Below are 57,671 nucleotides of genomic sequence, written 5' to 3'. Positions count from 1 at the left end.
CCTTCACCTGTTGTCAGTCCAGTGCCGATGTAGGTTAGGTCATAGACTTGCATCAGTTTCCAAAAATGCTTGCCGAGAGTTTTGCGATCGCGCACATCCAATAATCCCATTGCGATCGCATCAGCATTAATTTGGTTAATCTTGTGGGGAATAGCCAGATAAGAGTTAAGGTGTTGCTCAACCATATCATTGGTTCGATCCATCAATTTATTAACCAATTCCTGCACTTCTTTTCGTCCATTTTTAAAGGACAAGTAGCCTACTAAACTCACTGCACCGAAAATTTGCAGCACAAACGGAACAATCAGCACCATCTGTAGTGGGAAGGCTGTAAATTTTCTGAGTTTATACTTTTTCATCTCTGTTTCCATTTGGAATCTTTGCCAATTCCCAAATACAGGCAATTCAAAACCATCAGCAAAGCTTGATAGCTACATGGTTAGTATTCCCAGTTACAGAATGCAAAATTCAAAACGGATCTAAAGATGTAGGAGTTTAAGGGTTTAAGTGTTTAACTGCAATACCATACTTGCTCAACACTCAACTTCCATTACGTCAAGTGCATAAACACCATTTTCAACAATTCCGCACGGGTGAATGGTTTAGTTAGATATCCTGACGCACCTACCAATCTAGCTTTGACTTTATCTACTATGCCTTTATAGCCTGTCACAAAAATAATCGGCGTATTTTTAAACATCGAATTATTACGGATAATTCTGCACAGTTCATAACCATCAATTCCTGCCATATTCAAATCTAATAAAATTAAGTCTGGTTTGTGCCTAATAATTGACATCGCCGCTTTTAAGGGGTCACTAATGGTAATGACAGTGAAGTTTTCCGTCTCTAAAAAATAACTAATTTCTTTTAAAATTGTGGGACTGTCATCTACAGATACGATTTTGTAGAGTTTTTCTGGAGTAACGGTAGCGGGAATTACTCTTTCAGGAGAAGAGTTCGTGTTATTTAGTTCTTTGTTGGTTGCTGTTGTAGCAGTGGAAATCTGCGATCGCTTGACAATAGCAACATTTTCGATCTCTACAATCGGGGTGATAGGCGTAGCATTGCTACTGAGTTCTACAACTGTCTCAACTAACTTTTTCTCTAACAATGCTGTTGTATATTCAGGAGTTTCTGGTAATTCTGTCACCATCTTGGGTAACTGATCAAATGGTGGATCTGGTTCATGTAAAATAATCTCCCCTGCAATGATGTAAGGGTATAAATATTGTGCTAGTTGCATTTCATCTTGATTCATAATCACAGCAAGATGACGCAGACTAAAACCCTTCATCCAGTAAGTTAATTGGGGTTGTAATTCGGGAGAACTTTTACCAGGGATTGTGTGACTTAGCAACAAATAGGGACGCTGATAATGAGAAGTAAATTTGGGTAAATAAGTCTGCCAATTTTGCAATCTCTTTTGACAACGTTCTATGACTCTTGTGGTATCTAAACGACAAATTACAGGTAACTTTTGTGATGAGTCACTTAATTCATAATTACCAGTATTAATGAGCAAAAATGACTCGATAACTTCTTTGACTAATTCCTGAATTAATACTGTAGCCTGTTGCTGATCTAAATATTTCTGGTTAATCAGCCATTGAATTGCTTGATAATCTTGTGGCTGAATGATATCAGTATCTTGCTGCTCATTAATTTGTTTGTATAAATCAGTTTCAAATAGCAAGCGTAACTGAACACGTACCTGTGGAGTGACTAAAGGAAATTGTTGACTGAGGCGACGCAAATGACGTTCTAATTTGTCAAAGGGTTCTACTGTATGAGTAGCATAGGTGATTGTGCCATTTTCTAGATAAATTGACCAAGTAACAAAGTTACTGACAACTTGTAAACAAGTGGTGTCTAAACAACTCGCTAGTTGTCTTAATAAACTCTGAGGACGTAGTGTGGTAAATGTACCAGAATGATTCATATTCAATAGGGAACAAACAAGGAATAGGGAATGGGGAATGGGGAATGGGGAATGGGGAATAGGAGGGAAATTTTCTAAGTTTTTGTCTGAGTAATTAGTAATAGTTTGTAAAAATGCTCACTGTCTTGACTATTCTTGTTTTGAAGTTATCTTAGCTACAACGAGTGTTTTGTCATGCTGATGGATATATTTAAAAAATTTTATTTCTATATAGAAAAATAAAAATCCCACACAAAATCTTTAAAAATTCATGTAGGCAAATGGGAAATATTTATTATATTCTATGTTTGCTCTATATAAATTTCGGTAGATAGATTAATGTCTCCAATGTGAACCATTCACTATTTTATCTACATCCTGATTAAGATTTCATTAAAGATGTAGAAATTGCGGTGCGAATGCTTTGTTGAATGAAGATTAGATCAGCTACCATCAAACATCTACCATGAATATTTTTGGCTTCCACTGTGGAAAATATATACTTTGAAAAAAGGAAAATAGAGCTTTGGACTATAACATAACACAAAACGTTATGAGTGATACATTAACCCTAGATGAAGTAGTAGAATTTGCAGAGAATCCAGAACCACGTTGTCCTTGTGTATTGTTACTTGATACATCTGGTTCAATGCAAGGTCATGCCATAGAAGCTCTTAACCAGGGCTTGCTGAGTTTGAAAGATGAATTAATCAAAAATTCCATAGCAGCCAGACGAGTAGAAATTGCGATCGTCACCTTTGATAGTCATATCAATGTAGTGCAAGATTTTGTCACCGCAGATCAATTTAATCCGCCGATTTTGACAGCCCAAGGATTAACTAGTATGGGTGCGGGTATTCATAAAGCCTTAGATATGGTGCAAGAGCGTAAATCTTTGTATCGCGCTCATGGTATTGCCTATTATCGCCCGTGGGTATTTATGATTACCGATGGAGAGCCACAAGGGGAACTAGATCATTTAGTTGAGCAAGCGGCAATTCGTTTGCAAGGAGATGAAGCAAATAAACGCGTAGCCTTTTTTAGCGTGGGTGTAGAAAACGCGAATATGATGCGCCTCAATCAAATCGCTGTCCGCACACCCTTAAAACTCAAAGGACTGAACTTTATTGAGATGTTTGTCTGGTTATCGGCTAGTATGTCGGCAGTTTCCCACTCACAGATAGATGAGCAAATCGCACTACCGCCAATTGGCTGGGGTTCTATCTAGAAAAGTCAAAAGGTAAAAGTCACAAGGCAAAAGGTAAAAGGTAAAAGGTAAAAGGCAAAAGGCAAAAGGTAAAAGGCAAAAGTAAAAAGAAATAATGCTTGATCATCAAACATGAAAATCTTTTTACCCTTACACCCTCATACCCTCACACCCCTATACCCCTACACCCTTACACCCTTACACCCTTACACCCCCTAAACCCCTACCCCCTTTCTAGCTAGATTGCGGCTTGACACTTTCACAGCTAGCTGACAGAACAAATATATGAAAACATCAAAACAGAACCCTCATTGGCAGGTAGTCGCCGCCTCTGTCTGTGGTACAAGCCACCTCAAAAATAAGCAGCTGTGTCAGGATGCCCACCACTGGCAACTATTGCCTGATAACGTGTTAGTAGCAGCCGCCGCAGATGGTGCGGGTTCTGCCAGCCAAGGGAAAGTCGGTGCGATGGTAGCTGTAGAAACAGCCATAGAAAACCTTTCGCTGAAAAATATAACTAAAGACTCCTTAGCTGAAGATGAAACAGTGCAATGGCTGTTAACTGATGCCTTACTAGCCGCGAAAAAAGCTGTGGAAGATGAAGCGGCGGCTTGTCAAAAACAGCCCCAGGATTTAGCAACTACCTTAATTATTGCGATCGCCTCCCCAGAAATGGTCGCAGTCGTACAAATTGGTGATGGTTTAGCAGTAGCAAAGGATCGCATGGGCAACTTACTAGCCCTCACCATCCCCAATAATGGCGAATATATTAACGAAACGACTTTTTTGACTTCACCAGGTGCTTTAGAGACAGCGCAAATGAGAGTGTGGCGCGAAGCCATAGTAAATATTGGAGTCCTCACCGATGGACTACAAATGCTGGCTTTGAATATGGTGGTTGGCGAACCTCACAAACCGTTCTTTTTCCCTTTATTCGATTTTGTGGAAAAAACAGAAGATAGAACGGAAGCAAAAGAACAGTTAGTGAAGTTTTTAGGCTCTGAGCGCATTACCCAACGTACTGATGACGACTTAACCCTGATTTTAGCTGCCCTTTTGTGAGGCAAGGGGCGAATCAATTCAAAATTCAAAATTCGTCTTGGAAAGTTTGCTCAACGGGGGAAACCCCCGCACGCAACTTTCCGCAAAATTCAAAATTAAGAACTTCTGAGTATCAGAATATCAATTGCGAATTGCGAATTGCGAATTGCGAATTGCGAATTGGGTAGGGAGAGTAGGAAAACAGAAACAATGCCCCATGCCCCATGCCCAATGCCCCATGCCCAATAAACCCTTAACCGTGATTGATCATGAAGGTACTACGTTATCTTCCCCAGGAAGAAATTCTCAGTCTTAGCGTCAGTTTGGGGCGCGGTGGTGAAGCTTGTATTTATGCTGTACCATCCGCAGGTGATTTAGTCGCTAAGGTTTATCACAAATCAACAGTCGCTCATGCCCATAAACTACGGGCGATGCTGACTAACCCACCGGAAAACCCAACGGCAAATCTGGGGCATATTTCCATTGCCTGGCCACAGGAATTATTGTGGGGGACAGATGACAGTAAAAGCATTGTGGGATTTTTAATGCCCCGCATTCGGGGAATGCGTCCCATCATTGACTTTTACAACCCCAGAACTCGCCGCCAACATTGTCCGTTGTTTAATTATCAGTATTTGCTGCGGACGGCGCGCAATTTAGCGGCGGCTTTTGCCGCTTTACATAATAGTGGTTACTGTGTGGGCGATGTCAATGAGTCGAATATTCTCGTCAGTGACACAGCCTTAGTCACCTTGGTAGATACAGATTCTTTCCAAGTGCGTGACTCAGAAAACGATATGGTGTATCGGTGTCCGGTGGGTAAACCGGAATTTACACCCCCAGAGTTACAGAATAAAATCTTTGCTCACCACGATCGCGATTTGAGTCATGATGTCTTTGGCTTAGGAGTGTTAATCTTCCAATTATTAATGGAAGGTACACATCCTTTCTCTGGGATTTACCAAGGCGTTGCTGAACCACCACCCTACGAAGCCAGAATTGCGGCTGGACATTTCACTTACAGTCAACAGCGCAAAGTCCCTTATCTGCCTACACCTATTGCCCCACCTTGGGAAATTCTGCATCCTCGATTGCAACAACTGTTTGTGCAGTGCTTTGAGGATGGACATTACGCCCCCCAACAGCGTCCTACGGCTCAAGCTTGGTTATCTGCCCTCGCAGAAGCGGAAGATTCTTTGACTGTTTGTAGCGCGAATCATCAGCATCGCTACAGCAATCACCTACATAGTTGTCCTTGGTGTGAACGGGCAGTCCGCTTGGGTGGTAGAGATCCTTTCCCCTCCGTGCAGGCGATAGAAAGAAAAGAACATTTACGTCCCCGTACCACCACCAAAAAAAGACGCTACTCTCCACCGACTCAACCTATTGGTTTACCATTGCCAGTCATGCCTTTATACCAAAGCAACTGGCCATCCACTAACCCTAGTGCTGCACCAAAACGCCGTCGTCTGAGAAAGCGACTATATCCCGTAGTCTGTTGCTTGTTGGGTTTTGGGGTATTGGGATACTTAGATGTGATGATGAAATTAACTCGTCCTTTGGTGTCGCGGAATCATTATGCCCAGCAAAGCTTAATTACACAGCCTAATGTTAATCCTCCTACCTTAAGTTTTGCTGATTATTACCAGCAAGGTCATGCAGCTTACCAAGTGCGAGACTATAAACAGGCGGCAGACAACTTTACCCAAGCCATCCAAAAAGAACCCAACAATAGCAAAGCCTACGTGAATCGGGGTAATGCTCGTTACAATCTCAAAGACTACGAAGGCGCGCTAGCAGACTACAGTGCCGCACTACAACTGAATCCCCAGGAAATTAAAGCCTTTGTCAATCGAGGCAATGCGCGCTATATGATGGCAGAATATAGCAACGACCCAGATAAGGAATATAAACTGGCGATCGCAGATTTTAACCAAGCTTTGATTCTCAACAACAAAGAAGCCGAAGCCTATATCAGAAGGGGGATTGTTTACTCCCAAATTGCTAAATACAGTAGCGACACGCTCCAAGAATATCAAGAAGCGATCGCAGATTTTGACCAAGCCTTGAAACTCAACGCCGCTAAATCCGAAGCTTACTTTCAACGTGGTTCTGTCCGCTATCAAATCGCCCAATACAGTAACAACTCTGTGCAACAATACCAACAGGCGATCGCTGACTTTGACCAAGCCTTAAAAATTAACGACAAACTCGCCAAAGTTTACCTAAAACGGGGCATGGTGCGCTACGAAATTGTGCAACTAACAGGTAATAAATCTGATCCCCAACACACCAAAGCCATCGAAGATTTACAACTAGCCGCCCAACTTTCTTTAGAACAAGAAGATACAGAAGTTTATCAACAAGCCCTCAGTAGTATCTGTATTGTCGAAGAAAGCAAATGTAATGCTTTATTCCAAGGTTCTGCTATGTTGGGATACATCAGCACTAGGCAGTAATACCAATTCGCAGTTCGCAGTTCGCAATGGGCTAAACGCCCCGCTTCCGCTAACGCAATGGACTTCTCTTTGAGACGCTAACGCGAACGTCCCGCTACGCTCTCAGCGCAGCTATGCCGCAGGCTTTACGCAATTAAGAAGTTCAGATGTCATCTGGGTTGCAAGCTTTGTTTGTGTATGTTGCTTAATTTTTGAGAATTGGTGTAATACCAATTCACTAAAATTCTGATACAGATCGAAACCCAGAAAACCTTGTCAAGTCAGGATTTATCAATTGCGAATTGCGAATTGCGAATTGCGAATTGCGAATTGTGAATTGGTATAACACTGGTTGTTATTAGTCTGCTAAACAAATTATGATAGGTATAGATACCCGACTTTTTCAAAAAGTTGGGTATCTGAATTGGTGATGATAAATTGAGGAAATAGAACCAAAATTGTTAAGTTATTGACACATTTGGGCATTGTAATAATAGTAATAATTTGCCCAAGCAATTATCAGTCATTGAGCTTATGACACCACCAGCACCAAAAGTCCCGGAAATTTCTGGCTACACCATCACAGAACAAATTTACCGGGGTTCACGTACTGCCGTGTATCGAGCAGTACGTGAAAGTCAGAAATTACCAGTTGTAATTAAGGTGCTACAACAAGAATATCCCACATTTGGCGAATTGGTACAATTTCGCAATCAATATGCGATCGCCAAAAATCTGCCCATCACAGGCATCATCCCACCCCTAAGTCTAGAACCCTATGGCAATAGCTACGCCCTGATCATGGCAGACTGGGGTGGGATCTCCCTAGAAACATATATCCAGCAACATTACTTAGACCTAGCAGACATTTTAGCCATAGCCATCCAATTGGCAGATATTCTCCACCAACTACACCTACATCGAGTCATCCACAAAGACATTAAACCCGCCAACATCCTCATTCATCCACAATCAAAACAAATTAAACTCATAGACCTAAGCATAGCCTCCCTACTGCCCAAAGAAACCCAGGAGATTCAAAACCCCAACACCCTAGAAGGCACTCTAGCCTATCTCGCCCCCGAACAAACCGGACGCATGAATCGCGGTATCGATTATCGCAGTGACTTTTATGCCCTGGGTGTCACCCTGTATCAACTACTCACAGGTCGCTTACCCTTTCTTACCGATGACCCCTTAGAATTAGTGCATTGTCACATTGCTAAAATTGTCACACCTGTCCATGTAGTAAATACTGATATACCGGAAATGCTGGGGGCAATTGTCGCCAAACTCATGGCTAAAAATGCCGAAGACCGTTATCAAAGTGCCTTGGGACTCAAGCATGATTTAGCAGAATGTTGCAGCCAGTGGAAAAAAACAGGGACAATTACCGCCTTTGAGTTGGGAAAAAGGGATTTATGCGATCGCTTCCTTATCCCCGAAAAACTCTACGGTAGAGAAACCGCAGTCCAAACCCTACTAGACGCTTTTGCACGGGTAGCCCAAGGCAGATCAGAAATGATGCTGGTGGCGGGGTTTTCCGGCATTGGTAAAACAGCCGTTGTCAATGAAGTACATAAGCCAATTGTCAAACAACGGGGTTACTTCATCAAAGGTAAATTTGACCAATTTAATCGCAACATTCCCTTCTCTGCCTTTGTGCAAGGCTTTCGAGACTTAGTTGGGCAACTGTTGAGTGAAAGCGATCGCCAATTGCAACACTGGAAAACCCAGATTCTCGCAGCCCTGGGAGAAAATGCCCAAGTGATTGTAGAACTGATTCCCGAACTCGAACGGATTATTGGCACCCAACCACCAGCACCGGAACTATCAGGAACCGCCGCCCAAAATCGGTTTAATTTGTTGTTTCACAGGTTTATTCAAGTCTTTACCGCCCCTGCACACCCTTTAGTGATGTTTGTCGATGATTTGCAATGGGCAGATTCCGCTTCGTTGCATTTGATTCGGGTGTTAATGTCTGAGTCACAAACGGGCTGTTTGTTGCTGTTAGGGGCATATCGGGATAATGAGGTGTTTGCCGCCCACCCGTTGATGTTGACTCTGAGTGGAATGGAGAAAGCTGGGGCAAAAATCAATACCATTACCCTAAAACCCCTAAATTTTACTAGTCTCAATCATCTGATTGCCGATACCCTTCATGCTGCCACATTCCTAGTGCAACCACTGACACACCTGGTGATGCAGAAAACCCAGGGGAATCCCTTCTTTGCGACCCAGTTTTTGAAGGCGTTACATCAAGACCGGTTAATTCACTTTGACGCGAATGCGGGGTATTGGCAGTGTGATATTGTGCAGGTGCAAGATGCGGCTTTAACTGATGATGTGGTCGCGTTAATGGTGCAGCAGTTGCAAAAGCTACCAACCGCTACCCAAGAGATTTTAAAACTGGCGGCTTGTATGGGCGGGCAGTTTGATTTAAATACATTGGCGATCGTTTCTCAGCAATCCCAGGCCGAGGTAGCTACAAAATTGTGGCAAGCATTACAGGCGGGGTTGATTCTCCCCCAAAGGGATTTGTATAAATTTTATTTGTCAGAAACTCAAGCAACACCCCACACTCAACAGGAAAACTGCAATTATCGCTTTCTCCACGATCGCGTCCAACAAGCTGCTTATTCTCTGATTCCAGAACAGGAGAAATCTCAAACTCATTTCCAGATTGGCAATTTATTCTTAAAGGCACAAAAAGACGAAAATAACCACATTACCGTTTTTGAAATTGTTAATCAGTTAAATATCGGTCGATTAGAGATCGTAGAACCCCATGCTATCTTCGAGTTAGCCCGACTTAATATTATCGCTGGAAAACAAGCAAAGAAATCTGCGGCTTACAGTTCGGCGATGAACTATTTTCAAACAGCATTATCACTATTAAGCTCCGAAATTTGGCAGCAAGATTACTCCCTGGCCGTAGACTTCTACACCCAAATGATCGAAGCCACATATGTACAAGGTGACTTCGCCGAAATGGAACGACTGGTCTTGGAGTTACAAAAGTGGGCTAGAAATAATTTAGATTTAGTCAGAGTGCGTGAGCTTCAGTTAGAAGCTCTTGTTGCCCAAGGCAAATTAGAAGAGTCTTTGAGATTGGGGTTGGAATTTCTGAGTCAGTTTGGCCTTACCTTCCCTCAAACACCGTCTTTAGAAGATTATGCGATCGCCCTGACGCGGACTAGGCAAACCATTGGCGATCGCACCTCCAGGGAATTAATTGACCTTCCCCTAGAAACTGACCCATTGGCGATCGCTGTTATGCGTTTTCTGTTTCAGGTAGGCACACCGGCTTATTTCTTTGCGCCTCACCTATATCCATTAATTGTATATCAGGGGGTAGAATCCTCTGTACGTCAAGGAATATCGCCTGCATCCGCTCTCTTTTTTACTGCCTATGGATTACTACATTGTGCAATTTTGCATGACTATGAAGCAGGTTATGAATTTGGTCAGCTTTCCCTAGAAATTTGTCAAAAATTAGCGGCTGAAGAAGACAAATCTCGGTTGTTGTTGATGAATGGTGTCGGTATCACTCATTGGAAAAGACATTTTCGGGAATGCCTGATGCAATTCCAATCTGCTTATGCCATCGGTTTAGAAACAGGAGACTCCTCTTCGGCTGGTTACTCTGCTTTGAACTGCTGTATGTTCCCTTATTTGATGGGTGAACCCCTATCAGATTTGGAAACTAAAATGGATTCCTATCAACAGGTTCTGCGACAAATAAATCAGGGTGGGATTCTTAACTATCAGAAAATTCATCATCAAGCGATTTTGAATCTGTTAGGAAAATCGTCCGATCCTTGCTTAATTAGTGGTGAAGTTTACGATGAAAAGAAAATGGTGTCTTTCTATCAATCCACGAATGACCACGCAGGATTAGCTTATATATTTATTAATAAGTTAATGCTCGCTTTCTGGTTTGAAAACTGGGAAGTAGCGATTCAATCTGCTGATGCAGCAATACAGTATTTAGGCGGAATAACTGGGAATCCCCTCAATGTCATTTATCGTTTTTATGATGCCCTCACTCGATTGGCATCCTATCAAGAAGAATACGAAGAACGCATTGACCAAGACCTAAAAGAAATGGCGACTTGGGCAAAAGCGGCTCCTATGAACTATCAGCATAAATTAGATTTAGTCATTGCCGAACAACATCGAGTCAAAAACCACAGAGTAGAAGCAATTGATTTTTATGATCGGGCAATTAAAGGAGCAAAAGACAACGGATTCATTCAAGAAGAAGCACTAGCCAACGAACTCGCCGCCAGATTCTATCTGAAATGGGAGAAAGAAAGAATTGCCGCAGGCTATATGCAAGAAGCCTACTACTGCTATGCCCATTGGGGAGCGAAAGCCAAAATTGCTGAGTTAGAAACCCGTTATCCCGATCTGCTCCGTCCCATCTTGCAACAGGCACAAACATCTACAAACATTTTGAGTACCCTAGCGACGATCTCCCCAACATCTGTCTCTGGTCATACCAACACCCGCAAGAGTTCCATTAGTACCAAAATTAACTACTCCCTGGATTTTGCCACCATCCTCAAAGCCTCACAAGCACTTTCTAGCACGATTCAATTTGATGAACTCCTACATCAACTCACCCAAATCATTCTGCAAAACTCAGGCGCAGATCGCTGTGCCTTGATGTTGCTGAGTGAGACTGGAGAATGGCAAGTACGAGCAATCGCTACTCCCAATGAAACAAAACTCTGTGCTGAACCACTCGCCAATCATCCTCATGTCCCCATCAAGCTGATTCAGTACGTCAAAAACACCCAAGAAGTGGTGGTGATTGACAACATGGAAACTACCTTACCTGTGATTGGTGACTATCTCAGACAACGGCAGCCCAAAAGCATACTATGTTTCCCCCTACTCCATCAAGGGCATTTAACTGGCATTTTATATCTCCATAATCAACTCACTTGCGGAGTATTTACCGCAGAGCGAATTTTAATTCTCAATTTCCTCTGTACCCAAGCTGCCATTTCTCTGGAAAATGCCCGACTCTATCAACAGTTGGAACACTCACTCCAAGATGCTCAACAAAAGTCTCAGGATTTAGCAGAAGTCCTAGCACTTTCGAATGGACAACAAAAAATTCTGGCATTGATTGCCCAAAGGGTTTCCCTCAACACTATTTTGGAAGAAACTGCTCGATCCATTGAAAGCCATGCTCGCCATCCAGCCTATTGTTCCTTTTTGCTGATTGATGCCGAAGGGCGATTACGTTATGGCGCAGCCCCCAGTTTGCCAGCAGCCTATAATGCCTTAGTTGATGGCATTAAAATTGGCCCAGAGGTCGGCTCTTGTGGGACTGCTGCCTATTGCAAAGCATCCGTCACCGTCACAGATATTGTTACCGACCCCTTTTGGGCTAATTATCAAGTCGCCTTAGACTTTGGTTTACGGGCTTGTACCTCCACGCCCATTTTAGGTGCAGAAGGACAGGTGCTGGCTACCCTGGCTATGTATCAGCCAGTTGCTGGTGAATTTACCCTGCACGATCGCCAACTCATGGAAGTTGCCACCTATCTTGCCCGTATTGCCATTGAACGCCATCAGGCAGATATCGAACTGCAAAATACTCAATTACAAGTGCTACAAAGCGAAAAAATGGCATCCCTGGGAAATCTGGTAGCTGGGGTTGCCCATGAAATCAACAACCCCATCGGTTTCCTCAATGGCAGCATTACCAATGGCCAAGATTACGTCCAAGATTTACTAGGACATTTAACGCTTTATCAACAGCACTATCCCAAACCAGTCAAGGCAATTCAAGATAATGCCACAGCTATCGACTTAGAATTTGTCTCCGAAGACTTACCAAAGTTACTCAATTCGATGAAAGGAGCAACAAATCGGATCACAGAGATCAGTAATAGCCTCCGTAGCTTCTCCCGTGCTGATAGCCAATACAAAATCTCTGCCAATCTCCATGAGGGACTCGATAGCACATTGTTAATTTTGAAATATCGCCTCAAAGCCAACGAACACCGTCCAGCAATTCAAGTTATACAAGAATTTGGCGATTTACCCACCATTGAATGCTTCCCTGGGCAGTTAAACCAAGTGTTTATGAATATCCTGGCCAATGCCATCGATATGTTTGACGAAATGGCGCAAACTAAATCCTTTCTAGAACTAGAAGCCAATCCCCAGATAATTACTATCCGTACTGAAGTTATATCAAACCAAGTATATATCCGTATCCGTGATAATGGCAAAGGCATGACCCAAGAGGTGCAAGAAAAAATATTTGACCATTTATTCACTACCAAAGCTGTAGGAAAAGGCACAGGATTGGGATTAGCGATCGCCCGCCAAATTGTCGTAGAAAAACATGGCGGTAGCTTAAGTGTACATTCTGAGTTAGGTAAAGGAACTGAGTTCACAATACAAATTCCGGGTAATTCCACGCTTGGAAGTGCTGAGTGCTGAGTGCTGAGTGCTGAGTGCTGAGTAATGAGTAATGAGTAATGAGTGCTGAGTAATGAGTAATGAGTGCTGTTAGCAGTAGCGTGGCGTTTAGTTATTGCTGTTAGCGGAAGCGGAGCGTTGAGCAGCGTGCTTCAAGAAAAGTAAATACTACCTTGTCTCCCTTGTCTCCCTTGTCTCAATCCCCAGTCCCCAGTCCCCAATCCCCAATCCCCAGTCCCCAATCCCCAGTCCCCAGTCCCCAACTCCCAATCCCCAATCCCCAGTCCCCAAGAATCACTACGCCAAATTGCACTCGGATCAACGACTTTTAAAATAATTCTTATTCACTAAGCTTTTACAGATTATATAAGTTTATTTATCCTTTCTTTATACAACTACTACAAATAACAGTTAAATTATGTACGGAGAAAACTACAGAGGTAAGTGAATTTTTCTCCCATCCAAGTGCATCCTCTTCATCCTGATAAATTTATCGTCATCACTGAACAATGATTCTTTGATGATCAAAGACTTCAGACTTTCTGCAAAGTCAATCAAAAATCAAACATCTCTACATCAAAATTATTCAACCTAAAAATCTCCGAGGTAGTTGCATGAAAGCAGTAATTTTAGCCGGAGGTCTGGGAACTCGCCTGAGTGAAGAAACTAGCATCAGACCTAAACCAATGGTGGAAATTGGTGGTAAACCAATTCTCTGGCATATTATGAAAACCTATTCAGCCCACGGTATTAATGATTTTATCATTTGCTGTGGTTATAAAGGTTACATCATCAAAGAGTATTTTGCTAACTACTTTTTGCATATGTCTGATGTAACTTTTGATATGCGTTTTAATCAGATGAATGTCCATTCTGGTTATGCTGAACCTTGGCGCGTCACTTTAGTAAATACAGGTGACAACACCATGACAGGTGGACGCTTAAAGCGTGTGAGAGAACATATTGGTAATGAAACTTTTTGCTTTACCTACGGTGATGGTGTGAGTAATGTTAATATCACTGAATTAATTAAATTCCACCAACAACAAAAGTCATTAGGAACATTGACAGCCGTACAGCCAGCAGGCCGTTTTGGTGCAATTTCTCTAGGACAAGAACAAACTAAAATCACCAGTTTCCGCGAAAAACAAGATGGTGATGGAGCTTGGATTAATGGTGGTTACTTCGTATTAGAACCAGCAGTTATTGATTTTATTGCTGATGACAACACTGTTTGGGAGAAAGAACCATTAGAAAAGTTAGCAGATTTAGACCAGTTATCTGCTTTTAAACATAATGGTTTTTGGCAACCAATGGATACATTAAGAGATAAAAATTATCTAGAAGAACTCTGGAATAATAACCAAGCCCCTTGGAAAGTATGGGGATAAATGCAAAAGTAAAAAGTAAAAAGTAAAAATCCGAGGATTGATGCTGATCAAGTTATAATATCTGACTTATACACAGTTAAAGTCAAAAGAAAAATATTATTTCTTGTTTTGCCTTTTGCCTTTTACCTTTTGCCTTATTAAGAGTAATACCAATGTACGATTTTGTAATTGTCGGTGGGGGAATAGTTGGGCTATCCACAGGGATGGCTTTAGGTAAACGTTACCCCCAAGCGCGAATTTTAGTATTAGAAAAAGAAAGCCAATGGGCATTTCATCAAACTGGCAATAATAGCGGTGTAATTCACTCTGGTATTTACTATAAACCAGGGAGTTTTAAAGCGCAGTTTTGCCGTGATGGTAGAGACTCAATGGTGGCATTTTGCCAAGAATATGGCATTGATCATGACATTTGTGGCAAAGTTATTGTAGCAACAGATGAGGAAGAATTACCACGTTTAGAAAATCTCTACAAACGTGGGTTAGATAACGGGATTAAAGTCCAAAAAATCACCTCAGAAGAAGTTAGAGAAATCGAACCTCATGTAAGTTGTGTGGGTGGAATTCGCGTTTTTTCCACAGGCATTGTTAATTACAAACAAGTTTGTTTAAAATACGCCGAATTAATTCAACAGCAAGGTGGGGAATTACGCCTGAATACCAAAGTGCTGAAAATTGTTCCCAGTGGTAAAAATTATGTGCTGGAAACCAATCAAGGCCGCTTTGAAACCCATTTTGTGATCAATTGTGCCGGATTGCATAGCGATCGCATTGCTAAATTAGGTGGAGTCAACCCCAAAGCGAAAATCGTTCCCTTCCGGGGTGAATATTACGAACTCACCCCTGAAAAACGGTACTTGGTAAAAACCCTAATTTACCCAGTTCCCAACCCCGATTTTCCCTTTTTGGGCGTTCACTTCACCAAAATGATTGATGGTAGCGTTCATGCAGGGCCGAACGCCGTTTTAAGTCTCAAGCGGGAAGGCTACTATAAAACCGACTTCGACTTGAAAGACTTCGCCGAGGTGATGACTTACCCTGGTTTTTGGAAACTCGCCGCCAAACACGCTGACGAAGGTATTCAAGAAATCATTCGTTCCTTCAGTAAAGCCGCCTTTACCAGAAGTCTGCAAAAACTGATTCCTGAAGTCCAGTCCCAAGATTTAGTCCCCACCCATGCAGGGGTACGCGCCCAAGCCTTGATGGATGATGGCAAACTAGTAGATGACTTTTTGATTGTACCTGGTCAAAATGCCATCCATGTTTGCAATGCTCCCTCACCTGCTGCCACTTCTTCCCTAGAAATTGGCAAAGCGATCGCCGCACAAGTCACCCAACACGCAGATATCCCAGCAACAGTAGGTAGTATTTAAGGAACAGGGGATAGGGAAAGCAGGGGAGGTTGATAAGAGGCAGGGGGCAGGGGGCAAGGGGAACTAAAAGTACGATTAAATGCCATTTTGGCAGACAAATGGGGAGAATTACATCCAAAATGGAATCAGATGCCGAGCAGAAATGTTGATTCCTTGAGGAAGGATAGTCATACCAATTCAAAATTCAAAATTAAGAAATCCATATTTGACAAGGGTTTCTAGATTTGGATCTGTTTCATGATTTTCGTGAATTGGTATCAGGTTCGTAGTAAGGACTTCAGTCCTTATTAGAGGACTAAAGTCCTCTCTACAAACCTTGAATTATCTACACGGTTCTACTTAGTTAATTCATCTACCACACTAAATATAGGATTTCTAGTTGATTTTTAAACGGATATGTAGGGGAGGCAAATGACAGTGTGGATTTTCCTCCTGCAATATTGCCGTTTTGCTAGCAGCGAGAGTACAGCAGATACCACAAAGGCATTTAGTGCGTGCGTTACGGCTTACGCCTCACACACCCTACATATACTTAGATTTCTTCTCCAAATTAAGTCGGATTCCTATAACTCCAATAATTCATACAAGAGAATTTCACGCAAATGAAAATTTTAGTAACTGGAACTGAAGGCTATTTAGGTTGTTTATTACCCCCTTTATTAACTGCACGGGGACACGAAGTTATTGGGGTAGACACTGGTTTCTATAAAGTTGGTTGGCTATACAACGGTACTCCAATCACAGCCAAAACCCTCAACAAAGATATTCGTCATATCAACCCCGAAGACTTAGAAGGTGTGGAAGCTATCGTCCATATGGCGGAGTTATCCAACGATCCCACCGGACAACTAGCACCCAACATTACCTACGACATCAATCATTTAGGTTCTGTACGTCTAGCGAATTTGGCGAAAACAATGGGTGTTCGTCGCTTCGTCTATATGTCTTCTTGTAGCGTCTATGGTGTAGCTACAGAAGGCGATGTTACAGAAGAATCTCCCATCAACCCCCAAACAGCCTACGCAGAGTGCAAAACTCTAGTGGAAAGGGATGTTACACTCCTTGCGGATGATGATTTCTCTCCCACTTTCATGCGGAACGCCACAGCTTTTGGTGCTTCTCCTAGAATGCGTTTTGACATCGTATTGAACAACTTAGCCGGCTTGGCTTGGACTACTAAGGAAATTAAAATGACCAGTGATGGTACGCCTTGGCGGCCATTAGTTCATGCTTTGGATATTTGCAAAGCCATAGTTTGCGTCCTAGAAGCACCCCGCGACATTATTCACAACCAAATCTTTAACGTCGGTGACACAGCTAATAACTACCGCGTTAAAGAAATCGCTGAAATCATCGCTGATACCTTCCCTGGTTGTAAATTATCTTTTGGTGATAACGGCGCAGATAACCGTAGCTACCGCGTATCTTTTGATAAGATTAACAGCATTTTACCTGGTTTTAAGTGTGATTGGGATGCCCAAAAAGGTGCTAGACAATTGTTTGATTTGTTTAGTCAAATCGATATGACTGAAGACACATTTTTGTTTAGAGGATTCACCCGCTTAAAACAACTAGAGTATTTAATTCGGACTGAACAAATCAACCAAGATTTTTTCTGGAATAGCAAGTAATAAATAATCCCGGCAATTAGTGTGTTCCCATTTGTTTAGATCCCTGACTGCTAGAAGTAGTCAGGGGTCTTACAACCTAGCCAAATTAAATAATTTTTGGAAATTTGTATGAATAAAATATTGACCATTGCCATTCCTACTTATAACCGGGCTGAGTTGCTAGATCAACAATTAACATGGTTAGCATCCGCTATTCAAGGTTGTGAATCAGAATGTGAAATTTTAATTTCTGACAATTGTTCTACTGATCATACGCCAGAAATCATTAAGAAATGGCAAACTTATTTTCACAATACTAGTTTCCATGCTAACAGAAATAGTGAAAATCTGGGAGTCATGAGAAACATTGCTTATTGTATTCAAGCTGCTACCAGCAAATATGTTTGGACAATTAGCGATGATGATAAAATCGATATCAAAACAATATCTTATCTAGTTCAAACATTAAATAATTCCCTAGATTTAGCATTGCTAATTTTAAATTTTTCCTGTCGTCATCAAATTACAGGTGAGTTAGTATATCAAAAATGTTATGAGTTTGATGGGGAAGAAATAGAGGTAGAAGGTAGAGACGTATTTGAAGATTGTATCAAAGCCAATCGCTCTGGTGTACAGTTAATGTCAGCCCAAGTATACAGAACTGATTTAGCACAGCGTAGTTTACAAACATGGGTAGATGGTGTAAACAACTTAGATTACCAAGTTTATATTACGGGATTTTGTGCTTTTCATGGTAACGCCAAAATCACTAAAGATGTTTATCTAGAAAATGCTTTTGGAGCTAGTCATTGGATGGTAAAACCCAAATTACTGCTCAAAATGCAATATACCTATTCACCAGAAATAAATGTCAAACTTAAAGAAATAGGCTATTCAGAGAGCTTTTGTAGAAACTTGATTGTTAATCATTTTACTCATAATAATTGGCGAGTTTTATTAGGAGCTTTAAGAAGATGGCCTGTCTTAGCATTGACGACCATAATCCCTTACTTTGGTTTAGTAAGTATATCTATTTTAGAAACTGTGCTTGTATCTAAAGAAGGAGCAACGCAAGAAATTATCAATAATCATAGCAACAACAGACGTTACCTGATTAAAACCAAGTAGCATAATGAAGGATTCCAATGATGTTAAATGCCATCAAAGATAAAATAGAAGCACTGAATTCAGAAGTTGACTATAGAATCCGAATCTGGCGATATACTGCCAAATTACCAACTATAGAAGAACGCGATCGCCGGATGGTTAATGCTCTTAAACATGAAGGAATTTGCATTGCTTCCCTCGCAGAATTAGGGTTTGACTCAACAACGCAATTGCTGAATGCAGCCCATACTATCTTACCCAGTATGGGACAAGGTAACTATAAAGATTCAGACCAAAATCCCCCAGAAATTTATACAGTTACCCATATACCCGATTTTTATAACTGGGGAAGCGAACCTAGATTATTGAAAATTTTGGAAAATTATGTTGGTCTTCCCATAGCTTATCATGGTGTACAAATTCGCAAAGACTTTGTTAATACCAATCAATTCAGTACAATGTTATGGCATAGAGATTCAGAAGACCGCCATATCATCAAGCTGATTATTTACTTAAATGACGTGGAAGAAAAACACGGGCCTTTTGAATATGTTCCAGCACATTTGACATCTATCAACAGTCTGAATTTCTATCGACTTTACAGCAAATTATATAATTCAGGCATCAATGATGAAGAATTAAATAAAATTGTGCCTAAATCTGCCTGGAGGTCATGTACTGGCGCAGCAGGTACAGTAATTATAGCTGATACCCAAAGGCTTTTACATCACGGTACAGTCCGTACACAAGAGCGTTCAACTCTATTCTTTGCCTACACTACTAACCCTGCGAAAAGACCAGGACTTTGTACTCAATATTGGGATGATACCTTTCCCAAACCAAATTATTAAGAAAGTTCCTGTTGAGCCTTGCGATTTCTGTAGATACTAAGTGATTAGTAATTATTTCTTATACGCAAAACACATGATTTTTACCAATACATCTCTCAAAGACGCGTTTATTATTGACTTAGAAGAAAAGCCAGACCACCGTGGTTTTTTTGCTCGGACATTCTGCGCCCAAGAATTTATCAATCACGGGTTAAAGCCAGCAGTTGCTCAATGTAACCTTTCTTATAACTATAAAAAAGGCACATTGCGAGGAATGCACTATCAGCTAAAACCCGCAGCAGAAACTAAATTAATACGCTGTATTAAAGGTGCTATTTATGACGTAATTATTGATATGCGTCCCGAATCACCAACATTTTTATCACACATTGGTGTGGAATTAACTGCCGATAATCGTCGAGCTTTGTATGTGCCAGAAATGTTTGCTCATGGTTATCAAGCCTTAACTGATGACGCTGAAGTTGTCTATCAAGTTGGTGAATTTTATACACCTGGATACGAGAAAGGTCTGCGTTATGATGACCCATTCTTTAATATTCAATGGCCTTTAGAAGTCACCGTGATTTCTGAAAAAGATGCTAACTGGCCACTATTAGAAACTATACCCATTGGTAGTCCTGACCCAGTGGAAGCGGTTTGTTAGAAATGGGGCATTGGGCATTGGGAATTGGGCATGGGGCATTGGGCAGTTATGATTCCCCTATACCCTTACACCCCTACACCCCCACACCCCCTAATGTTTACGTATTAAATATAGGAATTAACGAAAATGATTATTATCGATCGCGCTTTAGAAGTTCGTGCTGCTGCTGGTAATCCCGTCAAAGTGGGAATGATTGGTGCTGGTTTTATGGGTCGCGGAATTGCTAACCAAATTATCAATTCTGTTCCTGGGATGGAGTTGGTGGCTATCTTCAACCGGAGTATTGACCAAGCCCAACGCGCTTATCAAGAAGCGGGAATTGAAGAGATTGAAGTTGTCAATAGTGTGGGCGAATTAGAAGCGGCGATCGCTCAAGGTAAATATGCCATCACTGAAGATGCTAAACTCATCTGTCAGGCAGAGGGTATTGATGCCATCATCGAAGTGACTGGTGCTGTGGAATTTGGCGCGCATATCGTCATGGAAGCGATCGCCCATCGCAAACATATTATTATGATGAATGCCGAACTTGACGGTACTATCGGCTGTATTCTCAAAGTCTACGCTGATAAAGCTGGTGTGATTCTCTCCGCTTGTGATGGCGACCAACCAGGGGTAGAAATGAATCTCTACCGCTTCGTGAAAAGTATTGGTTTGACTCCTTTATTGTGCGGTAACATCAAAGGTTTGCAAGACCCCTACCGCAACCCCACCACCCAAGAAGCCTTCGCTAAACGTTGGGGACAAAAAGCCCACATGGTCACAAGCTTCGCCGATGGTTCCAAAATATCATTCGAGCAGGCGATCGTTGCTAACGCCACAGGGATGAAAGTAGCTAGACGCGGGATGTTGGGCTATGACTTCACAGGTCATGTAGACGAAATGACCAATATGTACGATGTTGACCAACTTAAAGAACTAGGCGGAATCGTTGACTATGTCGTTGGTACAAAACCCGGCCCTGGCGTATTCGTCTTCGCTACCCACGACGACCCCAAACAACGCCACTATCTCAACCTCTACAAACTCGGTGAAGGCCCTCTTTACAGTTTCTACACCCCTTACCACCTCTGTCATTTTGAAGTTCCCTTGTCTGTAGCCCGTGCAGTCTTATTCCAAGATGCAGTCATGGCTCCTTTAGGCGCGCCGATGGTGGACGTAGTGGCCACTGCAAAAATTGACCTAAAGGCCGGAGAAACTTTAGACGGCATCGGCTATTATATGACCTACGGACAATGTGAGAATTCCGATATTGTCCAACAACAAAACCTCCTACCAATGGGTTTAGCAGAAGGGTGTCGCCTCAAACGAGATATTTCCAAAGATCAAGTCCTCACCTACGATGATATAGAACTACCCACAGGCAGACTTTGCGACCAACTCAGAGCCGAACAAAACAAATATTTTGCCCCTGAAAAAGTTCTGGTGACAGTGGGATAGTATCAATTTAAAATTCAAAATTCAAAATTCAAAATTCAAAATTAAGAATTAAGAATTTAAGACAGATACTTGATTTTGCAATGTTGGTTGAATTTTGAATAATTGATGTCAAAATATTTGGCTTAAATACCTAAAAAACAGCCCCCTTCCACAAGGGGGCTTGAGGGTATCTTATTATTTTATTTCGCATATAGTGCTTAGTTTCGACTAATGACTAATGACTAATGACTATTGACTGTTGACTATTGACTAAAACTTATGAAAATTGCCCTAGTACATGATTATTTAACCCAACGTGGCGGCGCAGAACGAGTATTTGAATTACTCTGTAAACGCTATCCAGAAGCAGATATTTTTACATCTTTATATGACCCTGAAAAAACTATTGATGTTGGCGATCGCCTAGTTAATACGACTTACTTACAAAAAATTCCTGGTGCTACTAAATATTTCCGCTTAATTGCTCCCTTATACTTTCCAGCTTTTCGGGCTTTAGATTTACAAGACTACGATTTAATTATTAGTAGTAGTACCAGCTTTGCGAAAGCTGTCAGAAAAAGACCAGATGCTAAACATATTTGCTTTTGTCACAATGTCACCCGCTTTTTGTGGGATACGGAAACTTATTTACGAGAATACAGTGATTATCGCTATTTCGCGCCTTTAATTACCAAAGTATTCCAAGCAATGCGCGATATTGATCTGAAATATGCTCAAGAACCAGATATTTACATAGCTAATTCCACAACTGTTGCTCAACGAATTCAAAAAATTTATGGCAAACCAGCCATCATGGTGAATTATCCCATTGATACGAGCAACTTTATTTTCTCAGATACCAAAGATGAATATTATTTAGCCTCGGCACGCATGATTAGTTACAAGCGACTCGACGTTATTGTTGAAGCTTTTAACTGGTTGGGATGGCCGCTATTTATTTCCGGCGACGGCCCAGAAAGAAAGCGATTAGAAGCGAAGGCATTGAGTAATATTAAATTCTTAGGTCATGTGAGTGATAGCCAGCGTAAAGACTTATTTTCTAAAGCTAAATCAGTGATAGTTGCAGCTTTAGAGGACTATGGTTTAGTACCGGTAGAAGCTAATGCTAGTGGAACACCAGTAATTGCCTATGGTGCTGGTGGTGTATTAGATACACAAATCCACGGAAAAACAGGAGTTTTCTTTAAAAGACAAACACCCGAATCATTACAAACAGCATTATTAGAGTCCGGAGGAATCTCTTGGAATTATGAAAATATTCGTAATCATGCTGTGAATAATTTTTCCGAACAGGTCTTTTTTAGCAAAGTTGAACGAGTTATTGCCCAAGCTTGTATTTAAAAAAGGAACAGAGAATAGGGAATGGGGAATGGGGAATCGGGAATATGAAACCCAGAGAAATTGAAGCAGAAGAAGTCAATTCTTCCCTAATCCCCCCAATCAATGAACCATTTCCAATGCCCAATACCCCATTCCCAATGCCCCATTCCCAATTCCTAGCCATTCACAAATAAGGATAATAAACGTGGTTCAAACTAGTCTCAGCACCAATATTGTCAATTCCAATCAAGATACAGAACCCAGTTATGGACAAATTCTGGCGGTATTTATTCGCAGATTTCCTTGGTTTGTGGGAGTCTTTATCATTACAATTGCGATCGCAGCTTTTGTCACCGCTAGAACTAAGCCTACGTTTAAAAGCTCAATGCAGCTATTGGTAGAACCCAACTATCAAGGTAAAAATGATACAACTAGACCTGAGAATCAGTTTCTTGAACCTGATGTGCAGATAGATACTGCTACACAACTGAATTTGATGCAAAGTTCAGGATTGATTCAAAAGGCAGTTGATAAACTAAAATCTGAATATCCAGATATTACGGTAGCTGACCTCAAAAGTACCTTGGCTTTGGAGCAACTCAGAACTAAAGAAGATAATCTAGCTACCAAAATTTTCCAAGTAGAGTACACAGATAACGACCCAGAAAAGACTCAAAAAGTTTTGAGTGCAATTCGTCAAGTGTATGTGGAATACAATAAACAGCAACAGGATACTCGTCTGCAAAAGGGTTTGCAAGTTATCCGAGAACAGTTGAGCAAAGCCAGCGAAGAAGTGAATGCGGCTGAGTCTAACTTACAAAGATTTCGCAGAAACCAAAATTTAATCGACCCTGAAGCACAAGCCAAAGCCTTAGAAGACTCTTTGAATAATATTGAGCAAGAACGCCGCACTACTCGCTCTCAATATCAAGAGGCTATTGCTAAACAAAAATCTCTAGAAGAACAATTAAACCGTTCTCCCCAAAATGCTCTAGTGGCTTCTCGTCTGAGTCAATCCACCCGCTATCAAGGTTTACTCAACGAAATTCAAAAAACAGAATTGTTGTTAGCTCAAGAACGCTTACGTTTCACTGATGAAACCCCCAGTGTTCAAAAGCTGAAAGAACAACTGCAAAGCCAAAAAGAATTATTGCAACAAGAAGTAGGCAGAACTTTAGGTGTGAAGTCTGCTAGTGTGATGAGGTCTGGAGAACCACTTCTAGAACAGGGTCAGTTTGGTGAAATTGATTTAACTCTGGCTAGCCAACTCGTAGAAACCCAGACAATCATAGTTGCATTAACTGCCCGTGATCAAACTCTGGCACAAAAAGAAAATCAGATACGCCAAGAAATTAAACGCTTCCCGCCTCTTTTGGCTTATTACAACCGCATTAAACCACAGTTGCAATTCAGTCGAGAAAGGTTAGAGCAATTGTTGCGTGCAGAACAACAGTTGCGTCAAGAACTAGCCAAGGGTGGATTTAACTGGGAAGTTGTGGAAGAACCCCAAGCTGGGATGAAGTTAGGCCCCAATCTCCAGCAAAATCTATTGTTAGGTGCGGTAGTGGGGTTAATGTTGGGTGGTATTGCAGCTTTCATTCGAGAAGCATCTGATGATTCTGTTCACACTACGGCTGAATTGGAGAAACAAGCGGCGTTACCTTTGTTGGGAACTACACCTAAACTACCACCAGCTAAAACCAGAGAATCTGTAATTAAGTTGCCATTTGGTAAGCCAGAAACGCCTGCACCTTGGACAGTAGAGGTTTTACAATCTCCTCCCCGTTGGGAATCCTTGGATTTGATTTACAAAAACATCGAACTTTTAAATTCCGTTGCTAGTTTAAAGTCTTTGATGATTTCCTCACCTGTGGTAGACGAGGGTAAATCAGGTTTTGCTTTAGGTTTAGCAATGAGTGCAGCTAGGCTACACAAACGGGTATTGTTGATTGATGCCAACTTACGCCAGCCTAGTTTACATGAACAGTTAAATCTGCCGAATGAGCAAGGACTCTCCACTATTTTGTCTAGTGAGATTACTTTACCGCATCAAATAGGAACTCATTCAGTTGGTTCAACTTACATTGATATTTTGACAGCCGGCCCCAGACCTACTGATCCCGCCAATTTGCTGAGTTCTCCCCGCATGGCGGAACTGATGCACGCCTTTGAGGAGAACTATGATTTGGTGATTATCGACGCACCACCCGTTCTGGGTTTAGTAGATGCCATGTTAACTGCTTCTTCTTGTCGGAGTGTGGTGTTAGTCGCAAGTATGGGTAAGGTGACACGTACCCAAATCGCGGAAGCGACAGCCATGTTAAGCCGATTAAACCTGATTGGAATTGTTGCTAATGGGGTGGCTAACTCTGGTAGTACATATGTACAGTACGCCAGGGAGAATCGATTTGCTTTACATCAAGGGGTGGAGAAGTAGAAGAAGGCAAGGGGGCAGGGAGCAGGGGGCAGGGGAGATATTTAACCTAGTTCCTAATCCCCAATCCCCAGTCCCTATTTTTATTGTGCGATCGCAGCAAATGAAAGACAGGCGATCGCACATTTTTTTATGCGTTTTATTTCTATAAATAGCCCCAATTTTATATTAAAAATTATTGGAATACTTGACTTTTTTATCTGTAATTATTAAACTTTTTTAGTGTAATAAATTAACTATTATTGTTAGCAAATAATTAAGTATATTTATATCACCTTTATATTAAACTAGAAAAACACTGTCTATTTAAAGAGTAAATAAAGAATTCCTTCTGGCGTATAGTCATTTCTACAGAGTCTTATATCCTAGAGATTGAAATTGATTTTAGGTGAATCAAAGACAATACTGAACTAGCTTGATCAATTTTTTCAACTAAGTAAATAGATAGCCAAAAATCAAATTAATAACAAAAGATAAAGTCTGGCACTGAATTTACGGCTCTCTAAATCTCTCCAACATCCCTAATTTAAATTCGAGAGTTCAACATTTCACTGTCAAATTTATCATGATGTTTAGTGCTATTTATCTATTTAGTATTTCAGTTACCATAAATTGCCCAACAGCACTATCAAACAAATTAGATAATAGCTGTTTATACAATTGTTACCAGGATGTTTTTCAAGGCAATATCTACAACTTTGACCAAAAATGCTAATTATCCTCAAAGTCTTTGGCATTGATAGTCTTTGATGTTACCGCAGTGATTTACTTTGTATAAATCCAAAGACCTATGACCAGCACAATAGTTCCAAACCTTGATCATTACTATCCTCCCACACCTCAACAACTGGCTTCTTGCTCCTCTCACTACACATTGCAATGGCGGCGGGGTCAGCTTTTAGTGAACTCTGCTAAAACATTAGCACAGCTATATTTACCCTCTTTTGATAATCAACAATTGCTAGTCGAGTGTTTAAAACATTCGCCAGTTAATTTGGTGAGTATAGATGCAAAACTCGGCACAGATATGTTAGAGTTTTGGGCTGAAGCTTGTCAGCAAGCTCATAAACCGATATTTTTGCGCGTTGCTGATGGTTCAAGACTATTCAAAAGAACTAGCCAAGGAGCAATATGGCTGCAAGTTATAGATAGATTAATTGCAGGCTTATTACTGCTGTCATTATTTCCAGTCATGGCAGTGTTATTCATGCTCATACAACTTTATTCACCACAATCATTATTTAGTCGTGAGTGGTGTGTAGGGGAAAAAGGCAAACTATTTCAACTAATTAGATTTTCTACCAATAGTCAGAAAAATAGTCAGTTGGGGTACTGGTTACGCCAATCTGGCTTAGAAAATCTCCCAATATTATGGAATGTCATTCGGGGTGATATTAGTTTAATTTTCACCCGTTGCTGGACTTTAGAAGATGCGGTACGAATCAGTTTATCTAGACCAGAACAGCTAAGTACGCTACCAATTGTCACAAATTCATGGGAAGTTAAAACAGAGTCGTAAATAGTGCATTTTCAGAGTATAACTCTTTAATTTACTTTATCCTGAGAGTTAACCAGGATGTAAGAAATACTAAATTAATAGGGTTTTATACAGTCAAAATTCTGCACAAATCTAGTTTTAACTACGGTTCGATGGACTGTTAAATATTGACAGTCCATCAATCTCCTAAATCCAGCCAGATTTTAACAGTGAACAGTGAATAGTATTGGTGTCTCTTATAAATTCTCAAATATACACCGTTAGGACTGATAACTGACAACTGTTGTAACCATATTTTTTCTAGACAAGTAATCACTAAATTAAAATGCCTAAACAACCGATTAATTTATTGAGAGCCAATAAATTTTGGCAAAACAATTATTTGATTTTGCGAGAGTTAAAGCATTTTCGCAAAATAGCTATTTTAGCCGTTATATTTTCCTTTCTAGCTGCCAGCTTTGAAGGTGTTAGTATTGGATTTCTCCTGTCATTTTTACAAAATCTGACTAATCCTAATCAACCAATGCACACGGGTATTGCTTGGGTTGATGTAGTTTTAGTCTCTGATATTGTGCCGATTAGCCCTATATATCGCATATCTATATTAATTTTGTTGAGTACCTGGATGCGTGCTACCTTCAATTACTTTGCCGGCATCTACACCGAATCGGCTCAACTTAATTTAGCAGATCGCTTGCATAAGCAAATCTTTGAACAATTGCAGGCGATGAGGTTGAGTTATTTTACTCAAACCCGTTCTGGAGAACTCATTAATACAATTACTACAGAGATTGAAAGAATCAAACAGGCTTTTAGTGGAGCGGCTTTCGTTTTTACTAGATTCCTCACAGTTTGTGTTTATTTCATTGTGATGTTTTTAATATCATGGCAACTTTCTTTGGTTTCTGTTCTCATCTTTGCACTGCTAGCCGTAGGACTATCTACATTAAATAAACGCGTCAGAGAAACCAGTTTTGGTATTTCACAAGCTAACTCTCAATTTACAGCTACGGCTGTTGAACTTATTAACGGGATTCGTACAATTCACGCTTTTGGTACACAAGAATTTGAAAGACAGCGTTTTTATAGAGCTAGTACCAATCAACTGAATGCTGCTATTAAGGTTGTCTTAGCGTGGACAATGGTGAAGCCGATAGCAGAAGGCATCGCCACAACAGTGTTAATTAGTTTGATTGTGATTTCTTTCACAACTTTTACATTACCAGTTGCTTCATTATTGACATTTTTCTTTGTTCTAGTTAGAGTCATTCCTAACATTCAAGATGTCAATGGTACTATGGCTTTCTTGAGTACATTGCAAGGCTCGGCAGAGAAGATTAAAGAGATTTTGCAAACTCAGAATAAACCTTATCTCCAAAATGGCAAAATTAAATTTTCAGGTTTAAAACGCTCAATAGATTTAGTATCTGTAGATTTTGGTTATACTGCCGATAATTTAGTGCTGAATAATATTACCTTGACTATTGAACGTGGTCGTACAACCGCACTAGTAGGAGCTTCTGGAGCAGGTAAAACTACATTAGCTGATTTAATTCCCCGATTTTACGATCCCACCGAAGGCCATATTTTAGTCGATGGTATTGATTTACAGAAATTGGATATTTATTCCTTCCGTCAAAAAATGGCTGTAGTTAGTCAAGACACATTTATTTTCAACACTTCGGTACGAGAAAATATTGCTTACGGGACATCAGGAGCGAGTCAAGCACAAATTCGTGAAGCGGCTCAACTAGCAAACGCCTTAGAATTTATCGAAGAAATGCCAGAAGGATTCGATACTAAATTAGGCGATCGCGGTGTACGCTTATCGGGAGGACAAAGACAAAGACTAGCAATAGCTCGTGCATTACTCAGAGATCCCGAAATCCTCATCCTCGATGAAGCTACCAGTGCTTTAGATTCAGTATCCGAGCGATTGATTCAAGAGTCTTTAGAAAAACTAGCTGTGGGTAGAACCGTAATTGCGATCGCTCATCGACTATCAACTATTGCGAAAGCTGATAAAGTCGTAGTTCTCGAACAAGGAAAAATAATAGAACAAGGCGGCTATCAAGAATTACTAGAACTCAAAGGAAAGTTGTGGAAATACCACCAAATGCAAAATCAAACTAGTCAATCTTGAAATATACAGGGGTGTAATACCAATTCAAAATTCAAAATTCAAAATTAATAAATCTCTATCCTACACGGGTTTCTAGATTTGGATTTATTTCAGAATTTTGGTGAATTGGTATACAAGAAATTTCACCCCATTCCCCATTCCCTATTCCCTATTCCCTATTCCCCATTCCCCATTCCCTATTCCCGATCATAAATATTACTATGAAAGTTTCCGTCATTATTTCTAACTATAACTACGCTCGTTATCTTCCCAAAACAGTTGATTCTGTTTTAGCTCAAACCTATTCCAACATCGAAATCATTATTGTCGATGACGGTTCTAAAGATGATAGTCGCGATGTGATCACCAAACTGCAAGCAAAAGCACCAAATCAAATCAAAACTATTTTCCAACCCAATCAAGGACAAGGTGGTGCTTTTAACGCAGGATTTCAAGCCGCTAGTGGTGATATCATCGCCTTTTTAGATGCTGATGATATTTGGAAACCTGAAAAAGTGCAGCGCATTGTTGAGATATTCAACACATCAGATGTAGTAGGTGTCATGCACCACTTGGATATTATTGATGCTGATGACAAGTACGTGAATAATGCTTCTACTCAGGGGCCAAAGTTGAGTGAGGATTTAGCTAAAGTAGTCTTAAATACTGGTAATGCTTGGTGTTTTCCTCCGACTTCTGGACTTTCCTATCGGCGGGAAGCATTAGCAAAAGTGTTCCCTATTGACCCGATTAAATGGCGGATTTGGGCTGATGGTTGCATAATTTACTGCACTGCTTTTTTAGGTAAGATTAAAACACTACACGAAAATTTAGGTAGTTACCGCATTCATGGCGCGAACAATCACATCGGTCAAGGGGTAGCCACCAAAGAACAGGAAGCAAAAGCACAAGCAGGAATTGAACAAACCAACCGCTACATTAACGAATTTTTGGAACGGATTAATTATCCTACCAGAGTTGACCTATCCCGTAATCTTCAGTATCGCCGCACTAAGTATTACCAGCAAGGTAAATGGAATAGTCGTGAAGTTTGGGCTATTTCCCGTTTAATTTTGGGTTGGTCTTTCTACTCCTGGCAAGAACGTGTGTATTATCTAGCTCGGTTTTTGTCCAAGAGTGGAAAATTTTTGGCTCGTCCTGCTGTTAATACGGAAAGTACAACAATTTAGTAGTAAATGTAATTGGCAATTATTAAGGTTATGAATTTACCACATCCTCATTGTCCGACGATCGCACCAGTTCCAGCAGGAGTTACACGTCCACTGTGGTCAGTGATGATTCCTACTTACAATTGTGCAGAATATCTGCGTGAAACTTTAGCTAGTGTGTTAGCGCAAGATCCTGGCCCCGATATCATGCAAATTGCAGTGATTGATAATTGTTCCACACAAGATGATCCCGCAGCCGTAGTTGCGGAACTAGGTCAAGGTCGTGTGGAATTCTATCGTCAACCTACCAATGTCGGTGCGGTTAATAACTCTCATACTTGTTTAGAATTAGCACGCGGTCACTTGATTCATCTTCTGCATAGTGATGACTGTGTGCGCGATGGTTTTTATTCAAGAATGGCGCAAGCTTTCCAAGAAAATCCGCAACTTGGTGCTGCCTTTTGTCGCAGTGTATATATTGATGAGCATAGCAATTGGCAAGGACTTTCTTGTTTAGAGTTACCAGAAAGTGGGATTCTTCCTAGCCGTTGGATAGAGCGCATTGCCGAACTATGTTGTATTTCCGTCCCATCAGTTGCAGTAGTACGCCGTGAAGTGTATGAACAACTAGGAGGATATGACCGACGCTGTGGTTTGAGTGGCGACTGGGAAATGTGGGTGAGAGTGTTCGCCAATTACCCCATGTGGTTTGAGGTGGAACCTTTAACGTTATGGCGTAGACACTTTTTGTCTGTTACCCAACTCAACGCTAAAAGTAAAACTTTCATTCAAGAAACCTTTGATACTGTAGAGATTATTTTTCAATCTTATTTACCCTCTATTATCAATGGCAAAGTTCATAAAAAAGCCAAGCAAAACTGTGCTTTCTTATCTTTAGAAGCGGCTTTAGCATTGTTTGCTCAAGACAAGATACCGCAAGCGATCGCTCAATTGCAAATAGCACTTCAGTATCGTGCTTCCTTCAAAGTGATTAAATCTGCTATGAGAATCATGGCTTGGGAGGGAATGCGATCGCTATTACGCAAAATATCAAGGAATTCAAAATATCAAACAACAGCTAATTCCGCAGCCCTCAACTACCTGAAATCATCTTAAAAAAACTCATATCCAACTTTTTATTCTGAAAAAATGAGTCCATACAATAATGATATTCCTATCATTTCACCAGTTCCACAGGGAGTTAAACGTCCACTGTGGTCAGTGATGATTCCTACTTACAATTGTGCAGAATATCTGCGTGAAACTTTAGCTAGCGTATTAGCGCAAGATCCCGGCCCCGATATTATGCAAATTATGGTTGTGGATGATCATTCCCTAGAAGATGATCCAGAGGCTGTAGTAGCAGAAATAGGAAAAGGTCGTGTTGAGTTTTATCGCCAACCACAGAATGTCGGTATTACCAAAAATTTTCAAACCTGCTTAGAACTGGCACGGGGTGAATTAATTCATCAGCTACATGGCGATGATTTAGTACGCGATGGATTCTATCAAAAGATGGCTCCAGCCTTTCAGCAGCATCCAGAAATTGGCGCGGCTTTTTGTCGTAATGTTTTTATTGATGAATATAATCATTGGCAAAATTTGTCTGATTTAGAACAGAAACAGAGTGGTATTTTACCCAGTCATTGGTTAAATCAGATTGCTGGTGTTTGTTGTATTCAAACACCTTCAATAGTGGTACGTCGCGCAGTCTACGAAAATTTGGGAGGCTTTAATCATCGCTTAAAATGTGGTGAAGACTGGGAAATGTGGGTAAGAATTGCAGCTAATTACCCCATTTGGTATGAAATTGAAGCCTTGGCACTTTATCGAGTGCGTTCCTATTCTCAGACTAGACGAAATGTCATCAATGGTCATTACATCCAGAATTTGTACAAAGCTATAGAAATTTTTGCAGACTATTTACCTAACACTGTACCTGCAAGAGTTATCCAACAAGCAAAAATCAATTGTGCTTACTTCGCTCTAGAAACAGCACAAGGCTTGTTCACAAGAGGTGATATAGGTAGAGCGATAGCACAAATTAAATTAGCTCTTCAGTTCGCTCCTCAAGGGAAAATCATCATATCAGCAAGTAAAGTTATTCTTTGGTATGGGACATTATTACTATTATCAACTTTAGCTCTTGTCCCGTCAAAAATATCACGGATTCTTGCCAAAATTCATCCCATAGCAGTACAAGGCTGGAAGTCATCATAAATTACAACTAATTCGTGGCATCGTTATTATTTGCTTGTAAAAACGCAATCCGGCAAAAATAATTATTCAAAATTATGGCTATAGATACTAACTCCCCAACTCCCTTGGTGAGCGTCATCACACCTACTTATAATCGTCCAGATTACTTAAAAGCAGCCTTAACAAGTGCTGTCAGACAAACCTATCGCCATATTGAAATTATTGTTTCTGATAACTGTAGTCCTGAAAATCCCCAAGCTATTGTCGAGTCTTTTAACGATCCTCGGATTCGTTTTTCTCGCAATACAACAAACTTGGGGATGTTTGGAAACACCATCAAAGCTTTCAAAATGGCGCGGGGAAAATATATCGCTAGTTTGTTAGATGATGATATGTGGGAAGCAGACTTTTTAGAAAAGCTTGTCCCACCATTGGAGGCTAACCCAAATTTGGCTTTAGCTTTTTGTGATCATTACGTCATTGATGCACAAGGCAATATAGATGATGGGATGACTCAAGAATGTTCCCAGTTTTATAAGCGATCGCATCTGGCTAAAGGCATATATCAACCCTTTTATCGTCTCGCTTTAATAGATAGATCCGTCTCTTCAGCCACAGCTGCGGTGATTCGTCGGGATGTGATTGATTGGGATGCCATTCCGGCTGAAGTTGGGGGTTCATGGGATATATATTTGAACTATCTTTGTTGTCGTTCTGGATTAGGAGCTTATTTTTATCCAGAAAAACTGACGCGTTATCGTGTCCATGAACAAACAGACACAATGCTGAGTGGTAAACGCAACCCCCAAGCCAAAATCCGCAAAGCACAAGCCGATATGTTCTGCTATGAGCAATTTATGGCAGATGAAAGACTAAAAGAATTTCAACCCTATTTTCAACAGCAATGGGCCCATGTCAGCACCACGTTAGGCATAGGTTTAATACGTAATCAACAGCTAGAAGCTGCTCGCCCTTACTTTTGGCGTTCCCTCAAAGAGAGTCTAAAACTCAGAACCCTAGCCGGACTAATGCTGAGTTTTACACCCCCTGCGATCGCATCTAAATTTTAGTCATTAGTCAATAGTCAACAGTCAATAGTTAATAGTCAACAGTCAACAGTCATTAGTCATTAGTCAATAGTCATTAGTCCCCAATCCCCTAGTAGGTAATTAAAATGCGAATATCTGCTTGCATCACAACTAGAAATCGTCCGCAGGATTTGGAAAATTGTTTGCGATCGCTGTGGAATTCTGATGTCAAACCGCACTCTGTTGTGGTGTCTGATGATTCACCGGATATAGAAGTACAGCAACAAAATTATCGGATTGTTCAACAATATCCCCAAACGATTTATATTACTGGGCCTCGGATTGGTGTTTGTGCTAATCGTAACAATGCAGTAAATGCCATTTCTGTGTCTGAAACTGACTTTGTGGCATTTATTGATGATGATATTTATGTTGATTCCGACTTTCTAGCTGGTGCGATCGCGCGATATCAGCAAATGTCATCAGAACAGCAAAATAACACTATTCTTTCCGGTGTCAGTCGCTGTTCCGATGGCGGTCAGATGGTTTCTGGCAAGTTGTCTTTTCGAGGATATTTCTGTGCTAGCGATATTCCCGAAACTGTAGCAATTCATGCGTCTATTTTCCCTCGTCAGTTTCTTGAACAAGAACAGTGGGACGAAAATATATTTTTTGGTTATGAAGATGCAGAACTTTGTTTAAGAGCCTTAAAAAGAGGCTACAAAATTCTCCATTGTCCAGAATTACAAGTATTTCATGCCGGAGCAAATGGTAAAAGCTCTTTGATGGTATCTGACATTGGTAAGTTAACTAACTACGAAATTTCTATAGAAGCTGCCAGATTATATGTTGGTATAAAACGTTATAAAAATTTATTCCCTAATGCCTTAAAGCTAGCGGTTTTCTGTTTTGTATATGTCGTACACATGACCGCATATCTATGGAAACGAGGCTCACTACAAGCCTGGCCAGAAATTATTCGTCGTTCTCATGTTCAAAGATTATGGCAACCGTTTGGGGTTTAGAGTGGGGAGTGCTGAGTGCTGAGTGCTGAGTGCTGAGTGCTGAGTGCTGAGTGCTGAGTTGTGAGTGCTGAGTTGTGAGTTAGAAAATAAATTCTCCCTTGTCTACCTTGTCTCCCCAGTCCCCAATCCCCAATCCCCAGTCCCCAGCGAAGCACTGAGCTTGTCGAAGTGTCCCCAATCCCCAGTCCCCAGCGAAGCACTGAGCTTGTCGAAGTGTCCCCAATCCCCAGTCCCCATCCCCTATTAATCCTATATTTCACAGGGTAATTAATTGTGAAAGTATGTATTGTTACACATAATGTTATTAAAGGTGATGGTCAAGGACGAGTAAACTATGAAGTGGCTTTAGAAGCTATTCGTCGTGGTCATCACGTTACTTTATTAGCTAGTCAAGTAGCGGCTGAATTACAACAACATCCCCAAGTTAATTGGGTGGCTATTCCGGTGGAAGGATGGCCGACGGAATTATTGCGTAATTTTATCTTTGCTTTTGTCAGTACAAACTGGTTGCGTCAACATCGCCATGAGATTGATGTAGTTAAAATCAATGGTGCAATTACTCATGAACGTGGTGATGTCAATGCAGCACATTTTGTCCATAGTTCCTGGTTGAAATTCTCGTCTGGAAAGGCTGCACACAAGTCACGCCGAATTTTTTATAACTTTTACCAGTGGTTATATACAGCTTTAAATGCACATTGGGAAAAACGAGCTTTTCGTCAGGCGCGGGTTGTGGTGGCGGTTTCTAAGAAGGTGGCGCAGGATTTGCAAGCCATTGGTGTATTGCCAAAAAATATTCGAGTCATTGTCAACGGTGTGGATTTAGAGGAATTTGCACCAGGAAAGATTAACCGTCAGCAATGGAATCTACCAATAGATGTTCCTCTGGCGTTGTTTGCTGGTGATATCAGACTTGCTCGCAAAAATCTAGATACAGTTCTCAAAGCTTTAGTCAAAGTTCCTGATTTACATCTGGCGGTAGCTGGAATTACGGAAGGTAGTCCCTATCTGGAGTTAGCCACAGCGTTGGGATTGCAGGAGCGAGTCCATTTTCTGGGACTACGTCGTGATATTCCCGACTTGATGAAAGCTGTTGATTTTTTCGTGTTTCCCTCTCGGTATGAGCCATTTGGTTTAGTAGTAATTGAGGCAATGGCTTCTGGGTTGCCCGTGATTACCGCTAGTAGTACAGGTGCAGCCGATTTAGTAAAACCTGAATCTGGCATGGTTTTGGCAGACTCAGACGATGTTGAAGGTTTAGCCAAAGCGATGTTGACTTTGAGTAGCGATCGCCTGCTGAGACAAACAATGGGTACAACCGCCAGAGCGATCGCCACTCAACACAGTTGGACAAACATGGCTAAGTGCTATGTGGATTTATTCGAGGAGTTAAAGCAGTGATGAAAATCACCGTCATCATCCCTACTTACCGCCGTACCAAAGACCTAGAACGCTGTTTAAATGCTTTACATAAACAAATACGTCCAGCCGATGAGGTAGTATTAGTAGTCCGTGATTCAGACCAAGAAACTTGGCAGTTTCTCACCACTTTTGACCCTCTGCTGTTACCATTACGCGCCACTACAGTCACTATTCCTGGTGTAGTGGCAGCGATGAATGCTGGTTTAAATGTTGCCCAAGGAGACATTGTCGCCTTTACCGATGATGATGCCGCCCCGCATACTAATTGGCTAGCACAAATTGAAACTCATTTCCTGTCAGATGAGCGCGTGGGCGGAGTCGGCGGCAGGGATTGGGTATATCACGGAAAACATTTAGAAGATGGAGCTTGTCCAGTTGTGGGACAAGTCCATTGGTTTGGACGCATCATTGGTAATCACCATCAAGGTATCGGCGCACCCCGTGAGGTAGATGTTCTCAAGGGTGTTAACATGAGCTTTCGCCGCCAAGCCATTCAACAATTGCACTTTGACCGACGGATGTTAGGTACAGGCGCGCAAGTTCACTTTGAAGTAGCCTTTTGTCTCGCCCTCAAGCGCGCCGGCTGGAAACTCATTTATGATCCTCAAGTCGGAGTGAATCATTATCCCGCCCAAAGATTTGACGAAGATCAGCGCAATCAATTCAATGCTCTTGCTGTAGTTAATGCCGTACACAACGAAACCTTAGCATTACTAGAACATTTATCGCCCACACAAAGATTAGCGTTTTTGTTCTGGGCTGGATTAGTCGGAACAAGGGACGCTATGGGTTTAATTCAATGGTTACGTTTTCTCCCCAGCGAAGGCCTGTTAGCAGGAAAAAAACTACTAGCTTCCTGGCGTGGTCGCTGGCAAGGTTGGCAAACGTGGCAATTCAAAAGGGAATGGGGAATGGGGCATAGGGCATAGGGCATAGGGCATGGGGAATGGGGAATGGGGACTGGGGACTGGGAAAGGGAGCAGGGGAGAAGAACTAATGACTATTGACTATTGACTATTGACTAATGACTAATGACTAACCGGAGATTTTAAGTGGTTCAAATACATACACTTCCTAATAGTCCACCGAGAAAACAGTTTGTGTTCGGCAAACAACCGCCGTTAGCTTGGGCAGCTATATTATCTTTCATTTTGTTTTCCGCAGTCTGTATTTTTGCTGGTGCGGCGGGTATTCTTCGCACGGCTTATGTGATCATGTCTTTTGCTGTCGGTATTTTTTTATATCTGCGATACCCTTTACTTTATACAGGTTTTACTTGGTGGATTTGGTTTGTTACTCCCTTCGTGGCTCGTTTGGTCGATTATAGAAGTGGTTGGGACGCAACGCGTTTTATGTTGGTGTCACAATATTTAGTGACGTTATTAACTTTACATACTTTTTTAAAAGAACTGCCAAGGTCACTGCGCCAAGGCAGTTTACCTTTTGTCTTGGCATTTTTAGGTGTGTTTTACGGCTTTCTGATTGGCGTGATTAAAACATCACCTTTTACTGCGGCACGGGGTCTTTTAGATTGGTTAACACCTATTACTTTTGGTTTTTATCTATTTATTAATTGGCGAGATTATCCCTCATACCGTCGTACTATCGAGAGGACTTTTCTTTGGGGTGTATTAGTCACAGGTATTTATGGGGTGATACAGTTTTTAGTTGCGCCTGAGTGGGATTTATTCTGGTTAACTAGTACAAAATTGACTAGTATGGGTGATCCTGAGCCTTTAAAATTAAGGGTTTGGAGTACGATGGCATCTCCTGCACCCTATGCCGCTATGATGATGGCAGGTTTGGTATTGTTATTTAGTAATAAAAATTTTCTCCGTATTCCTGCTTCTGCAATTGGTTATTTGGCTTTCTTACTCACAACAGTACGTACATTGTGGGGTGGTTGGTTAATAGCATTTCTTACTTTTTTAACTGCCTTAAAAGCTCATTTGCAAATGCGACTGTTCATAACTATTTTGATCATGGCACTGTGTATAGTTCCACTAACACAAATCAAAGAATTCTCCGAACCTATTACTACTAGATTTGAAACTTTTTCTCAGTTAGATAAAGATGACAGTGCTAAGGTCAGACAAAAAATATATGAAGATGGTTTAAATAGTGCTTTAACTAATGGTTTAGGTAACGGTGTCGGCAATACTTTTATTGTGAATAAAAAAGGTATTTTAGAACCGATTGTGATTGATAGTGGCATTTTAGATATGTTTTTCACATTAGGTTGGTTTGGCGGTGTATTTTACTTAGTCGCAATATTTATGGCGTTTGCGGGATCTTTTCAATATTCGGAATATCGGTTTGATACTTTTATGGCTGCATCTAGAGCAATTAGTGTGGGTATGTTATCAACGTTGTTAGGAAATAGTGGAATGTTAGGGATGCCTGGGATGGTACTTTGGGGCTTTATTGCTCTTGCAATGGCAGGACACAAATATCATGTAAATTCTCGATTCGATTAGTTAGGGATCAGTAATGAGTGCTGAGTAATGAGTAATGAGTGCTGAGTGCTGAGTGCTGAGTAATGACTAATGACTAATGACTAATGACTATTGAGTAATGACTAATGACTATTGACTATTGACTATTGACTAATCACAACCATCCCCGTAACCAATAAACGAAGCTACCAACATATTCTTTAAGGGCATTAGTAAATTGGTGTAGATTGTCAGTGTCTGGTAATAAGTTGAGGATAGCGGCTTTGGGGCTGCTGGTGAGTTCTTGGAGTTCGCCTTGGCTGACGAGAAAGTCTGTTGGTGCGGGAATAGCATCAATACCTTGACGCTGAAAAATTTTCAACGATCGCGGCATATGTAAGGCGGAAGTAACTAACAGTATTTGCCGAATACCGCGAGATTCAAGAATTTTTTTGACGTTGACGGCATTTTGATAAGTATTGAGGGAATCTGGTTCTTGAATTAATGCTTCGCTGGGAATCCCGATAGATGTCAGGAGAGTTACCATATCTGCTGATTCTGATGAACCACTCCCCCGCCAATCAATTCTTCCACCACTGAGGATAATTAGAGGAGCCTTTTTTTGACGGTATAGTTGAGCCGCATAAATCACGCGATCGCCCTGTTCACTCAAATCAACTGTCGGACGTGGAGGAAAGGCTGATTTAGTTGCACCACCTAATACTACAATTGCTTCTGCTGTAGGTAATTGGGCTGAGGGAATATTTTGCCATTCTAGCGATCGCACCAAATATTTAGAAACCCAAGCATTACCGCACAATAATAATAAAATTAACGCCCAAGAAATAGCGATCGCTGCAACACGCGGTCGTTTCTTCAGATTAAATAAAGCAAATACTAAACTGACACAAGCCAGTCCCAACGGATAAAATAATAACGGTAATAACTTAGAAAGATATAAAAACATAACAGGGCATAAGTTATAGGAGAGAGGACACAAAGAAGCAGAGAAGATTCCCAATACCTAGTCCCCAGTCCCCAGCGAAGCACTGAGCTTGTCGAAGTGTCCCCAATCCCTACTTACCCCAAAACTTAAAACTAAAACTACCAGGTACGCGACGATAACGACGGCTAGCTCTCCTTTTTTGCTGTCTGGTAATTCTACTGGTAGACTGTTGCTGTTGACCTTCCACATCTTCTACAACTTCTACTGGTAATTGTGTTTGAGTTTGTTCCTTACTTCTCCACCAAGCGATCGTCCAACCCCCAGCCAAAGCACCAATACCGCCAAGTATGATGCTCATGAGTGCTGGATAGCCTAACCAACTAAATCCTAGTAAGAAAAATAACCAATATTTTAATCCAGCATCAATCCCATCAGCCGAGGGTACTGTGGGGGGTTGGGGACTAGTTTTAGTAGTATTAGTAAACCAACCCAACATAAACCAACCCAGAATACCCAAGAAAATACTTAAGGTAATTGTTGTTCCTGTCGAGTTCAAAATAAATGCGATGAAGGCCCCAAAGAGAAATTGAGATATAGACTCAGGGGAAAAATTGAATAAGTTTTTGTTTTGTGACATGGGGAAAATAGGGGTGTAGGGGTCTAAGGGTGTAAGGGGGTGGGGGTGTATAAAAGTTTTTACCTCTTGTCCCTTGCGCTTTCAATTTTGGATTGAGAATTTTACATTTTAAACTGTATGATTCAATCCAAAATCCAAAATTCTTCCACCCCCTGCCTCATCCTCAAAATATTTACTTTATACTACTGAATTTTGGTAATTGTGTTTGCGGTGGTTGGGTTGTATCCCAAATTTGTACGTAGGGTTTTTCGGTGTCGGTAAAGGCTTCTGTTTGCTTGAGTTGTGAGGCTAATAAGTCTACTGTGGCATCAGCAATATCACCAGTACGGTTAGCTAGGCGTTCTTTGACAACTTCTAAGGGGGCTGTGCAGTAAATAATTTGCAGGGGTAGTTGGTGTTTTTGGGCTTGGGCGATCGCTTCTTGTCTCAGTTCTTGTTTATCATACTTAGCATCTAAAATTACGGTGTAACCTTGATTAGCTAGTATAATCCCCAAATTCAATAACCGTGCATAAGTTTTGTGTGTCATTTCGGGGGTATATAAATCATTACCTCCCCGTTCATGCAGAGGAATTCCCCCTAAGTGTTTTCTAACTGCATCAGAACGAATATGAATCGCGCCTGTTTGTCGTGCTAAATATTTAGCTGTTGTGCTTTTTCCCGAACCAGATAAACCTGAAGTTAAAATCAGTTTTCCTTGTTTGGGTTGAGTATATTCCCAAGCTAGTTTGTAGTATTGGGCTGCTGTTTTCCTGGCTTCTTCTTTGACGCTAGCTGGTACACTGGGGTCATCTAACAAAAATGATGTCACCTTGGCTCGGACATAGGATTGACGATTTACATATATTGGTAATACTTCTAATCCTTCCCAATCACCAGTCTCTTCTAAATAAGTATTAAGATAAGCATTACTTAAATCAGGACGCTGCTGTGCTTCTAAATCCATGACGGCATAAGCAACATCAAACATGACATCCACAAAGCGGAATGGTTCGTTAAACTCGATACAATCAAACAACAAAATTTTATCTTGCCACAGACAAATATTTCTCAGGTGTAAGTCGCCATGACATTCCCGAATATAGTCATTTTGGATGCGGCGTTGAAATAACTCTTGTTTTTCGGCAAAAAAACGGTCGGTGTAGGCTTTAGTTTCGTCAAACTGTGTCTGAGTTTGTGGCCCACCAATATATTTTTCGGTTTGCTGGTAATTTTCATCAAATGCGGCTCTAACTTGAGCAACTTCCCCAAAACTCCGAATATAGTCATTCGTCTCGGTTTTGGCGTGGTATTGTGCCACAACCCGTCCTAATTCTTCTAAATGGGTTTCGTCTAACTTCCCTTCAGCAAATAGTGAACTAAGTAGAGTATCTTGGGGAAACTGACGCATTTTAACTGCATATTCTACAGGCTCACCTGTCCCCGCTAGAATATACTGCTCATCTTGCAACGTGATCGGTAACACTTCTAAATAGAGTTCCCCCGCGCCCCGTTGATTTAACCGCAATTCTTCCTGACAAAAATGCTGGCGTTTCTCTAGGGTGGAGAAATCTAAAAAACCGAAATTGACTGTTTTTTTCAATTTATAGGCATAGTCCCCAGTCAGCAACACATAGGAAACGTGGGTTTGAATGAGTTGAATCGATTCTTGTACAGGATGGGGGTAGAACCCTGGCTGCAACATTTGCTCAATTAAAGCGGGAAGAGTGACTTCGGTCATAGGAATTTAGAATTAATCTGAGTTCGGGATTAGCTAAAACCTTGATTATGGTACTATTTTTAGCCTGATGAAAGTCTGAATTCTTCGCTCTATTGTGCAAATTTTCGTTCTTATCCCAATTCTCTAGGAAGTTGCAGCAAGTAAATGATGTAGAGAAGTTGCATACAACGTCTCTACAGTGCAGAATCAAGTGCATCTTCAATTAAAAAAGGAGCGTTGCTGATTGAGAATATGAATTTTCTCACGCAAAGGCGCATTCGCGTAGCGTCTCGTAGAGAAGACGCAAAGGTGCAAAGAAAAACAAGGGTAATTTTTGCATTTCATACTTTGATTCAGCAACGCCAAAAAAGGTATTACCTACCTGCCCTCAACACCTGTTCATCCGTTAGTTTTAAACCTGGAAAGGTGAAAGAGACGATGTTTTGAGTACCTCGAAACTGTTGAATTTCATATTCTTCGTTTACTAGGGTACAGATAGAGAGGGTGGGTTGTTTGGGTTTGCCAATGTGTCGAGTACCACCACTACCTACATAGTCTGCAATCCAATATTCGGGAATACCTAAAACCGAGTAGTCTTCTACTTTACGGGCATAGTCATTTTGCCAGTTACTACTGACAACTTCTACCACCAACTTAATTGAACTACCAAGGGTCAGAATCGATTGTTCAGACCACAGTGGTTCTTTGGTAAGTTCATTTCTATCAACAACTGCAACGTCAGGGCGAAATGCTGTCATACCGATGTTAGAAGGGCGCAATAGTCCTCGCTGAAGAACAAACCAAGGTAAGCCTGCGCTGTCAATCTGAACGCAAATCTTGGTGGTAATGAAAGCCGCAACCTCTTCATGCAGTCCTGTTGGTTCCAAGTCAAATACTTCTCCATCGATCAGTTCATAGCGGCGATCGCTACCATAAAGGGTGAGAAACTCTTCAAAACTGAGGGGCTTTTGTTGTTTTGCTTGGTCTATCGTTGTAGTCATAGGTCAACTTCGCCCAATTAATGACTTCAGTCTACCAGATGGAATATTGTGACCCTTGTAGTTAACAGTGAGTCAACTTAGATAGGTTTTTGTAAATGTCTGTGAAAAAACTGTGTTAGCTCACGCCATGAATCTTCTGCGGCTGACAGGTTATAAGAAGAACGCTCATTGCAGAAAAAGCCATGATCAGCATCAGGATAAACTTGCAGTTTGTATTCTTTGCCAAGTTCTTGGAAACGAGTTTCGATTTGCTGAACACGTTCCAGGGGAATAAATGGATCAATACCACCATGAAATAAGTAAATAGGTACTGTGATGTTGGTGATTGCTTCTATCCATTCATCTAGAACCATGCCATAGAAGGGAGCTACAGCTGCTATTTTGTCTGAAAATTTGCAAGCAGTAAGAAAGGACAAACCACCACCCAAGCAAAATCCGGTCACTCCGATTCTCTCTGGGAATACATCTGGCTGTGACTTTACATAAGCGATCGCAGCTCCAATATCCTCCTCTACTGGTTTCCCAAAGTCCATGCGGTACATCATCGCCATCGCTTGCTCAACCTCTGCATACCCAAATTTATTGTTTGGCAACTCACGATAATACAAATCTGGCGTAAGAACTACGTAGCCTTCATTAGCAATTCGGGCTGCTACGTCTTGAATATGGGAAGTTAAGCCAAATGCTTCCATCAGGAGAATCACTGCTGGCTTTTGCCCAAATTCAGCAGGCTTATACAAAAACCCAGGCATTTGTCCATCAGGCGTAGAAATTTTCACCTCTGTCTTAACGATTTGCATTTGATTACCCCTACTTGTTGGATTTACGTACTATCGTTAGATGCGAGATTGAGAGTTATACCAATTTTAGACTTTACAAAAAAGTGCGTGGGTGAGTTTCCCGAAGGGTTCTAATTACTCAAATATTTGAAAAACAAAAAACCAGGGCTAAAACCCTGGTTTTATTAGCAATTATGACAGAATTTCAAATGCTCTTGCTTTTGTCTACTTGCTGTTAGCTGTAGCGCAAAAACTAATGTGGTAAGGAGTACCTTTAGCTGGATGTACCTGAACTTCTTTCAGTACAGTTTTACCAGTCCATTGCAATTCGGGAATGGAGAGTTCAATCTCTGTTTTTTCTACGGCAGCAGATTTTAGTAGACGTTCTACAACCTTAGCATCAACTACTAAAGAGATAGATTCTCTACCTTTGTGACCGTATAAGTTAGCGGGGATTAATCCAGAACGACGTAATGCGTTGGGTTTGCTACCTTCTGGTCTGGTTTTAGATTCAACAGTCAAAGCCATATCAGTTATCAGTTATCAGGTGTTAGTCATTAGTCATTAGTCATTAGTCATTAGTCATTAGTCATTGGTCATTGGTCATTAGTAAAAAACTTTAGACCTTTGACTTTTAACTTCTGACTCAGCACTCAGCACTCACCACCGGCTAAACGCCGCGCTACCGCTAACAGCACCGGCTAAACGCCGCGCTACCGCTAACAGCACTCACTACGCACTCAGCAAGGAAGCGGGAGTCCCATCAGGGTGGAGTAGGGCGCGTTTTGGCCCGTGAATTGGGTCTTCTACGATAATAGTTTGATCACGACTTGCGCCTAGTGAGACGATCGCGATCGGGACTTCCATTAATTCTGCTAGGAATTTCAGGTAGTCCAATGCTTGCGGTGGCAAGTCTTCTAGGCTGCGGCATTCGCTGGTGGGTACTTGCCAGCCTGGTAAGGTTTTGTAAACGGGGCGACACTGGGCAAACTTTCTCGCGCTAGTGGGGAAGTTTTCACAGTGTTCACCGTCTATTTCGTAGGCGACACAAACTTTGATTTCCTCTAATTCGTCGAGGACATCTAGTTTGGTAATCGCCATACAGTCCATGCCGTTGATTCTCACGGCATAACGACCGATAACAGCATCAAACCAACCACAACGGCGTTTGCGTCCGGTGGTTGTGCCGAATTCTGCGCCGCGATCGCACAGGTGTTCTCCTAATTCCCCTTCCAATTCGGTAGGAAATGGGCCTTCACCAACTCTTGTGGTGTAAGCTTTAGAAACACCAATTACGCGGTCTATCATTGTCGGGCCTAACCCTGTGCCGACACAAGCCCCTCCCGCCACCGGGTTGGAGGATGTCACATAGGGATAAGTTCCGTGGTCTAAGTCCAACAGCGTCCCTTGCGCCCCTTCAAATAAGATGTTGCGCCGCTTTTGTACTGCATCGTATATCTTAAATGAAGTATCAACGACGTAAGGTCGCAGACGTTCTGCATAACCTAGATACTCTTCGATCACCTGTTGCGGATCTAACGGTGGTATGTTATACAGCTTTTCTAAAATAACGTTCTTATAATTAATCGTCCATTCCAACTGGTCGCGCAGGGCTTTTTCGTCCATCAAGTCTAGTATTCTAATCCCTGTACGCTCTGATTTGTCAGCGTAGGTAGGGCCAATCCCTCGACCAGTCGTGCCGATTTTATGGCTTCCCCGTCTTTCTTCTGATGCCTTATCGATTAATCGATGGTAGGGCATCGTGACATGGGCTGTCTCCGAAATGAGCAGATTTTTCGTAGAAATATTTAAACTTTCTAATTGGTCGAGTTCTTTTATTAAAACTTGTGGATCGATGACTGTCCCACAGCCAATCACGCACTCTGTGTCTGGATATAAAATACCAGAGGGAATCAAGTGCAGTTTGAAGGTCTGACCCTTGACTACAATTGTGTGTCCAGCATTCACACCCCCTTGGTAACGTACTACCACATCTGCGGATCTGCTGAGTAAGTCAGTTATTTTACCTTTCCCTTCATCGCCCCATTGGGCCCTATCACAATGACGTTAGCCAAGCTTTTATTATTGAGGTAAAGTTTCCACAAAGAACCATTATCAACATATTCTGCAATATTTGTCAATACTTATTGGGAATGGGGCATAGGGCATGGGGCATTGGATATGACTTACTGTCTACCTTGTCTCTCCCTGCCCCCAGTCCCCAGTCCCCAATCCCCAAACCTAGATAAATTTACACAATCTTCCTAGAAGTACACATTCTTTCCTCCGTATATTTGTTAATATTATTGAAATTTTATAGACAAATTATCACTATGGCTTTATATGCAGAATTGCATCGACACTTGGGGGGTTCTGTTGTTCCCCGTGTCTTGTGGCGTTATTTTGAGCGACATTCATCAGAGTTAATTTCTCGGTTTAGCAGTTATTCAGATTTTGAAGATTTTTACACTCGTCCACGCAATACTCTAGATGAATACTTAGAACTGCATACTTTAGTGGAAAGTGTGCAAACAGCAGAGACTTTACCGTACTTTATTTATCGCTTGGTGCGTGGTGCTTATATTTTCGAGAATTTGGCTTATCTGGAATTGCGTTATACTCCGTATTTACGGACACCAGAACATTTAAGTCAATCACAGAGAATTGACAAGATGACGGAAATTGTGGAAGTGGTCGGTAAAGCTAGCCATTTACCGGAATATCCTATTGTGACCAGTCAAATTCTGTGTATGCACTCGCGGCTACCCTATGAGGTAAATAAAGCGATTGTTGATTTAGCGGCACATAATAGACAATATGTTTGTGCTGTAGATGTGGCTGGTGGCGATAGTCATTATAGCGATCGCCTGCAAGAATTGATTAGTCTGTATGATTATGCGCGATCGCTAGGAATTAACACAACTGGACATCTTTACGAAACTACTGATGGCTGCTACCCAGAATTGTTACCTTATCTAATGCGGATTGGTCACGGTATCCAAATTCCTTTGTTATATCCAGAATTATTACCAGAAGTAGCAAGACTCGGACAATGTTTAGAAGTTTGTCCCACAACTTACCTCAAAACTGGGACTTTGCAGGATATTCGCCAATTAAAGTTAGTTTTTGACCGATGTTTTGAGGCTGGCGTAGATATAGCTATCTGTACTGATAATGCTGGCTTGCACAATGTCCGTTTACCTTTTGAGTATGAAAACCTCTTAACTTACGACATTATCAATTTTGAGCAGCTACAAGCCTGTCAAGATGCTGCTTTTCGTCACGCCTTTGCCTGGCCTTACGGTCAACGTCCAGCATATTTATTGAATGGTTTATTAAAACCAGAACGCGCTACCGCTTTAGCCTGATGCTACTCCCGCATGAGTAATGAGTGCTGAGTGCTGAGTGCTGAGTAATGAGTGCTGAGTGCTGAGTAATAAGTGCTGAGTGCTGAGTAATAAGTGCTGAGTGCTGAGTAATGAGTGCTGAGTGCTGAGTAATAAGTGCTGAGTAATAAGTGCTGAGTGTTGACTAATGACTGTTGACTAATGACTAATGACTAATGACTATTGCTAAACTAAGTATGTCCCCAAGAACCAATTACTATGCTAAAGCGTTCTAAGTTCGAGACAACCCAGTCTCAGATTATGCACCGTGCCGAGGATTTAATTAGTGCAGCTTCCAATCGCTATCGCATTACGGTTCAGGTGGCAAATCGTGCCAAGCGTCGGCGTTATGAAGAATTTGAAAGTGCCGAAGATGCGATGATGAAACCTGTGCTAAGGGCAATTATTGAAATGTCTGATGAACTGACACAACCAGAAATCATCGGCGAATTGTGAAACTAGTGCTGAGTTGAAAGTGCGGAGTGCTGAGTGTAAAACTAACAGCTTTGTGCTTTCACCTCAGAATATTTATTTAAATGAGCTAGCAAAGGTTTTTCTCAATATCAATATCAATTCTCAGAATCAAATTTGTGCAGTTTAAATTATTAGCTTTGGCAAAGTCCGCCGTAGGTATCACTGCCTTAAATCTCAGCATCATTTTAGGGACTTCTGCAATCAGCATATTACCCCAATCACCAGCCGAGGCGCAAAGAATTACCCCTAGCGATGTGTGGCAGTTAGTCTATCAGCAATTGCCTGATTTACCTAAAGAAAACCAATATATCAGCCAATCATCGGGTAAAGTGGCAGAAAATAGCACCTTAATTAGTCGTTTGATTAGATATCACATTTATATTAAAGAACGCGCCCCCAATTATCGACTTGATTGGAAGCTAACTTTGGCTGATTATCTGGACGCTAATGAAATCATGTATGACAACACTTACCCAGGTAATGATACTTTAAAGCAAAATCCCTTAGAAGGCGATCGCGCCGCCATTAAACGCCTGACTCGCAGCCAAAGAGATGCCCTTGCTCAAGTCCTCACTAATATTTTTAACCCCAATCCCCAATCCCCAGTCCCTAACCCCTAATCCTCATGGAACGTTTAATTAAAAGCGGTGAAGGCTGGCGTATTGGCTGGAATCCCCATGCTAGTGAATTTCAAGGGTTAGTAGGAACTGATGACTGGGCAATTGAGTTAACCTCATCTGAGTTGGATGATTTTTGCCGTCTGTTAGCCAAGCTAGCCGACACTATGAAACAACTCACCGCCGAATTAATGGACGAGGAAAAAATAGCCTGTGAAGCCGAAAGCGATTTATTGTGGATGGAGGTAGAAGGCTATCCCCATGAATACAGTCTACGCTTCATCCTCAACGCAGGTAGGTGTGCTGAAGGTCAATGGTCAGCCTTTGCTGTTCCTGGTTTGTTGCAAGCTGCTGCAACTCTCAAAGTTTTTTAAGTTTTCCCCTTGACTATTCTATAATTTGAGGATACGATAGTAAATCGTGACCGGGGCGTAGCGCAGCTTGGTAGCGCGCCACTTTGGGGTAGTGGAGGTCGTGGGTTCGAATCCCGCCGCTCCGATTAATAAAATCCCTACTCCTGCTAATCTCAAGCATAAGATTAGCAGGTTTTCTAACTGGTTGGTATGTGAAGGATTCTATTAGGCTTATCGCGTAAATACTTTGAGTCATACCAATTCACTAGAATTATCCAACAGTTCCAAATTCAGAAAATCTTGCTGTATATGGAACTTTTTAATAAGTGAATTTAGAACTGTTAAGCTCATCAGCATTCAAGTTGCATCAATTCAGGGATAAGGGATACACCACTTCGTGGAAACCTTAGAGTTATGGTTACTAGAAGCTACTCACTCTGCAAAAAAGAATGAAAATTAGCTGATAACTTTGTGTCTGATGAAATGAGAAAATGGATAGATTTCTGGAAATTCTATCTTACTGAAGATACTGCAATAATGCAAAATTTTTAACTATGGCTCAGGTCTGACTTGAACAGACGACCCCAGGCTTATGAGTCCCGTGCTCTAACCAACTGAGCTACTGAGCCGTGTTTTTCACACATTTATTATCATAGCAGACTAATCTTCTTTTGACTAGTCTTATTTTGAAGAAAAAACAAGAGATATGCCCACTGCTTTTTGTTAGCTTCGTTGACAGATCCACATTACACCTGCCTGAAAAATGGGTGTATGGGTATGAGGGTGTAAGGGGAAGACACTGTAATATCCCTCTCTTCATCATTGGATTGCTAAGTCTAGACTCTTGCTTCGATTCCCCGCCACAGATATTCCTTCCCATTAATAAAAAAAAGGTTTGGCTGATGACCAAACCTCTCTTTAAATCCAGTGCATAACAACATCCCGGATTAATCTACCTATAATTTCTATCTCTTAGCATCTTCCCAGGGGATGTGTGCAAATACCTAAAAACCTGATATTACATTATTTAGGTATTAACTAATACATTTAAATTATCTGCTATTTTGGTTGGTAAACTCTTTCGTGTGTCTATGTTTTATGAATTCATTCGTAGTGACAGGAATTCGATATAATCCCTGAACTTACTGGGGAAAACAGAGAGAAGTTAAAATCAGAAATTTTTCAATTATGTAAAAATTGTCAGGCTATGAAGAATAGAAATAATAGCCGTAAAGATAGAGAACTTACATATATGCTTTTATTATGAAACTTGAATTTCTTCTCAACCATGAATATTCGCTGTGAAATCCCTTCAGATTATCAAGCCATCAATGAAGTCAACCGACTAGCATTTGCGGGAGAAAATGAGGTGAAGATTATCGAAGCAATTCGCCACTCGGATTTTTATATCCCCGCGCTTTCTCTGGTGGCTGAAGTCAATAACCAGATAGTAGGACATATTATTTTAAGTTATATTCATTTGATAGGGGAAGAGCAACTAAAAGTATTAGCTTTAGCACCTTTAGCTGTACATCCACAATTTCAGAAACAAGGAATTGGTAGCAAATTAGTAACCGTGGCTTTAACTAAAGCAGCAGAAACACAAGAAGCGTTAGTGATAGTGTTAGGTCATCCTGATTTTTATCAAAGGTTTGGTTTTGAGCCATCGGTAAATTATGGGATTGAATCTCCGTTTCCGGTTGCTCAAGAATTTTTCATGGTCAAACCACTAAAAAAATATGACCAAAATTATCGCGGTAAGGTTGTTTATCCACCTGCTTTTAGTCAGGATGGTGAATTTTAACTATTAACTTTATTTGCTTTGTTTTTACCTTTTAACTTAGGATAAACAATACGTTTGTGGTGAAATTGTTGCCAAACTTCTACAAATATTTCGGCGATTTGTGTCATTTCTTCCCGTGTTAAGCCGGAATCAATGAGTTGATTATCTTGCCATCTGGCGCGCAGAATATTATTTAGCATGGTTAAGGCTTGTTCAGGGTTGACATCCTTGAGCGATCGCAATGCGGCTTCGCAAGCATCTGCTAACATGACAATTCCCGTTTCCCTTGATTGGGGAATTGGCCCAGCATAGCGAAAATCGGCTTCATTCACCACAATACTGGGGTCAGCCTGCGCCATTTGTTCGGCTTGATGATAAAAATAGGCAATCAGCATTGTCCCTTGATGTTCGGGAATAAACGCTTGAATTGCTGTGGGTAACAGATGTTTCTTCGCCATCACTAACCCTTCACTGACGTGCTTTTTGATGATTTCTGCACTCTTCCAAGGGTCTTTGATTTCAGTTTCATGTTTATTCGGCCCGCCCATTTGATTTTCAATAAATCCTAAAGGGTCGTGCATTTTGCCAATATCATGGTAGAGTGTTCCAGCTCTAACTAATTCCACGTTACATCCGAGTTTTTTCGCCGCCGCTTCTGCTAAGGTGGCTACTGATAAGGTGTGCTGAAATGTTCCTGGTGTTTCTGTAGCGAGGCGTTTGAGTAAAGGACGATTGGGATTGGCTAATTCTGCTAGCCGAATGGGGGTAACTAAATCAAATAGTTTTTCTAAATAGGGACTTAAGCCTAAAGCCACAATACTCCAAGCTAGACCCGATAAAGCAAATAATCCAGCCTCTTGCAAGACAACATACCAACCTGCACCAAAGGCTGCACCTATGAGGATTTTAATCACTAAGTAAACACCACCTTGAGCAGCTGCGATCGCCACACCTAAAAGTGCTAACTCTTCACGCGATCGCAGTTTTTGAGCGATACAACTACCCAAAATTCCACCCACAGCACCCGCCAATAAAGTCATTGCGCTGACTTCTAAGCTGATGGGTAATAACAGCAGCAGTAACACAATCACTGTCACACCCAAACTAGGGCCATAAAAGCTTCCCAACAATAACCCCACACCCCCCCAGGTAGTGTAAGGTAAACCCATCGCTAATAATCCTGGTGTACTCAAAGTTAATAGTAAAACTAACAGGCGATCGCGTTGGCGCAATTGATATTTAATTCGCTTTTCCGCCAGAACAAATATGCCGATTGCTCCCGTCACTAAACCGCCTAATTTCAGTAATTCCAGCCAATTATTTTCCCGCCGAATGAGTTGATAATGCTCTAAAATTTCAAAATTCCGTTCTGTGATCAAGTCTCCTTTGTTGACAATAATCTGATTTTGCTTCACTTCAACGAATACAGGCGTAACATCAGATGCGGCTTTTTGCGCTTTTTCTTGAGTTTGTTCTTGATCTACTTTTAAATTAGGCTCTAAGACGGCTAGTAAGAGTTTATTCGCCAAGGATTCGCCGTTTCTAGGAACAAAAGCTTGTACTTGTAAACTGACAGCACTACTGACAATACTATCTGGTAAACCTGGGGGAATACCTTGAGTCAAAATGCGTTCCGCACTTTGATAAATTCCCGATTGGGTTCTTGTCCATTCATCATCTGATAATTGCAACAGAGCTGTTTCGTTATAGATTGTCTCTGAGGCGATGTTATTGCTTTTTAATTGCTCATTAGCTTGCGTGTATGCTTGACGCGCTTCCGCAATTTGTGTCATCACTGAGGGAATGTTTTTTTCCCCAATTGTGACTCGATAAGCTAAAAGTTCAGCTAAAGCTAACGTCAGTTCACTTTTACCCAGAATATTAACCCTTTGATCGCCTGAAACTGGTTGATTTGAGTTGAGAGGTGTGGAATTACTGCTAGGTGCTTGTTTGCCAACATTTTGTCGGAAACGACGACTTAAACTTTGTGGACTAGTGTTTTTCATCGCCGCCAGCAAAACTTGCCATTCTGAGTCAGAACATGAACGGAGATAATCCTGAGTTGAGAGAGATAACACGGAAGTATCGTAAAAAGGGAAAGAACCCGCAATTTTACGAATGGCGTTGCCTTCATCTAGTAATTTTTGTAAATTTTGGTTGATTTTTTCGGTAATTTCTGAATCTACCATCAATACTGGTATAGATTCCTTACTCGCATTTTTACGTTTCTCTGCTGTTTTTTGGCGATCCTCAATCTTGTCTCCATAGGAAGCTCTAATTGTCTGTGGTGCGAGAGTTCCTACTTTTAATTGAGGTTGATTATATAGTTTGTGACCCATTACACCAGTCAAGGATACAACAGCGATCGCTAAAACTAAACAGGAACGCTGTTTATGTATCCAACCCCAGATTATTGCATCCACCCGACTACGATTCTTGACCGATTTTGTCATTGCTCTCAGGTCAACTTTACGTTTTTGCCTGTCACCGTTTTTGATATTTTCTAGCAAATTTCGGAGGATATGCGGAAAAATCAATTTATTTCCTTCATTTCCAGGTTTTTTATGTTGGTGACTCACCTTAGCTAGTAATATTCTCCTACGGCTAAATAGTCTATACCTCCGCCGCCAATGGGTCAACTGTCGATTCCAGACCTGCAAAAATCGCTGTTTTTTCATTGGGGGATTGGGGACTGGGGATTGGGGATTGGGGATTGGGGATTGGGGATTGGGGATTGGGGACTGGGGATTGGGGATTGGGGATTGGGGATTGGGGATTGGGGATTGGGGATTGGGGACTGGGGACTGGGGATTGGGGACTGGGGATTGGGGATTGGGGATTGGGTACTGGGAAACAAGGTAGATTTTTTACTTATGCCATATGCCCAATGCCATATGCCCCATGCCCCATGCCCTATGCCCAAATCATAAATGATGACTTAACGCGCCTTGATGACGCGGGGAGCTGCGTAGACGCAAGGGGTAAAATTTTCTTCCTGTGGGAATTCTGGGAGGTTTAATCCAGGGTTTAATCCGGATTTATACACTCCCGACCATGCGATCGCAAGTGCATCAGCTAATTCTAGCATTGGCGAAATTTGGCTGAATTCTCTGGTTAGTGAAACCCTCCAAGATGCAGGAATACTTACACTACTGTTATACACTCCAGATAAGACAGCAGCAATAATACTGATGTCTTGAGAATTAATCACGGCGTTGTGTTTCCAGATTTGCTGATGGTGAATTGTTCTGGAAAGCGTTAAACGAAAATCTTCCAGGGTGCTGAGAAAGTAATAAAATGCTAAAGCTACTCCCTCTGAGAGTTGTACTTGACTATTTAGCTCACACTGTAATATTTCTAACCCAGCTTTTTTTGTTAACAAATTATTTACTTTTAATAAGTTTTGTGGGAGTGGGGTAGTTGTCTCACCAATAAAAGCAATGATTTGGGGGATGAGGGTTTGGGGATGAAGCTTTTCTGTTAATGATTGAGCGATCGCGTATCCTATAGCAAGGGTACTATCTCTGACCTCTGGATTAATATCGCAATTTTTTAAGATTTGCAGTAAATTTTGGTGCAGTTTTACCGGATTTTCGTGACAAAACAGAGAAAGAGAAATTGTAGCGAAAATTATTTTGGCTGGTTCTAAATCGGTAAACTTTTTTTGATATATCTCTAACCAATTATCTAAATCAAATTTTCCTAATTCCACCAAACTAGTAGCACCAGGAACTAGACTTTCAGCAAAGTTACTAACTGCTGGATGCTGTGGGTGACTACTTTTAGCTAAAGTTTCTCCTAATAAACCCCCTAAAAAAGCACCCCTAAACCGACTCCCTAGTAAATAGCGCATGGTTGAAATGAGTAAAAAGTTAAAAGCAAGTTCTTCTACCTTTCTACTTTTAACCTTTTATAGCCGTAGTCACAAAGATGAATCCCACCGTCTAAACCTAACTACTCATTACTCATTAACTCATTACTCATTACTCAGCACTCACAACTCAGCACTCACAACTCAGCACTTCAAATGATGCACCAAAGCCTGTAAACCCAAAAGGTAACTTTGCACACCAAAGCCACTAATTTGTCCAATAACGACTGGAGCTATATAAGAGTGATGGCGGAATTCTTCTCGACGATAAATATTACTGAGATGCACTTCTACTGCCGGTATATTCACGCCGGCGATCGCATCCCTCAACGCCACACTAGTATGAGTGTAAGCCCCAGCGTTAATCAGAATTCCTTGGTGTTTTCCTAGTGCATCATGAATTGCATCTACTAACACACCTTCATGGTTTGACTGTAAAGGAAAAATAACAGCCTGTAAATTTAGTGCTGCTTCAGTCAGTAGACGATTAATTTCAGACAAAGTGGTAGAACCATAAACGCCTGGTTCTCTTTGTCCCAGCAAATTCAGGTTTGGCCCGTGCAGCACCAAAATACTTAGAGGTTGTACTGTCAATGATTGTACCTTCGGGCTATTAACGACGACGCGATCGCTCATCTACAGGGATCGGAATCAGTTCTGGTTCCGGCTCTGCTTCAGGGCCTAGTAGGGCTTCAATTAGCTTGCGCGCCAATTCTTTTAGCTTTTCCAGTACCTTATCTATATAGTCCATTAAATTGACTGCTCCTGAGATACTACCTCAATTTTGATTAACAGCTACGCAAAAACTGGCGTAATTTTGCACCTCTGGCTGATAACCGGGCTGATACACACTTTCGTATTCCGGGCATAAGCCAATCTTAAAAATTTAGTGTTGTTATCTCCCTTACTTTTTAGAGTATCACATTCATCACTTATCGAACGTCGAGAGTTATTAGTCAATTGTCAGTGGTTGATAGTAAATAGTCAATGGGGCATGGGGCATTGATTAGGGCTATGAGAAGGGAACACAAGAGAGCCACTTTTGACTATTGACTGTTGACTGTTGACAATTGACTAACTCTTCACCTCTTTTTTCTTGCTGGCTGTAGTTGATTTAGTCGTTGATTTAGCTGTTGTTGACTTAGATTTCGTGGTGGTGGATTTAGTTGTTTTGCGGCTAGATTTGCTAGTTGAGGCTTTGGCGGCTAATAGTTCCAAAGCTTGAGCTAGGGTGACATCTTCGACTGATACACCTTCTGGTAGTCCGACGTTAGTTTTGCCATGCTTGATGTAGGGGCCATAGGGGCCATCGTAGATATTCACGGCTGCATCGTCGTCTGGATGTGTACCCAATTCCCGTAAAGCGGCTTTGGACTTGCTACTGCTAGCACCACGGGTTTTTTTCTGTTCTGATAACAATTCCAACGCCCGTTCTAGAGTAATTGTCAAAACATCATCACCTGCTTTTAGGGAACGGTAATCTTTGCCTTCTTTCCCTTGGTCATGGACAATATAGGGGCCAAATCTCCCTAAACTGGCTTGGATTTTACAGCCTGTTTCTGGATGCACTCCTAAATGACGGGGGAGTGATAACAAACCAATGGCTGTTTCCAGGGAAATGTTTTCTGGAGTGACACCTTTGGGTAAAGATGCTTGCTTGGGTTTGGGGTTTTCGTCAGACTTGTCGCCTAACTGGACATAAGGCCCATAAGCACCGATTTTGACGTAAATTGGTTCACCGGTTTCGGGATGACGGCCTAGTTGGTCTGGCCCGGCGGTTTTTTGGCGTAGCAGAGTTTCGACTTGTTTGGGGTCTAGGTCGGCTGGGGTCAAGTCTTTGGGAATTGAGGCGGTAATTACACCATCACCGTTATCCATTTCAATGTAAGGGCCGTATTTCCCAATGCGGACTTTGACGGCTAGATTTTCTAGTTCGACGGTTCTGGCTTTATTCGCGTCAATTTGGCTGTCTTGTTCTTTGACCAAGGTTTCTAGACCTTTATCGCCTAGATAAAATTCCCGTAGGTAGGGTAGCCAATTGGCCTCGCCTTCGGCGATGTCGTCTAAGGTTTGCTCCATTTTGGAGGTGAAGCTGGGGTCAACGATATCAGGGAAATGTTTTTCTAAGAGGTCGGTGACGGCGAAGGCTGTAAAGGTGGGAATTAGGGCATTATTTACCAGTTGGGCGTAACCTTTATCGATAATTGTGCCGATAATGCTGGCGTAGGTACTAGGGCGACCAATCCCTTCACTTTCTAAGGTTTTGACTAGGGTAGCTTCGGTGTATCTGGCTGGTGGTTGGGTTTCGTGGTCAACGGTGTCTATATTTTTACAATGGGGATGATCCCCAACTTTTAACCCAGGTAAAATGACCTCTTGGTCTTCTAATGCGGCTTCGGGGTCGTCGGAACCTTCCACGTAGGCGCGCAGATAGCCAGGAAAATCAATGCGCTTACCGGAAGAACGGAAACCTGCATCTTCCACCTGTAACTGGACGGTAATTTGGGTTTGGCGGGAATCAGCCATTTGACAGGCGACGGTACGCTTCCAAATCAGGTCATACAGGGCTAATTCCCGACCGCTTAATCCGGTTTCTTGGGGGGTACGGAAACTGCTACCAGCCGGACGAATGGCTTCGTGGGCTTCCTGCGCGCCTTTGGATTTGGTGGTGTATTGCCGAGGTTGGGGGCTGAGATAGTCTTTGCCGTATAGTTTTTCTACACAATCACGAGCAGCTGCGATCGCCTGTTCGGATAAATGTACCGAGTCTGTACGCATATAGGTAATATACCCTTGCTCATACAAACTCTGGGCGACGCGCATGGTGTCCCGTGCCGAAAGCCGCAATTTCCGGTTGGATTCTTGCTGCAATGTGGATGTGGTAAACGGTGGCGCGGGTTTACGGGTGACTGGGCGTTCTTCCACTTCCGAGACTGTCCAGGGTTTACCAGTCAGCCGTTCCTTGAGCGCAATAGCATCTGACTCAGATAGCAGCACTACATTGCGTCCGGCGGCGATTTGTCCTGTGGATGGGTCAAAATCACTCCCCGTGGCGACTTTTGTGCCTGCTAGGGTCACTAACAGGGCGTTAAAGGGGGCTTTATTCTGCTCTAGGTATGCCTTTAAATCCCAGTATGTACCTTCCCTGAAAGCGCGGCGTTGACGTTCCTTAGTCACCAACAACCGCACAGCCACAGACTGCACCCGTCCGGCGGATAGTCCCCAGGCAATTTTTTTCCATAACAGAGGTGAGAGGGTGTAGCCGACTAATCGGTCTAAAATCCGCCGAGTTTCTTGGGCGCGGACTAACTGCTCATCAATAGTGCGGCAGTTTTTCAAAGCCTTTTTAATCGCGTCTTGGGTGATTTCATGGAAAACCATCCGCTTAGTCGGGATTTTGGGCTTGAGTAGTTGGTATAAATGCCAACTAATGCTTTCACCTTCTCGGTCTTCGTCAGTTGCCAGGATCAGTTCAGTTGCTTCTTTTAAAGCGTCCTTTAGCTGAGTGACAATTTTCTTTTTGTCTTTGGGGACAACGTATACAGGTTCAAAGTCTGCGTCCACATTTACCCCCAGCTGCGCCCATGCTTCCCCTTTGACAGCCGTAGGAATTTCACTAGCCGACTGGGGTAGGTCACGCACATGACCCATTGACGCTTCTACCCGATAGTCTCTTGGTAGGTAGTTGCGGATGGTGCGAGCTTTGGTTGGAGATTCGACAATGACGAGAGTTGACATGGAAATTTCAATAAAAAAATAGCTATGAAGCTAAACAGTCAAATTGAAGTAATTTCAGCGAAATGTCAAGGGGGCATTGGGAATTGGGCATGGGGAATTGGGCATTGGGCATTGGGGTTAAATTTCCTCTGCTCCTTATTCCCCTGTTTCTACTCCCTACTCACTACTCCCCACGATGCTTTGTCAGCTATTTCTAATCTTTAACTTATCAATGGCACAATTGGCGACTACTGTTTTCAAAATACATCATGGGTTGAATTGTGCGATCG

Annotated in this window: 48 protein-coding genes, 2 tRNA genes and 1 pseudogene (1 of these 51 running past the window's edge); 33 read left to right on the top strand and 18 right to left on the bottom strand. The window is 41.6% G+C overall.

Annotation, left to right across the window (positions count from 1 at the left end; translation table 11 throughout):
- Together CV014_RS14630 and CV014_RS14625 are read right to left on the bottom strand one after the other, a co-directional pair.
- Nucleotides 1-359 carry the 5' portion of a sensor histidine kinase gene (locus CV014_RS14630; protein WP_236142697.1) on the bottom strand. The gene continues 1,834 nt to the left of window position 1, outside the view, so only the first 359 of its 2,193 coding nucleotides appear in the window; its start codon is at nt 357-359; its stop codon lies beyond the left edge, outside the window.
- 191 nt (nt 360-550) lie between these two features.
- The gene (locus CV014_RS14625; protein WP_236142696.1) at nt 551-1,942 is read right to left on the bottom strand and encodes a response regulator; all 1,392 of its coding nucleotides are present in this window, start codon (nt 1,940-1,942) and stop codon (nt 551-553) included.
- 532 nt (nt 1,943-2,474) lie between these two features.
- Here CV014_RS14625 and CV014_RS14620 point away from each other — a divergent pair.
- The 5 genes from CV014_RS14620 to CV014_RS14600 all read left to right on the top strand — a co-directional run bounded on the left by CV014_RS14620 (nt 2,475) and on the right by CV014_RS14600 (nt 13,075).
- Nucleotides 2,475-3,149, top strand: a complete 675-nt coding sequence (locus CV014_RS14620) for a vWA domain-containing protein (protein WP_236142695.1) — start codon at nt 2,475-2,477, stop codon at nt 3,147-3,149.
- A gap of 264 nt (nt 3,150-3,413) precedes the next feature.
- Nucleotides 3,414-4,190, top strand: a complete 777-nt coding sequence (locus CV014_RS14615; protein WP_236142694.1) for a PP2C family serine/threonine-protein phosphatase — start codon at nt 3,414-3,416, stop codon at nt 4,188-4,190.
- A 124-nt stretch (nt 4,191-4,314) separates the two neighbouring features.
- On the top strand, nt 4,315-4,485 hold the full coding sequence (locus CV014_RS14610) for a hypothetical protein (protein ID WP_236142693.1): 171 nt from the start codon (nt 4,315-4,317) through the stop codon (nt 4,483-4,485).
- Nucleotides 4,439-6,628: a tetratricopeptide repeat protein gene (locus CV014_RS14605; RefSeq protein WP_236142692.1), complete on the top strand. Its 2,190-nt coding sequence runs from the start codon at nt 4,439-4,441 to the stop codon at nt 6,626-6,628. Before CV014_RS14610 ends, CV014_RS14605 begins: the two co-directional genes overlap by 47 nt.
- A 513-nt stretch (nt 6,629-7,141) precedes the next feature.
- Nucleotides 7,142-13,075, top strand: coding sequence for an AAA family ATPase (locus tag CV014_RS14600; RefSeq protein ID WP_236142703.1), 5,934 nt, complete (start codon nt 7,142-7,144; stop codon nt 13,073-13,075).
- 147 nt (nt 13,076-13,222) lie between these two features.
- Here CV014_RS14600 and CV014_RS30055 read toward each other — a convergent pair whose 3' ends face one another.
- Nucleotides 13,223-13,345 carry a hypothetical protein gene (locus CV014_RS30055; RefSeq protein ID WP_268964707.1) on the bottom strand — a complete coding sequence of 41 codons (123 nt, stop codon included), beginning with the start codon at nt 13,343-13,345 and terminating at the stop codon, nt 13,223-13,225.
- Between the two features lie 323 nt (nt 13,346-13,668).
- On the opposite strand from CV014_RS30055, the gene rfbF reads away from it, so the two are divergent.
- The 17 genes from rfbF (at nt 13,669) to CV014_RS14520 (ending at nt 34,261) form a co-directional block, all read left to right on the top strand.
- The gene (gene rfbF / locus CV014_RS14595; protein WP_236142691.1) at nt 13,669-14,445 is read left to right on the top strand and encodes a glucose-1-phosphate cytidylyltransferase; all 777 of its coding nucleotides are present in this window, start codon (nt 13,669-13,671) and stop codon (nt 14,443-14,445) included.
- A 152-nt stretch (nt 14,446-14,597) separates the two neighbouring features.
- Nucleotides 14,598-15,815, top strand: coding sequence for an L-2-hydroxyglutarate oxidase (gene lhgO / locus CV014_RS14590; protein WP_236142690.1), 1,218 nt, complete (start codon nt 14,598-14,600; stop codon nt 15,813-15,815).
- Nucleotides 15,816-16,417: 602 nt separating this feature from the next.
- Nucleotides 16,418-17,446, top strand: a complete 1,029-nt coding sequence (locus tag CV014_RS14585) for an NAD-dependent epimerase/dehydratase family protein (protein WP_236142689.1) — start codon at nt 16,418-16,420, stop codon at nt 17,444-17,446.
- Nucleotides 17,447-17,554: 108 nt separating this feature from the next.
- On the top strand, nt 17,555-18,553 hold the full coding sequence (locus CV014_RS14580) for a glycosyltransferase family 2 protein (protein WP_236142688.1): 999 nt from the start codon (nt 17,555-17,557) through the stop codon (nt 18,551-18,553).
- 20 nt (nt 18,554-18,573) lie between these two features.
- Nucleotides 18,574-19,383: a phytanoyl-CoA dioxygenase gene (locus tag CV014_RS14575; RefSeq protein WP_236142702.1), complete on the top strand. Its 810-nt coding sequence runs from the start codon at nt 18,574-18,576 to the stop codon at nt 19,381-19,383.
- A 73-nt stretch (nt 19,384-19,456) separates the two neighbouring features.
- Nucleotides 19,457-20,026 carry a dTDP-4-dehydrorhamnose 3,5-epimerase gene (gene rfbC / locus CV014_RS14570; protein WP_236142687.1) on the top strand — a complete coding sequence of 190 codons (570 nt, stop codon included), beginning with the start codon at nt 19,457-19,459 and terminating at the stop codon, nt 20,024-20,026.
- Nucleotides 20,027-20,152: 126 nt separating this feature from the next.
- Complete coding sequence (locus CV014_RS14565) at nt 20,153-21,466, top strand: NAD(P)H-dependent oxidoreductase (RefSeq protein WP_236142686.1); 1,314 nt, start codon at nt 20,153-20,155, stop codon at nt 21,464-21,466.
- A 258-nt stretch (nt 21,467-21,724) separates the two neighbouring features.
- Nucleotides 21,725-22,807, top strand: coding sequence for a glycosyltransferase (locus tag CV014_RS14560; RefSeq protein ID WP_236142685.1), 1,083 nt, complete (start codon nt 21,725-21,727; stop codon nt 22,805-22,807).
- Nucleotides 22,808-22,851: 44 nt separating this feature from the next.
- The gene (locus CV014_RS30050) at nt 22,852-22,980 is read left to right on the top strand and encodes a hypothetical protein (protein WP_268964706.1); all 129 of its coding nucleotides are present in this window, start codon (nt 22,852-22,854) and stop codon (nt 22,978-22,980) included.
- Nucleotides 22,981-22,991: 11 nt separating this feature from the next.
- Nucleotides 22,992-25,223: a GumC family protein gene (locus CV014_RS14555; RefSeq protein ID WP_236142684.1), complete on the top strand. Its 2,232-nt coding sequence runs from the start codon at nt 22,992-22,994 to the stop codon at nt 25,221-25,223.
- A 787-nt stretch (nt 25,224-26,010) separates the two neighbouring features.
- Nucleotides 26,011-26,739 carry a heterocyst development glycosyltransferase HepC gene (gene hepC, locus CV014_RS14550; RefSeq protein ID WP_236142683.1) on the top strand — a complete coding sequence of 243 codons (729 nt, stop codon included), beginning with the start codon at nt 26,011-26,013 and terminating at the stop codon, nt 26,737-26,739.
- Nucleotides 26,740-27,043: 304 nt separating this feature from the next.
- Nucleotides 27,044-28,861 carry a heterocyst formation ABC transporter subunit HepA gene (hepA, locus tag CV014_RS14545; protein WP_236142682.1) on the top strand — a complete coding sequence of 606 codons (1,818 nt, stop codon included), beginning with the start codon at nt 27,044-27,046 and terminating at the stop codon, nt 28,859-28,861.
- Nucleotides 28,862-29,061: 200 nt separating this feature from the next.
- Nucleotides 29,062-30,030 carry a glycosyltransferase family 2 protein gene (locus CV014_RS14540; protein ID WP_236142681.1) on the top strand — a complete coding sequence of 323 codons (969 nt, stop codon included), beginning with the start codon at nt 29,062-29,064 and terminating at the stop codon, nt 30,028-30,030.
- A gap of 30 nt (nt 30,031-30,060) precedes the next feature.
- Nucleotides 30,061-31,125, top strand: a complete 1,065-nt coding sequence (locus CV014_RS14535; RefSeq protein ID WP_236142680.1) for a glycosyltransferase — start codon at nt 30,061-30,063, stop codon at nt 31,123-31,125.
- Between the two features lie 33 nt (nt 31,126-31,158).
- Entirely contained in the window at nt 31,159-32,229 is a 1,071-nt protein-coding gene (locus tag CV014_RS14530; RefSeq protein WP_236142679.1) for a glycosyltransferase family 2 protein, read from the top strand.
- 74 nt (nt 32,230-32,303) lie between these two features.
- Entirely contained in the window at nt 32,304-33,278 is a 975-nt protein-coding gene (locus tag CV014_RS14525; RefSeq protein WP_236142678.1) for a glycosyltransferase family 2 protein, read from the top strand.
- A gap of 104 nt (nt 33,279-33,382) precedes the next feature.
- Complete coding sequence (locus tag CV014_RS14520) at nt 33,383-34,261, top strand: glycosyltransferase family 2 protein (RefSeq protein ID WP_236142677.1); 879 nt, start codon at nt 33,383-33,385, stop codon at nt 34,259-34,261.
- On the opposite strand, the gene CV014_RS14515 is transcribed toward CV014_RS14520, so the two are convergent.
- Together CV014_RS14515 and CV014_RS30045 are read right to left on the bottom strand one after the other, a co-directional pair.
- On the bottom strand, nt 34,258-34,416 hold the full coding sequence (locus tag CV014_RS14515; RefSeq protein WP_236142676.1) for a hypothetical protein: 159 nt from the start codon (nt 34,414-34,416) through the stop codon (nt 34,258-34,260). The two genes, CV014_RS14520 and CV014_RS14515, sit on opposite strands and share 4 nt — an antisense overlap.
- Entirely contained in the window at nt 34,364-34,498 is a 135-nt protein-coding gene (locus CV014_RS30045) for a hypothetical protein (RefSeq protein ID WP_268964705.1), read from the bottom strand. Before CV014_RS30045 ends, CV014_RS14515 begins: the two co-directional genes overlap by 53 nt.
- Nucleotides 34,499-34,534: 36 nt before the next feature.
- Here CV014_RS30045 and CV014_RS14510 point away from each other — a divergent pair, with 36 nt between their 5' ends.
- From CV014_RS14510 to CV014_RS14500, 3 genes are all read left to right on the top strand, one after another.
- Entirely contained in the window at nt 34,535-35,662 is a 1,128-nt protein-coding gene (locus CV014_RS14510) for a glycosyltransferase family 4 protein (protein ID WP_236142675.1), read from the top strand.
- Nucleotides 35,662-36,612, top strand: coding sequence for a glycosyltransferase family 2 protein (locus CV014_RS14505; RefSeq protein WP_236142701.1), 951 nt, complete (start codon nt 35,662-35,664; stop codon nt 36,610-36,612). The genes CV014_RS14510 and CV014_RS14505 overlap by 1 nt, the downstream gene beginning before the upstream one ends.
- Before the next feature lie 132 nt (nt 36,613-36,744).
- Entirely contained in the window at nt 36,745-38,160 is a 1,416-nt protein-coding gene (locus CV014_RS14500; protein WP_442946914.1) for an O-antigen ligase domain-containing protein, read from the top strand.
- 133 nt (nt 38,161-38,293) lie between these two features.
- Here CV014_RS14500 and CV014_RS14495 read toward each other — a convergent pair whose 3' ends face one another.
- From CV014_RS14495 to CV014_RS14465, 7 genes and pseudogenes are all read right to left on the bottom strand, one after another.
- On the bottom strand, nt 38,294-39,085 hold the full coding sequence (locus tag CV014_RS14495; RefSeq protein WP_236142673.1) for a YdcF family protein: 792 nt from the start codon (nt 39,083-39,085) through the stop codon (nt 38,294-38,296).
- A gap of 109 nt (nt 39,086-39,194) precedes the next feature.
- Complete coding sequence (locus tag CV014_RS14490; protein ID WP_236142672.1) at nt 39,195-39,701, bottom strand: hypothetical protein; 507 nt, start codon at nt 39,699-39,701, stop codon at nt 39,195-39,197.
- Nucleotides 39,702-39,873: 172 nt separating this feature from the next.
- A complete protein-coding gene (locus tag CV014_RS14485) occupies nt 39,874-41,421 on the bottom strand; it encodes a bifunctional aminoglycoside phosphotransferase/ATP-binding protein (protein WP_236142671.1) in 1,548 nt (515 codons plus the stop codon).
- A 353-nt stretch (nt 41,422-41,774) separates the two neighbouring features.
- Nucleotides 41,775-42,401, bottom strand: coding sequence for a Uma2 family endonuclease (locus tag CV014_RS14480; protein ID WP_236142670.1), 627 nt, complete (start codon nt 42,399-42,401; stop codon nt 41,775-41,777).
- Nucleotides 42,402-42,478: 77 nt separating this feature from the next.
- Complete coding sequence (locus CV014_RS14475) at nt 42,479-43,201, bottom strand: dienelactone hydrolase family protein (protein ID WP_236142669.1); 723 nt, start codon at nt 43,199-43,201, stop codon at nt 42,479-42,481.
- A gap of 204 nt (nt 43,202-43,405) precedes the next feature.
- Complete coding sequence (gene rplY, locus CV014_RS14470) at nt 43,406-43,708, bottom strand: 50S ribosomal protein L25 (RefSeq protein WP_236142668.1); 303 nt, start codon at nt 43,706-43,708, stop codon at nt 43,406-43,408.
- A 204-nt stretch (nt 43,709-43,912) separates the two neighbouring features.
- A pseudogene (locus tag CV014_RS14465) lies at nt 43,913-45,255 on the bottom strand (adenylosuccinate synthase).
- A 258-nt stretch (nt 45,256-45,513) separates the two neighbouring features.
- On the opposite strand from CV014_RS14465, the gene CV014_RS14460 reads away from it, so the two are divergent.
- The 5 genes from CV014_RS14460 (at nt 45,514) to CV014_RS14440 (ending at nt 48,156) form a co-directional block, all read left to right on the top strand.
- Nucleotides 45,514-46,548, top strand: a complete 1,035-nt coding sequence (locus tag CV014_RS14460) for an adenosine deaminase (protein ID WP_236142667.1) — start codon at nt 45,514-45,516, stop codon at nt 46,546-46,548.
- Nucleotides 46,549-46,785: 237 nt separating this feature from the next.
- Nucleotides 46,786-47,022, top strand: a complete 237-nt coding sequence (locus tag CV014_RS14455) for a DNA-directed RNA polymerase subunit omega (RefSeq protein ID WP_015140372.1) — start codon at nt 46,786-46,788, stop codon at nt 47,020-47,022.
- A 197-nt stretch (nt 47,023-47,219) separates the two neighbouring features.
- Complete coding sequence (locus CV014_RS14450) at nt 47,220-47,660, top strand: hypothetical protein (RefSeq protein ID WP_236142700.1); 441 nt, start codon at nt 47,220-47,222, stop codon at nt 47,658-47,660.
- 5 nt (nt 47,661-47,665) lie between these two features.
- Nucleotides 47,666-48,031, top strand: a complete 366-nt coding sequence (locus tag CV014_RS14445; RefSeq protein ID WP_236142666.1) for a DUF1818 family protein — start codon at nt 47,666-47,668, stop codon at nt 48,029-48,031.
- A gap of 51 nt (nt 48,032-48,082) precedes the next feature.
- Nucleotides 48,083-48,156: transfer RNA gene (locus CV014_RS14440), tRNA-Pro, on the top strand.
- A 409-nt stretch (nt 48,157-48,565) separates the two neighbouring features.
- Here the strand turns inward: CV014_RS14440 and CV014_RS14435 are convergent.
- Nucleotides 48,566-48,639 (bottom strand) — tRNA-Met (locus CV014_RS14435).
- A gap of 659 nt (nt 48,640-49,298) precedes the next feature.
- Here CV014_RS14435 and CV014_RS14430 point away from each other — a divergent pair.
- Entirely contained in the window at nt 49,299-49,814 is a 516-nt protein-coding gene (locus CV014_RS14430) for a GNAT family N-acetyltransferase (protein ID WP_236142665.1), read from the top strand.
- Here the strand turns inward: CV014_RS14430 and CV014_RS14425 are convergent.
- A complete protein-coding gene (locus CV014_RS14425) occupies nt 49,811-52,471 on the bottom strand; it encodes an HD family phosphohydrolase (protein ID WP_236142664.1) in 2,661 nt (886 codons plus the stop codon). The two genes, CV014_RS14430 and CV014_RS14425, sit on opposite strands and share 4 nt — an antisense overlap.
- Between CV014_RS14425 and CV014_RS14420 the strand changes: the two genes are divergently transcribed.
- Nucleotides 52,424-52,723, top strand: coding sequence for a hypothetical protein (locus tag CV014_RS14420; RefSeq protein ID WP_236142704.1), 300 nt, complete (start codon nt 52,424-52,426; stop codon nt 52,721-52,723). The two genes, CV014_RS14425 and CV014_RS14420, sit on opposite strands and share 48 nt — an antisense overlap.
- An 8-nt stretch (nt 52,724-52,731) precedes the next feature.
- Here the strand turns inward: CV014_RS14420 and CV014_RS14415 are convergent, their stop codons facing one another.
- Nucleotides 52,732-53,646 carry an ADP-ribosylglycohydrolase family protein gene (locus CV014_RS14415; RefSeq protein ID WP_236142663.1) on the bottom strand — a complete coding sequence of 305 codons (915 nt, stop codon included), beginning with the start codon at nt 53,644-53,646 and terminating at the stop codon, nt 52,732-52,734.
- A 7-nt stretch (nt 53,647-53,653) separates the two neighbouring features.
- Between CV014_RS14415 and CV014_RS14410 the strand changes: the two genes are divergently transcribed.
- Nucleotides 53,654-53,824 (top strand): hypothetical protein, encoded by a 171-nt coding sequence (locus CV014_RS14410; RefSeq protein ID WP_236142662.1) that lies wholly within the window; start codon nt 53,654-53,656, stop codon nt 53,822-53,824.
- Here CV014_RS14410 and aroQ read toward each other — a convergent pair.
- The 3 genes from aroQ to topA all read right to left on the bottom strand — a co-directional run bounded on the left by aroQ (nt 53,809) and on the right by topA (nt 57,402).
- A complete protein-coding gene (gene aroQ / locus CV014_RS14405) occupies nt 53,809-54,300 on the bottom strand; it encodes a type II 3-dehydroquinate dehydratase (RefSeq protein ID WP_236142661.1) in 492 nt (163 codons plus the stop codon). The genes CV014_RS14410 and aroQ overlap by 16 nt on opposite strands.
- Nucleotides 54,278-54,415: a hypothetical protein gene (locus CV014_RS14400; RefSeq protein ID WP_192881540.1), complete on the bottom strand. Its 138-nt coding sequence runs from the start codon at nt 54,413-54,415 to the stop codon at nt 54,278-54,280. Before CV014_RS14400 ends, aroQ begins: the two co-directional genes overlap by 23 nt.
- Nucleotides 54,416-54,738: 323 nt before the next feature.
- Nucleotides 54,739-57,402, bottom strand: a complete 2,664-nt coding sequence (gene topA / locus CV014_RS14395; protein WP_236142660.1) for a type I DNA topoisomerase — start codon at nt 57,400-57,402, stop codon at nt 54,739-54,741.
- Nucleotides 57,403-57,671: the final 269 nt, after the last annotated feature.

Source organism: Nostoc sp. CMAA1605 (genome assembly GCF_021596505.1).
GTDB lineage: Bacteria > Cyanobacteriota > Cyanobacteriia > Cyanobacteriales > Nostocaceae > Trichormus.
Note: the sequence above shows the minus strand (reverse complement) of the source record. Positions and strands in the feature narration are given on the sequence as shown.

Excerpts from the sequence above, each read along its gene's own strand:
- CV014_RS14615 (WP_236142694.1), top strand. The coding sequence starts at position 3,414 with ATGAAAACATCAAAACAGAACCCTCATTGGCAGGTAGTCGCCGCCTCT.
- CV014_RS14535 (WP_236142680.1), top strand. The coding sequence starts at position 30,061 with ATGAATTTACCACATCCTCATTGTCCGACGATCGCACCAGTTCCAGCA.
- CV014_RS14495 (WP_236142673.1), bottom strand. The coding sequence starts at position 39,085 with ATGTTTTTATATCTTTCTAAGTTATTACCGTTATTATTTTATCCGTTG.
- CV014_RS14565 (WP_236142686.1), top strand. The coding sequence starts at position 20,153 with ATGATTATTATCGATCGCGCTTTAGAAGTTCGTGCTGCTGCTGGTAAT.
- CV014_RS14620 (WP_236142695.1), top strand. The coding sequence starts at position 2,475 with ATGAGTGATACATTAACCCTAGATGAAGTAGTAGAATTTGCAGAGAAT.
- CV014_RS14580 (WP_236142688.1), top strand. The coding sequence starts at position 17,555 with ATGAATAAAATATTGACCATTGCCATTCCTACTTATAACCGGGCTGAG.
- lhgO (WP_236142690.1), top strand. The coding sequence starts at position 14,598 with ATGTACGATTTTGTAATTGTCGGTGGGGGAATAGTTGGGCTATCCACA.
- CV014_RS14420 (WP_236142704.1), top strand. The coding sequence starts at position 52,424 with ATGGGTCAACTGTCGATTCCAGACCTGCAAAAATCGCTGTTTTTTCAT.
- CV014_RS14520 (WP_236142677.1), top strand. The coding sequence starts at position 33,383 with ATGCGAATATCTGCTTGCATCACAACTAGAAATCGTCCGCAGGATTTG.
- CV014_RS14505 (WP_236142701.1), top strand. The coding sequence starts at position 35,662 with ATGAAAATCACCGTCATCATCCCTACTTACCGCCGTACCAAAGACCTA.
- topA (WP_236142660.1), bottom strand. The coding sequence starts at position 57,402 with ATGTCAACTCTCGTCATTGTCGAATCTCCAACCAAAGCTCGCACCATC.
- CV014_RS14575 (WP_236142702.1), top strand. The coding sequence starts at position 18,574 with ATGTTAAATGCCATCAAAGATAAAATAGAAGCACTGAATTCAGAAGTT.
- CV014_RS14560 (WP_236142685.1), top strand. The coding sequence starts at position 21,725 with ATGAAAATTGCCCTAGTACATGATTATTTAACCCAACGTGGCGGCGCA.
- CV014_RS14475 (WP_236142669.1), bottom strand. The coding sequence starts at position 43,201 with ATGCAAATCGTTAAGACAGAGGTGAAAATTTCTACGCCTGATGGACAA.
- CV014_RS14625 (WP_236142696.1), bottom strand. The coding sequence starts at position 1,942 with ATGAATCATTCTGGTACATTTACCACACTACGTCCTCAGAGTTTATTA.
- rfbF (WP_236142691.1), top strand. The coding sequence starts at position 13,669 with ATGAAAGCAGTAATTTTAGCCGGAGGTCTGGGAACTCGCCTGAGTGAA.
- CV014_RS14455 (WP_015140372.1), top strand. The coding sequence starts at position 46,786 with ATGCTAAAGCGTTCTAAGTTCGAGACAACCCAGTCTCAGATTATGCAC.
- CV014_RS14480 (WP_236142670.1), bottom strand. The coding sequence starts at position 42,401 with ATGACTACAACGATAGACCAAGCAAAACAACAAAAGCCCCTCAGTTTT.
- CV014_RS14430 (WP_236142665.1), top strand. The coding sequence starts at position 49,299 with ATGAATATTCGCTGTGAAATCCCTTCAGATTATCAAGCCATCAATGAA.
- CV014_RS14460 (WP_236142667.1), top strand. The coding sequence starts at position 45,514 with ATGGCTTTATATGCAGAATTGCATCGACACTTGGGGGGTTCTGTTGTT.
- CV014_RS14425 (WP_236142664.1), bottom strand. The coding sequence starts at position 52,471 with ATGAAAAAACAGCGATTTTTGCAGGTCTGGAATCGACAGTTGACCCAT.
- CV014_RS14485 (WP_236142671.1), bottom strand. The coding sequence starts at position 41,421 with ATGACCGAAGTCACTCTTCCCGCTTTAATTGAGCAAATGTTGCAGCCA.
- CV014_RS14585 (WP_236142689.1), top strand. The coding sequence starts at position 16,418 with ATGAAAATTTTAGTAACTGGAACTGAAGGCTATTTAGGTTGTTTATTA.
- hepA (WP_236142682.1), top strand. The coding sequence starts at position 27,044 with ATGCCTAAACAACCGATTAATTTATTGAGAGCCAATAAATTTTGGCAA.
- CV014_RS14400 (WP_192881540.1), bottom strand. The coding sequence starts at position 54,415 with ATGGACTATATAGATAAGGTACTGGAAAAGCTAAAAGAATTGGCGCGC.
- CV014_RS14415 (WP_236142663.1), bottom strand. The coding sequence starts at position 53,646 with ATGCGCTATTTACTAGGGAGTCGGTTTAGGGGTGCTTTTTTAGGGGGT.
- hepC (WP_236142683.1), top strand. The coding sequence starts at position 26,011 with ATGACCAGCACAATAGTTCCAAACCTTGATCATTACTATCCTCCCACA.
- CV014_RS14600 (WP_236142703.1), top strand. The coding sequence starts at position 7,142 with ATGACACCACCAGCACCAAAAGTCCCGGAAATTTCTGGCTACACCATC.
- rplY (WP_236142668.1), bottom strand. The coding sequence starts at position 43,708 with ATGGCTTTGACTGTTGAATCTAAAACCAGACCAGAAGGTAGCAAACCC.
- CV014_RS14540 (WP_236142681.1), top strand. The coding sequence starts at position 29,062 with ATGAAAGTTTCCGTCATTATTTCTAACTATAACTACGCTCGTTATCTT.
- rfbC (WP_236142687.1), top strand. The coding sequence starts at position 19,457 with ATGATTTTTACCAATACATCTCTCAAAGACGCGTTTATTATTGACTTA.
- CV014_RS14410 (WP_236142662.1), top strand. The coding sequence starts at position 53,654 with ATGAGTAAAAAGTTAAAAGCAAGTTCTTCTACCTTTCTACTTTTAACC.
- CV014_RS14490 (WP_236142672.1), bottom strand. The coding sequence starts at position 39,701 with ATGTCACAAAACAAAAACTTATTCAATTTTTCCCCTGAGTCTATATCT.
- CV014_RS14525 (WP_236142678.1), top strand. The coding sequence starts at position 32,304 with ATGGCTATAGATACTAACTCCCCAACTCCCTTGGTGAGCGTCATCACA.
- aroQ (WP_236142661.1), bottom strand. The coding sequence starts at position 54,300 with ATGAGCGATCGCGTCGTCGTTAATAGCCCGAAGGTACAATCATTGACA.
- CV014_RS30050 (WP_268964706.1), top strand. The coding sequence starts at position 22,852 with ATGAAACCCAGAGAAATTGAAGCAGAAGAAGTCAATTCTTCCCTAATC.
- CV014_RS14530 (WP_236142679.1), top strand. The coding sequence starts at position 31,159 with ATGAGTCCATACAATAATGATATTCCTATCATTTCACCAGTTCCACAG.
- CV014_RS30045 (WP_268964705.1), bottom strand. The coding sequence starts at position 34,498 with ATGGGGACTGGGGATTGGGGACACTTCGACAAGCTCAGTGCTTCGCTG.
- CV014_RS14605 (WP_236142692.1), top strand. The coding sequence starts at position 4,439 with ATGAAGGTACTACGTTATCTTCCCCAGGAAGAAATTCTCAGTCTTAGC.
- CV014_RS14445 (WP_236142666.1), top strand. The coding sequence starts at position 47,666 with ATGGAACGTTTAATTAAAAGCGGTGAAGGCTGGCGTATTGGCTGGAAT.